The sequence below is a fragment of the Nucisporomicrobium flavum genome, assembly GCF_016464385.1.
In the GTDB taxonomy this organism is placed as follows: domain Bacteria; phylum Actinomycetota; class Actinomycetes; order Mycobacteriales; family Micromonosporaceae; genus Actinoplanes; species Actinoplanes flavus_A.
Map to the genome: position 1 here is coordinate 129,147 of NZ_JADMLH010000017.1, position 55,910 is coordinate 185,056.

The 55,910-nt window shown below is 72.4% G+C and carries 55 protein-coding genes and 1 pseudogene (2 of these 56 cut by a window edge); 19 read left to right on the top strand and 37 right to left on the bottom strand.

Translation table 11 applies throughout. The features are described 5' to 3' along the window. The 5 genes in view from IT780_RS31930 to IT780_RS31950 are tightly spaced (at most 44 nt apart) and all read right to left on the bottom strand, a layout consistent with a single transcriptional unit that may run on beyond the window. Window positions 1-1,104 carry the 5' portion of a glycoside hydrolase family 13 protein gene (locus tag IT780_RS31930; protein ID WP_199515545.1) on the bottom strand. It extends 489 nt beyond the left edge of the window, so 1,104 of the gene's 1,593 nt are visible here — the first part of the coding sequence; its start codon is at window positions 1,102-1,104; the stop codon falls past the left edge of the window. A 12-nt stretch (window positions 1,105-1,116) separates the two neighbouring features. Next, window positions 1,117-2,289, bottom strand: a complete 1,173-nt coding sequence (locus IT780_RS31935) for an ABC transporter ATP-binding protein (protein ID WP_199515546.1) — start codon at window positions 2,287-2,289, stop codon at window positions 1,117-1,119. Between the two features lie 10 nt (window positions 2,290-2,299). Then, window positions 2,300-3,103, bottom strand: coding sequence for a carbohydrate ABC transporter permease (locus tag IT780_RS31940; protein ID WP_199515607.1), 804 nt, complete (start codon window positions 3,101-3,103; stop codon window positions 2,300-2,302). 32 nt (window positions 3,104-3,135) lie between these two features. Continuing rightward, the gene (locus IT780_RS31945) at window positions 3,136-4,047 is read right to left on the bottom strand and encodes a carbohydrate ABC transporter permease (protein ID WP_233413862.1); all 912 of its coding nucleotides are present in this window, start codon (window positions 4,045-4,047) and stop codon (window positions 3,136-3,138) included. Window positions 4,048-4,091: 44 nt separating this feature from the next. Continuing rightward, window positions 4,092-5,369, bottom strand: coding sequence for an ABC transporter substrate-binding protein (locus IT780_RS31950; RefSeq protein WP_199515548.1), 1,278 nt, complete (start codon window positions 5,367-5,369; stop codon window positions 4,092-4,094). Window positions 5,370-5,724: 355 nt separating this feature from the next. Between IT780_RS31950 and IT780_RS31955 the strand changes: the two genes are divergently transcribed. From IT780_RS31955 to IT780_RS31965, 3 genes are all read left to right on the top strand, one after another. Then, window positions 5,725-6,051, top strand: coding sequence for a CU044_2847 family protein (locus IT780_RS31955; protein WP_199515549.1), 327 nt, complete (start codon window positions 5,725-5,727; stop codon window positions 6,049-6,051). Beyond that, window positions 6,048-7,403 (top strand): S1 family peptidase, encoded by a 1,356-nt coding sequence (locus IT780_RS31960; protein ID WP_372443845.1) that lies wholly within the window; start codon window positions 6,048-6,050, stop codon window positions 7,401-7,403. Before IT780_RS31955 ends, IT780_RS31960 begins: the two co-directional genes overlap by 4 nt. Before the next feature lie 79 nt (window positions 7,404-7,482). After that, window positions 7,483-8,427: a DUF4034 domain-containing protein gene (locus IT780_RS31965; protein WP_199515551.1), complete on the top strand. Its 945-nt coding sequence runs from the start codon at window positions 7,483-7,485 to the stop codon at window positions 8,425-8,427. Here the strand turns inward: IT780_RS31965 and IT780_RS31970 are convergent. From IT780_RS31970 to IT780_RS31990, 5 genes are all read right to left on the bottom strand, one after another. Further along, window positions 8,424-8,807, bottom strand: a complete 384-nt coding sequence (locus IT780_RS31970) for a TIGR03668 family PPOX class F420-dependent oxidoreductase (protein WP_307831492.1) — start codon at window positions 8,805-8,807, stop codon at window positions 8,424-8,426. The genes IT780_RS31965 and IT780_RS31970 overlap by 4 nt on opposite strands. Continuing rightward, window positions 8,804-9,634, bottom strand: coding sequence for an LLM class F420-dependent oxidoreductase (locus tag IT780_RS31975; RefSeq protein ID WP_199515553.1), 831 nt, complete (start codon window positions 9,632-9,634; stop codon window positions 8,804-8,806). The genes IT780_RS31970 and IT780_RS31975 overlap by 4 nt, the downstream gene beginning before the upstream one ends. A 10-nt stretch (window positions 9,635-9,644) precedes the next feature. Then, window positions 9,645-12,251, bottom strand: coding sequence for an MGH1-like glycoside hydrolase domain-containing protein (locus tag IT780_RS31980; RefSeq protein ID WP_199515608.1), 2,607 nt, complete (start codon window positions 12,249-12,251; stop codon window positions 9,645-9,647). Window positions 12,252-12,291: 40 nt separating this feature from the next. Next, the gene (locus IT780_RS31985; RefSeq protein WP_199515554.1) at window positions 12,292-13,113 is read right to left on the bottom strand and encodes a metal-dependent hydrolase; all 822 of its coding nucleotides are present in this window, start codon (window positions 13,111-13,113) and stop codon (window positions 12,292-12,294) included. A gap of 92 nt (window positions 13,114-13,205) precedes the next feature. Beyond that, window positions 13,206-13,670: a DUF1707 SHOCT-like domain-containing protein gene (locus IT780_RS31990; protein WP_199515555.1), complete on the bottom strand. Its 465-nt coding sequence runs from the start codon at window positions 13,668-13,670 to the stop codon at window positions 13,206-13,208. A 369-nt stretch (window positions 13,671-14,039) separates the two neighbouring features. On the opposite strand from IT780_RS31990, the gene IT780_RS31995 reads away from it, so the two are divergent. Beyond that, window positions 14,040-15,173: a sensor histidine kinase gene (locus tag IT780_RS31995; RefSeq protein ID WP_307831493.1), complete on the top strand. Its 1,134-nt coding sequence runs from the start codon at window positions 14,040-14,042 to the stop codon at window positions 15,171-15,173. Next, the gene (locus tag IT780_RS32000; RefSeq protein WP_199515557.1) at window positions 15,170-15,853 is read left to right on the top strand and encodes a response regulator; all 684 of its coding nucleotides are present in this window, start codon (window positions 15,170-15,172) and stop codon (window positions 15,851-15,853) included. The genes IT780_RS31995 and IT780_RS32000 overlap by 4 nt, the downstream gene beginning before the upstream one ends. A gap of 6 nt (window positions 15,854-15,859) precedes the next feature. Here IT780_RS32000 and IT780_RS32005 read toward each other — a convergent pair whose 3' ends face one another. The 8 genes from IT780_RS32005 to murD form a co-directional block, all read right to left on the bottom strand. Then, entirely contained in the window at window positions 15,860-16,402 is a 543-nt protein-coding gene (locus tag IT780_RS32005; RefSeq protein ID WP_199515558.1) for an NUDIX hydrolase, read from the bottom strand. 123 nt (window positions 16,403-16,525) lie between these two features. Beyond that, the gene (locus IT780_RS32010) at window positions 16,526-18,325 is read right to left on the bottom strand and encodes a bifunctional 3'-5' exonuclease/DNA polymerase (RefSeq protein ID WP_372443849.1); all 1,800 of its coding nucleotides are present in this window, start codon (window positions 18,323-18,325) and stop codon (window positions 16,526-16,528) included. Between the two features lie 55 nt (window positions 18,326-18,380). Then, window positions 18,381-19,082 (bottom strand): nucleotidyltransferase family protein, encoded by a 702-nt coding sequence (locus tag IT780_RS32015; protein WP_199515559.1) that lies wholly within the window; start codon window positions 19,080-19,082, stop codon window positions 18,381-18,383. An 81-nt stretch (window positions 19,083-19,163) separates the two neighbouring features. Continuing rightward, window positions 19,164-20,096: a carbohydrate ABC transporter permease gene (locus tag IT780_RS32020; protein ID WP_199515560.1), complete on the bottom strand. Its 933-nt coding sequence runs from the start codon at window positions 20,094-20,096 to the stop codon at window positions 19,164-19,166. A 19-nt stretch (window positions 20,097-20,115) separates the two neighbouring features. Further along, window positions 20,116-21,027, bottom strand: a complete 912-nt coding sequence (locus IT780_RS32025) for a carbohydrate ABC transporter permease (RefSeq protein WP_199515561.1) — start codon at window positions 21,025-21,027, stop codon at window positions 20,116-20,118. Window positions 21,028-21,079: 52 nt separating this feature from the next. After that, complete coding sequence (ngcE, locus tag IT780_RS32030) at window positions 21,080-22,513, bottom strand: N-acetylglucosamine/diacetylchitobiose ABC transporter substrate-binding protein (protein WP_199515562.1); 1,434 nt, start codon at window positions 22,511-22,513, stop codon at window positions 21,080-21,082. A gap of 100 nt (window positions 22,514-22,613) precedes the next feature. Continuing rightward, the gene (locus IT780_RS32035; RefSeq protein WP_199515563.1) at window positions 22,614-23,579 is read right to left on the bottom strand and encodes a MurR/RpiR family transcriptional regulator; all 966 of its coding nucleotides are present in this window, start codon (window positions 23,577-23,579) and stop codon (window positions 22,614-22,616) included. 350 nt (window positions 23,580-23,929) lie between these two features. Continuing rightward, window positions 23,930-25,282, bottom strand: coding sequence for a UDP-N-acetylmuramoyl-L-alanine--D-glutamate ligase (gene murD / locus IT780_RS32040; RefSeq protein ID WP_199515564.1), 1,353 nt, complete (start codon window positions 25,280-25,282; stop codon window positions 23,930-23,932). A gap of 64 nt (window positions 25,283-25,346) precedes the next feature. On the opposite strand from murD, the gene IT780_RS32045 reads away from it, so the two are divergent. After that, complete coding sequence (locus IT780_RS32045; RefSeq protein ID WP_504739629.1) at window positions 25,347-26,666, top strand: MurL-like N-terminal domain-containing; 1,320 nt, start codon at window positions 25,347-25,349, stop codon at window positions 26,664-26,666. Here the strand turns inward: IT780_RS32045 and IT780_RS32050 are convergent, their stop codons facing one another. Further along, the gene (locus tag IT780_RS32050) at window positions 26,667-28,736 is read right to left on the bottom strand and encodes a flavohemoprotein (protein WP_307831496.1); all 2,070 of its coding nucleotides are present in this window, start codon (window positions 28,734-28,736) and stop codon (window positions 26,667-26,669) included. Window positions 28,737-28,805: 69 nt separating this feature from the next. After that, window positions 28,806-29,924, bottom strand: a complete 1,119-nt coding sequence (locus IT780_RS32055) for a MalY/PatB family protein (RefSeq protein ID WP_199515565.1) — start codon at window positions 29,922-29,924, stop codon at window positions 28,806-28,808. Between the two features lie 105 nt (window positions 29,925-30,029). Here IT780_RS32055 and IT780_RS32060 point away from each other — a divergent pair, with 105 nt between their 5' ends. Then, window positions 30,030-30,620 (top strand): dihydrofolate reductase family protein, encoded by a 591-nt coding sequence (locus IT780_RS32060; protein ID WP_199515566.1) that lies wholly within the window; start codon window positions 30,030-30,032, stop codon window positions 30,618-30,620. A 1-nt stretch (window position 30,621) separates the two neighbouring features. Then, a complete protein-coding gene (locus tag IT780_RS32065) occupies window positions 30,622-31,428 on the top strand; it encodes a TrmH family RNA methyltransferase (RefSeq protein ID WP_199515567.1) in 807 nt (268 codons plus the stop codon). A 26-nt stretch (window positions 31,429-31,454) separates the two neighbouring features. Here IT780_RS32065 and IT780_RS32070 read toward each other — a convergent pair whose 3' ends face one another. From IT780_RS32070 to IT780_RS32080, 3 genes are all read right to left on the bottom strand, one after another. Continuing rightward, a complete protein-coding gene (locus IT780_RS32070; protein WP_199515568.1) occupies window positions 31,455-32,123 on the bottom strand; it encodes a hypothetical protein in 669 nt (222 codons plus the stop codon). 306 nt (window positions 32,124-32,429) lie between these two features. After that, window positions 32,430-33,548: an SPFH domain-containing protein gene (locus tag IT780_RS32075; protein WP_199515569.1), complete on the bottom strand. Its 1,119-nt coding sequence runs from the start codon at window positions 33,546-33,548 to the stop codon at window positions 32,430-32,432. 10 nt (window positions 33,549-33,558) lie between these two features. Then, the gene (locus IT780_RS32080) at window positions 33,559-34,008 is read right to left on the bottom strand and encodes an NfeD family protein (RefSeq protein ID WP_199515570.1); all 450 of its coding nucleotides are present in this window, start codon (window positions 34,006-34,008) and stop codon (window positions 33,559-33,561) included. A gap of 117 nt (window positions 34,009-34,125) precedes the next feature. Between IT780_RS32080 and IT780_RS32085 the strand changes: the two genes are divergently transcribed. Then, complete coding sequence (locus tag IT780_RS32085; protein WP_199515571.1) at window positions 34,126-35,439, top strand: serine hydrolase domain-containing protein; 1,314 nt, start codon at window positions 34,126-34,128, stop codon at window positions 35,437-35,439. Here the strand turns inward: IT780_RS32085 and IT780_RS32090 are convergent. Then, entirely contained in the window at window positions 35,436-36,239 is an 804-nt protein-coding gene (locus IT780_RS32090) for a DUF3097 domain-containing protein (RefSeq protein ID WP_199515572.1), read from the bottom strand. The two genes, IT780_RS32085 and IT780_RS32090, sit on opposite strands and share 4 nt — an antisense overlap. Before the next feature lie 89 nt (window positions 36,240-36,328). Here IT780_RS32090 and IT780_RS32095 point away from each other — a divergent pair, with 89 nt between their 5' ends. Both IT780_RS32095 and IT780_RS32100 read left to right on the top strand, forming a co-directional pair. Then, on the top strand, window positions 36,329-37,111 hold the full coding sequence (locus IT780_RS32095; RefSeq protein ID WP_199515573.1) for an Rv1486c family protein: 783 nt from the start codon (window positions 36,329-36,331) through the stop codon (window positions 37,109-37,111). After that, on the top strand, window positions 37,104-37,607 hold the full coding sequence (locus tag IT780_RS32100; protein ID WP_199515574.1) for an NUDIX domain-containing protein: 504 nt from the start codon (window positions 37,104-37,106) through the stop codon (window positions 37,605-37,607). The genes IT780_RS32095 and IT780_RS32100 overlap by 8 nt, the downstream gene beginning before the upstream one ends. 8 nt (window positions 37,608-37,615) lie before the next feature. On the opposite strand, the gene IT780_RS32105 is transcribed toward IT780_RS32100, so the two are convergent. The 3 genes from IT780_RS32105 to IT780_RS32115 all read right to left on the bottom strand — a co-directional run bounded on the left by IT780_RS32105 (window position 37,616) and on the right by IT780_RS32115 (window position 40,091). Then, window positions 37,616-38,803: a methyl-accepting chemotaxis protein gene (locus IT780_RS32105; RefSeq protein ID WP_199515575.1), complete on the bottom strand. Its 1,188-nt coding sequence runs from the start codon at window positions 38,801-38,803 to the stop codon at window positions 37,616-37,618. 44 nt (window positions 38,804-38,847) lie between these two features. After that, complete coding sequence (locus tag IT780_RS32110) at window positions 38,848-39,243, bottom strand: MarR family winged helix-turn-helix transcriptional regulator (protein ID WP_307831498.1); 396 nt, start codon at window positions 39,241-39,243, stop codon at window positions 38,848-38,850. Window positions 39,244-39,350: 107 nt separating this feature from the next. Further along, on the bottom strand, window positions 39,351-40,091 hold the full coding sequence (locus IT780_RS32115) for an alpha/beta fold hydrolase (RefSeq protein ID WP_199515577.1): 741 nt from the start codon (window positions 40,089-40,091) through the stop codon (window positions 39,351-39,353). Between the two features lie 28 nt (window positions 40,092-40,119). Between IT780_RS32115 and IT780_RS32120 the strand changes: the two genes are divergently transcribed. Next, entirely contained in the window at window positions 40,120-41,262 is a 1,143-nt protein-coding gene (locus tag IT780_RS32120) for a serine hydrolase domain-containing protein (RefSeq protein ID WP_199515578.1), read from the top strand. Here the strand turns inward: IT780_RS32120 and IT780_RS32125 are convergent. The 4 genes and pseudogenes from IT780_RS32125 to IT780_RS32140 form a co-directional block, all read right to left on the bottom strand. Continuing rightward, window positions 41,259-41,696: an SRPBCC family protein gene (locus tag IT780_RS32125; RefSeq protein WP_199515579.1), complete on the bottom strand. Its 438-nt coding sequence runs from the start codon at window positions 41,694-41,696 to the stop codon at window positions 41,259-41,261. The two genes, IT780_RS32120 and IT780_RS32125, sit on opposite strands and share 4 nt — an antisense overlap. Window positions 41,697-41,721: 25 nt before the next feature. Further along, window positions 41,722-42,698: pseudogene (locus tag IT780_RS32130) on the bottom strand (methyl-accepting chemotaxis protein); the annotation flags it as partial. A gap of 480 nt (window positions 42,699-43,178) precedes the next feature. Then, entirely contained in the window at window positions 43,179-43,892 is a 714-nt protein-coding gene (locus IT780_RS32135) for an anti-sigma factor (RefSeq protein WP_199515580.1), read from the bottom strand. Further along, window positions 43,846-44,424, bottom strand: a complete 579-nt coding sequence (locus IT780_RS32140) for an RNA polymerase sigma factor (RefSeq protein ID WP_199515581.1) — start codon at window positions 44,422-44,424, stop codon at window positions 43,846-43,848. Before IT780_RS32140 ends, IT780_RS32135 begins: the two co-directional genes overlap by 47 nt. A 161-nt stretch (window positions 44,425-44,585) precedes the next feature. On the opposite strand from IT780_RS32140, the gene IT780_RS32145 reads away from it, so the two are divergent. From IT780_RS32145 to IT780_RS32160, 4 genes are read left to right on the top strand one after another with little or no spacing between them, the layout of a single operon-like run. Beyond that, entirely contained in the window at window positions 44,586-45,425 is an 840-nt protein-coding gene (locus IT780_RS32145) for a DUF4397 domain-containing protein (protein WP_199515582.1), read from the top strand. Further along, complete coding sequence (locus tag IT780_RS32150) at window positions 45,422-46,069, top strand: class F sortase (RefSeq protein ID WP_199515583.1); 648 nt, start codon at window positions 45,422-45,424, stop codon at window positions 46,067-46,069. The genes IT780_RS32145 and IT780_RS32150 overlap by 4 nt, the downstream gene beginning before the upstream one ends. Before the next feature lie 2 nt (window positions 46,070-46,071). Beyond that, the gene (locus IT780_RS32155; RefSeq protein WP_307831500.1) at window positions 46,072-46,509 is read left to right on the top strand and encodes an STAS domain-containing protein; all 438 of its coding nucleotides are present in this window, start codon (window positions 46,072-46,074) and stop codon (window positions 46,507-46,509) included. Next, on the top strand, window positions 46,502-46,912 hold the full coding sequence (locus IT780_RS32160; RefSeq protein ID WP_199515584.1) for an ATP-binding protein: 411 nt from the start codon (window positions 46,502-46,504) through the stop codon (window positions 46,910-46,912). Before IT780_RS32155 ends, IT780_RS32160 begins: the two co-directional genes overlap by 8 nt. Window position 46,913: 1 nt before the next feature. Here IT780_RS32160 and IT780_RS32165 read toward each other — a convergent pair whose 3' ends face one another. Both IT780_RS32165 and IT780_RS32170 read right to left on the bottom strand, forming a co-directional pair. Beyond that, complete coding sequence (locus IT780_RS32165) at window positions 46,914-48,428, bottom strand: PP2C family protein-serine/threonine phosphatase (protein ID WP_199515585.1); 1,515 nt, start codon at window positions 48,426-48,428, stop codon at window positions 46,914-46,916. A 45-nt stretch (window positions 48,429-48,473) separates the two neighbouring features. Next, the gene (locus tag IT780_RS32170; protein ID WP_199515586.1) at window positions 48,474-49,091 is read right to left on the bottom strand and encodes a pyridoxamine 5'-phosphate oxidase family protein; all 618 of its coding nucleotides are present in this window, start codon (window positions 49,089-49,091) and stop codon (window positions 48,474-48,476) included. Window positions 49,092-49,276: 185 nt separating this feature from the next. On the opposite strand from IT780_RS32170, the gene IT780_RS32175 reads away from it, so the two are divergent. Beyond that, entirely contained in the window at window positions 49,277-50,296 is a 1,020-nt protein-coding gene (locus IT780_RS32175; protein ID WP_233413833.1) for a pectinesterase family protein, read from the top strand. On the opposite strand, the gene IT780_RS32180 is transcribed toward IT780_RS32175, so the two are convergent. Together IT780_RS32180 and IT780_RS32185 are read right to left on the bottom strand one after the other, a co-directional pair. Continuing rightward, window positions 50,280-51,059 carry an HAD-IIA family hydrolase gene (locus IT780_RS32180; protein ID WP_199515587.1) on the bottom strand — a complete coding sequence of 260 codons (780 nt, stop codon included), beginning with the start codon at window positions 51,057-51,059 and terminating at the stop codon, window positions 50,280-50,282. The two genes, IT780_RS32175 and IT780_RS32180, sit on opposite strands and share 17 nt — an antisense overlap. Continuing rightward, window positions 51,056-52,084, bottom strand: a complete 1,029-nt coding sequence (locus IT780_RS32185) for a ferrochelatase (protein WP_199515588.1) — start codon at window positions 52,082-52,084, stop codon at window positions 51,056-51,058. Before IT780_RS32185 ends, IT780_RS32180 begins: the two co-directional genes overlap by 4 nt. A gap of 182 nt (window positions 52,085-52,266) precedes the next feature. Between IT780_RS32185 and IT780_RS32190 the strand changes: the two genes are divergently transcribed. Next, window positions 52,267-53,289, top strand: coding sequence for a metallophosphoesterase (locus tag IT780_RS32190; RefSeq protein ID WP_199515589.1), 1,023 nt, complete (start codon window positions 52,267-52,269; stop codon window positions 53,287-53,289). Here the strand turns inward: IT780_RS32190 and fabI are convergent. After that, complete coding sequence (fabI, locus tag IT780_RS32195) at window positions 53,286-54,053, bottom strand: enoyl-ACP reductase FabI (protein ID WP_199515590.1); 768 nt, start codon at window positions 54,051-54,053, stop codon at window positions 53,286-53,288. The two genes, IT780_RS32190 and fabI, sit on opposite strands and share 4 nt — an antisense overlap. 23 nt (window positions 54,054-54,076) lie before the next feature. Then, window positions 54,077-54,781, bottom strand: a complete 705-nt coding sequence (fabG, locus tag IT780_RS32200) for a 3-oxoacyl-ACP reductase FabG (protein ID WP_199515591.1) — start codon at window positions 54,779-54,781, stop codon at window positions 54,077-54,079. Between the two features lie 182 nt (window positions 54,782-54,963). On the opposite strand from fabG, the gene IT780_RS32205 reads away from it, so the two are divergent. After that, a protein-coding gene (locus tag IT780_RS32205; protein WP_199515592.1) for a sensor histidine kinase crosses the window boundary here: on the top strand, window positions 54,964-55,910 show its 5' portion. Its footprint extends 256 nt past the window's final position; only the first 947 of its 1,203 coding nucleotides appear in the window; it begins with the start codon at window positions 54,964-54,966; its stop codon lies beyond the right edge, outside the window.

Here is a 55,910-nt window from a genome sequence, read left to right on the forward strand (position 1 = left end):
CTCCCCCTGGTACACGTAGGCGCCGCCGGGCAGGGCGAGCATGAGCAGCGCCGCGGCCCGGGCCCGCCGGAGGCCGGTCGCGCCGCCGCCGTACCGGGTGACGTGCCGGGTGACGTCGTGGTTCGACAGCACCCAGGTCGCCGGGGCGCCCACCCGGGCCAGCTCGGTCATGCTCTCGTCGACGGCCGCCCGCAGCGCGCCGGCGTCCCAGGGTGCCATGAGGAAGGTGAAGTTGAACGCGGTGTGCAGCTCGTCGGGGCGCAGGTAACGGGCGAGCCGCGCCGGGTCCGCCACCCAGACCTCGCCGACGAACGTCCGGTCCCCCGGGTACGCGTCGCTGATCCGCCGCCAGCCACGGTAGACGTCGTGCACCTCGTCGAGGTCCCAGTGCGGGTGCCCCTCGACGGCCTGGCCACCGGTGGCGTGCCCGGCGCCGAGGTCCGGCATCTCCGGGTCCTTGGCCAGGCCGTGGGCGACGTCGATGCGGAACCCGTCGACCCCCCGGTCCAGCCAGAACCGCAGGATGTCGTGGAACTCGGCCCGTACCTCGTCGTTGGTCCAGTCCAGGTCGGGCTGCTCCAGGGCGAACAGGTGCAGGTACCACTGCCCGGGCCGGCCGTCGGGCTCGGCGACCCGGGTCCACGCCCGCCCGCCGAAGTTGCTCATCCAGTTGTTGGGCGGCACCGAGCCGTCCGGGCCGCCGCCGTCGCGGAACAGGTACCGGGCGCGCTCGCGGCTGCCGGGCGGCGCGGCGAGCGCGGCCCGGAACCATGGGTGCTGGTCGGAGGTGTGGTTGGGCACCAGGTCGACGATGATCCGCAGGCCGTGCGCGTGGGCGTCGCGGATCAGCGCGTCGGCGTCGGCGAGGGTGCCGAAGCGGGGGTCGACGTCCCGGTAGTCCGAGACGTCGTACCCCGCGTCGGCCTGCGGCGACGGGTAGAACGGGTTCAGCCACAGCGCGTCCACGCCCAGGTCCCGCAGGTACTGCAGGCGGGACCGGACGCCCGGCAGGTCACCGATCCCGTCGCCGTCGGAGTCCGCGAAGCTGCGCACGTACACCTGGTAGATCACCGCGTGACGCCACCAGGGTCCGTCCGGGCTCATGGGGTCCTCCGGTCAGTCGGTGGTGAGGAGGTTCTTGCCGGTCGACGGGTCGAACAGCTGCATCTTCGCCGTGTCGTACCAGAGCCGCGCCGTCGTGCCGCGCCGGACGTCGGACGCGGCGTCCAGCCGGGCGGTGATCGAGGTGCCGCCGCCGTGCAGGTCGTTGCCGGTGTCCTTGGCCAGGTCGTCGAGGTCGGCCGAGCGGGCCTCCTCGCCCTTGACCGTGAAGTACGCGTACACGTCGGAGCCCATGGCCTCGACGATGTCGATCGGCGCGTCGAAGGTCGCGCCCGGCTTGTCGCCGATCATGACGGCGTCCTCGAAGTGCTCCGGGCGGATGCCGACGATGACGTCGCGGTCCGCGGACGTCCGCTCCAGCGCCTGCCGCGCCCGGGCGGGAAGCTCCGCCTCGCCGAGGGCGGTCATCACCGTGCCGCCGCCCCGCAGCTGCCCGGGCAGGAAGTTCATCGAGGGGCTGCCGATGAAGCCGGCCACGAACAGGTTCGCCGGCCGGGCGTACAGGTGGGCCGGGCTGCCGACCTGCTGCACCACGCCGGCCCGCATGACCACGACCCGGTCGCCGAGCGTCATCGCCTCGGTCTGGTCGTGCGTCACGTAGAGCGTGGTGGTGCCCAGCGTCTTCTGGATGCGCGCGATCTGCGTACGCATCTGGACCCGCAGCTTGGCGTCGAGGTTGGACAGCGGCTCGTCCATCAGGAACGCCTTGGGCGAGCGGACGATGGCGCGGCCCATGGCGACCCGCTGGCGCTGGCCGCCGGACAGGTTCGACGGCTTGCGGTCCAGGTGCTGCGTCAGCTCCAGCATCTCGGCGGCGTCGTCCACCTTCCGCCGGATCTCCGCCTTGTCCATCCCGGCCAGGCGCAGCGGGAAGCCCATGTTCTCCCGGACGGTCATGTGCGGGTAGAGCGCGTAGGACTGGAACACCATGGCGATGTCGCGGTCCTTGGGCGCCTTGTCGTTCACCACCTGCCCGTCGATGAGCAGCTTGCCCGCGGTGATGTCCTCCAGGCCGGCCACCATGTTGAGGGTGGTCGACTTCCCGCAGCCGGACGGGCCGACCAGGATGATGAACTCGCCGTCGGCGATCTCGAGGTTGAAGTCGTCCACGGCCAGCGCCCCGTCGGGGTACCGCTTGACGACATGGTCCAGAACGATCTCGGCCACTTTCCGCTCCTCAGCCTTTTACCGCGCCCGAGGTCAGCCCGGCGACGATCCGCCGCTGGAAGACCAGCACGAACAGAACGATGGGAATGGTGATGACCACGGCGGCGGCCGCGATCGGTCCGGTCGGTTTCTCGAAGGTGGTGGCGCCGGTGAAGTAGCTCATCGCCGCCGGCACCGTCCGCGCCTGCGACGTCGAGGTCAGCGACAGCGCGAACAGGAAGTCGTTCCAGCACGCGATGAAGACCAGGATCGCCGTGGTGAACACGCCCGGCATCGCCAGCGGCGTGATCACCTGCCGGAAGGCCTGGTACGGCGTCGCGCCGTCCATCTTCGCGGCCTTCTCCAGGTCCCAGGGGATCTCCCGGAAGAACGCCGAGAGCGTGTAGATCGCCAGCGGCAGCGCGAACGTGATGTACGGGATGATCAGGCCCGGCCACGTGTCGAACAGCCCCAGCGCCGTCTCGATCTTGAACAGCGGGGTGACCAGCGCGATCTGCGGGAACATCGAGACCAGCAGCGCCATGGCGACGATCGCCTTTTTGCCCGGGAACTGCAGCCGGGCGATCGCGTACGCGGCCATCGTGCCGAGCACGATGGCCACCAGGGTGGCGATCACGCAGATGCCGATCGAGTTGATCAGCGCGCGGACGAAGTCCTCGTTCTTGAAGATCGACAGGTAGTTGTCGTCGGTGGGCGAGGTCGGGAAGTACTTGCCGTCGTTGAGCGTCTGGTCGTCCTTGAGCGACAGCGACACCAGCCAGAACACCGGGATGAACGCGTACAGCAGGACGATCGTGTTGATGCCCCACCACATCAGCTTGCGGTTCGTCGTCACGGGTTGCACGGCTACCGCCTCCCTCCGGCGTCGGAACCCGGCGCGGCCGCGCCGAAGAGCTTGATGAACAGGAACGCGATGATGCCGGTGGTGATGAAGATCAGCACCGACATGGCCGAGCCGATGCCGAGGTTCAGGCCGCGGATGAGGTTGCTGTAAGTCACCATCGACACCGAGCTGGTCTCGTTGGCGCCGCTGGTCAGGATGAAGATGTTGTCGAACACCCGGAACGCGTCGAGCGTGCGGAACAGCAGCGCCACCAGGATGGCCGGCTTGATCAGCGGTACGGTCACCAGCCAGAACCGTTTCCACGCCGAGGCGCCGTCCATCGAGGCCGCCTTGAGCAGGTCCTCGGGCACCAGGGCGAGCCCGGCCATGAGCAGCAGCGCCATGAACGGGACGGTCTTCCAGACCTCGGCCAGGATGATGATCATGATGGACGAGCCGAACTTGGTGAGCGGCGCCGAACCGCTCGGTGCCAGCCAGCCCAGGTCCTCGGTCCAGGCGAAACGCCAGGAGAACGCGGCGACCACGGTCACGATCGCGTACGGGATCAGCGCCGAGGTGCGGACCAGCCCGCGGCCGACCAGCGTGCGGTGCATGACGATGGCCAGCACCATGCCCAGCACCAGCTCGAGGGCCGCGCTGATCACGGTGATGAGCGCTGTCACGCCGAACGCCGTCCACCAGATCGGGCTGGACAGCACGGTGACGTAGTTGTCGAACCAGATGAACTTGTTCTCGCCGGGCCGGCGCAGGTCCGCCCGGTTGAGCGACAGCCACATCGCGTACAGCACCGGGTATGCGGTGACGGCGAGCATCAGAACCACGGCCGGCGCCACCAGCATCAGGCCGAGCTTGCGTTCGGCGCGCTTGGCCTCGGTGAAGCGCTGACGGGCGATCTGGGTGGTCTCGTCCTCCATGGATTCGGCGGCGGCTTCCGCGGCCGCCGACGTCGGCGTAGCGGTCATGGGAGGATCCCCTTGCCTTCGATCGCGGCCTGGATCGCGTCGCGAAGCTCATCCGCGGACTTCTGCGGGTTGATCTCCCCGGGCGGTGACAGCGTGGTGGAGACGATCGTGGAGATGTTCTGGTAGACCGGCGACACCGGGCGCGGCACGGCGTTCTTCAGCTCGGCGAGCATGACGTCCTTCATCGGGTACGCCTTGGTGAACTCGGGAGTGTCGAAGACCGTGGCCAGGGCCGGCACGTCACCGCCGTCGAGCGCGGCGCTCAGCGCGTTCTTCTCGTTGCGCATGCACATCCCCGCCTCGAAGGCCTCGTCCGGATGCTTGCTGTACTTGCTGATCGCGTAGTTCATCCCGCCGAGCGTCACCCGCGGCGGCCCGCCGTCGATCGACGGGTACGGCGCGAAGCCGAGGTCGCCGACGAGGTCCGGGTTGGCCTCGCGCATGGCGCTGAGCACGTACGGCCAGTTGAGCGCGAACGCCGACCGGCCGGCCTGCAGGTCCGCGAAGACCTCCGGCTCCTGGGCGTTGGACAGCGACGAGCTGGTCACGCCCGAGGTGGCGAGCTTGCGCATCATGGTCAGCGCCTGGACGGTCTTGTCGTCGATCGTGGGAGCCGTGCTGTCCTCGTTGACCAGCGTGCCGCCGTACCCGGTGACCAGGTTGTTGATGTTGACCACGTAGCCCTCGTACTGGGCCGCGGTCAGGCCGATCTCGTACGGCTTGCCCTGCGACTTCAGCTGCTGGGCCATCGTGATCATCTCGTCGAACGTCTTGGGCGGCGTCGGCACCAGCGACTTGCGGTACCAGAGCAGCTGCACGTTGGTCGTTCGCGGGATGCCGTAGAGCTTGTCCTTCCAGGTGGCCGTGTCGATCGGCGGCTGCAGGGTGTCCTTGGTCGCCTGCGCCTTCTGGTCGGCGGTCAGCTCGCGGATCCAGCCCGCCTCCGCGAACTCGGCCGTCCACGTCACGTCCATGCCGAGCAGGTCCATGCCGTCGTCGTGCGCGGCGAGCCGGCGGACGAACTGGTCACGCTGGCCGTCGGCGTCGCTGGGCAGGAGATTTCCGACGATCGTGTACCGGCCGGCGGCCGCCTTGTTGCAGTCGGCGAGGATCTTGTCGAAGCCGGTGCCGCTGGCACCGCCGTACAGGTTGATCACGGTCCCCTTCGGACCGCTCGAGCAGGCCGCGAGCGAGGCCATGAGGACCGCCACACCGAAGGCGGCCGTCCAACGTGAGGGGTGTCCGCGTACCGCTGTCGGATGGTGAAGCCTCATCGAGCCCTCCGTCCGTCACACGCCGTTATGACGTAGATCACAGTGAACTCAGCCTGCCAGATTCCCGTGCGGACCGCGAGTCGTGGACCGGTCACGGATCGAAGAATCTGCAGGTACAGCTTCCGGACGCTACGACGATTCAGCGAACCGGCCGGCCCGTCCCGCGCAGCGATCCGGAGCAACAGGCCCGGCGTCGGCACAATCGGATATTGGCGATATGTAGCGATCAGTACGCGCTCCAGGTCGGTGCCCACCGCCGCCCACCCGCGGGACTTCGGCCTCTGGCTGTTGCGGAGCGCCAGTGGCCAGCATGCGAGGTGAGCCCCTGAGCCGGTCGGCTCGATGGGAGGGCGTCATGACCTACCTGGTGGAATTCCCCCTGGCCGACGGCGGTGAGCCGATCGTCGTCGAGATGGACGACGACCAGCTGAGCGGTTTCGCCCCGGCGGCGGTGAACGCCGGCGAAGTGGCGGCGACGGCGACCGAATCCTTCGAGAGCGCCGTGGAGCGGTTGCTGCCGCCGATGCGGGCCATCGGGGAGCGCCTGAAGGAGCTGGCACCCGACGAACTGACCGTGACACTCGGCGTCAAGCTCACGGCCGAGGCCGGCGTGATCGTCGCCAGGACCGCGGGCGAGGCCAATTTCACGGTGACGATGAAGTGGATCGGTGGTGCGACATGACCGAGTGGATTCCGGCGGTGGCACGGCTGCGGAACCAGCTGTCGGCCGTGGGAGGTGGCGCGCTGATCCCCGGAGGGAAAGTGCTGACCTGCGCGCACGTCGTCAACGCGGCGGTGGGGCGGAAGCGCGATGCCCCGGAATGGCCGTCCGGATCATTGTCGGTGGACTTTCCCTTGCAGGGTGTGAACGACGTCGCGGCGAAGGTGATCGCCTGGTCGCCGTTGACTGCCCTGGGCCACGGCGACATAGCACTCCTCGAACTCGCCGACGACCGCGTGACGGAACTCGAGCCGCTGATGCTCGCCGAAAGGGTGGTGACCGCTGACGAGGAGCTGGCGACGTTCGGATTTCCGCGGAATTGCGCGGACGGGGTCCATAAACGGCACCTGGCGCACGCGGGAACGCTGGTCGGCGGATGGGGGCAACTCGTCGACCGCGCCCAGAACGAGCACAAGTTGCAGCCGGGATTCAGCGGGTGCCCGGTCCTCGACGCCGCCGGCTACGTGATCGGCGTCTTCACCCAGGCCGAACTGGCGCCGGACGTCAACGTCGGCGCCTACATCCCCACGGCGCGGGCCGTGGCGGCGGTGCAGGCCGGCGCCGGCATCGCCCTGCCGTCGCTGGTCCCCGGCCCGATCGACGATCCCGGCAAGGAGATCGCGCTCGACACGGAGTACTACGTCGCGAAACTGGGCAGCTGGCCGGCCGGGGCCGTCGATGGCGCGGACGTGGTCCCGGCGCTGCGGACCATTCTGCAGAAGGTGGAGACCAGCCCCGGTTACCGTCAGCGCAATGTCCCCGTGTGGGCGACGCTGTACCGGATGATCGGCGGCGCCTACCTGCTGCACTCGAAGCTCGACATGGGTGAGAAGGTGCGGGCGGCCCTTCCGTACCTGAGGCAGAGCCATGCCCTGTGGCCCGAGCAGGCGGCCTTGGCGCAGAACATAAGCCGGTTGGAGTCGATGCTCCGCGACTCGAGCGGAGACGTCCGCGAGTTCCTCACGACCGTGCTCCAGATCCTTCGCGGGCCGGGCGACCCGGACATCCCGTCGCTGGTGGGACGCATGGCGGAGCCATTGACCGGCCCGCAGATGCAGGCGCAGTCGTGGTTGCTGCATCAGGCCACCCCGAATCCCATCTGGAACTTCCTGCAGGCCGTCCAGGTGATGCTGAAGAAGGAGAGGAACATCGATGCGGAGATCGACGTCGGCAGCGAACTTCTGGCCGACGGCGACGTCGACGTACGGGTGACGATCGGCCCCAACGTCTTCCTGTGGAAGGTCGATCCCGGCCGGAAGACGTTCGAGGCCGGGAACGACCTCACGGCGGGGTTCATGCGACTGATCACCTGATCGCCCTCCGGCCCGGTCCGCCCCCACGGGGAGGCATCGCTCCCCTAAGATCGGCGCCCGGCAGCGAAGGGAGATCCACATGTGGCCGTTCAAGCGCCGGGAGAAGCCGGCCGGTCTCGTCGTCGACCCCACCGGCGGTGACCCGCGGGCCCGGGCACTGCTCGACGCGCTGACCGCCCGCGACTGGCGTACGGCCCGCGACGTGCTCGCCGGGGCGACCGAGCCGGACACCCGCGCGTACCTGATGGAGGTCGCCTGGAAGGTCGACGGCGTGCAGGAGTGGATCGGCGAGTGGATCGACGCCGAGCCGCAGTCGACGCTGCCGCTGCTGGTCCGCGGCTGCCACGCGGTCGGCTGGGCGTGGGAGGCGCGCGGCGCCGCGCAGGCGCAGTACACCAGCGAGGAGCAGTTCCGCCGGTTCCACAACCGGCTCCGGATGGCCGAGAACGCGCTGGACGAGGTCATCGCCCGGGACCCCGAGGACGTGACCGCCCGCACCTGGCTGGTCACCTCCGCCCGCGGCCGCCAGCTCGACGCGGACGAGGCGCAGGCACGCTTCGACGAGGTCGTGAAGCGCCACCCGCACCACGTCGTCGCCCACGAGCAGCGGCTGCAGTACCTGTGCGCCAAATGGTTCGGCAGCGACGCGGAGATGTTCGCCTTCGCGCGTGAGGCCACGGCCGCGGCGCCGGACGGCAGCCTCCTGCCGGAGCTGCTGGTCATCGCCCACATCGAGAAGTGGCTCTCGCTGTCCCGCGGCGAGGACGACGAGTACATCACCGCGGAGCCGGTCCGCGCCGACATGCTCGCGGCGGCGGAGAAGTCGGTGTTCCACCCGGCCTTCACACCGGCGTACGGCTGGATCCCCCGCGCGAACGTCTTCGCGATGGGCCTGCACCTGGCCGGCGAGAAGGCCGCGGCGGCCCGGGTCTTCGACCTGCTCGGCGACCGGGTCGGCGGCTGGATCTGGAACTACCTCGGCGACCCCGCGACGGCGTACGAGTCGGCACGGGCCTCCCTCTAGGAGCCGGACCAGGCGGTCCAGCGTCGCACGGCGATGCGCAGGAACGGGCCGGGCGGCGGCGCGTCCCGATACTGGGGGTATTTGGCGAGCAGCGCGGGCTCGGCCTCCTCGCTCACCGTCGCGACGCCGTCGGCGCGGACCCACCACAGCGTGGCCCAGTCCTCGTCGTAGTGGTCGGCGAGCACGCTCACGCGCGGCTCGTGGGCGATGTTGACCAGCCGTTGCAGCGCGCGGTGCCGCTTCGGCTTCGCGTCGACCGCCGTGTGCACGACATCGCCCACGAGCGCGAAGACGATCGGTACGAGATGCGGGGCGCCGCCCGGGGTGACCGTGGCGAGCCGGGCCACCCGGGCGGCGGCGAACCGCTGCGCCGGCGTCACCGGCCGGTCAGGTCCGCGATCGCCCGCTCCCACTTCTCCCGCGCCGGCTCCACCACGCTCCACGGCCCCGACGGCAGCCAGCACGACGCCCGGTGCACGCCGGCGTTCTCCAGCTGCTCCAACGCCTTCGGGTCCGGCGGGACGCTGAGAACCTGCACCTGCAGCGGCCGGTCGGCGCGCGCCCGCAGCTCGTCGATGCGGCCGAACAGGTTCTCGTCGTGCCACTGCGGGAACCAGCCGTCACCCCACGCCAGCACCCGATCCAGCACGGTCGGCCCGCCGCCGCCGACCAGCACGGGCGGCCATGGTTTCTGCGCCGGCTTCGGCCAGGACCAGATGCGGTCGAAACTGACGAACGGACCGGCGTACGAGGCCTCGTCCTGGGTCCAGATCGCCTGCATGGCGCGTACCCGGTCACCCAGCAACGCCATCCGGGTGCGCGGATCGGTGCCGTGGTTGGCCATCTCCTCGCGGTTCCACCCGGCGCCCACCCCGAACTCCAGCCGCCCGCCGGACAGATGGTCGACGGACGCGACCTCCTTCGCGGTGACGATCGGATCCCGCTCGACGACCAGGCACACCCCGGCACCCACCCGCAGCCGGGTCGTCGCCTCCGCCGCCGCGGTCAGCGAGACGAACAGGTCGTACGTGTGCCAGTACTTCCGGGGAAGCTGCGCCCCGCCACCCCACGGCGACTCCCGGCTCGCGGGGATATGGGTGTGCTCGGCGAAGAACAACGCATCCTGCCCCCGCTCCTCGACCCGCCGCGCGACCTCCCCGGGCCGTACGCCGTCATGGGTGGGGAAATATCCGACTCCGAACTCCATGCCCGCGAGTCTATGGGCGGTGCAGGTCGAGGATCAGGTCGACGACCAGGGCGGTCCAGCCGGTCTGGTGCCAGGCGCCCAGGCCCGCGCCGTTGTCGCCGTGGAAGTACTCGGGGAAGGAGATCAGGTTCTTCCAGTCCGGGTGGGTCTGGAAGAGCTCGCAGGCGCCGTAGATGGGGCGGCGACCGTCGGCGTCCGGGACGAAGAGGGCGACCAGGCGGCGGGAGAGGTCGTCGGCGACCTTGCTGAGCGGCATCTTGGTCTGCGCGCCCGTCGGGTATTCGACCAGGAGGTCGTCGCCGAAGAAGGCGGCGAACTCGCGGAGCGCCTCGATGAGCAGGTAGTTGACCGGCATCCAGACCGGGCCGCGCCAGTTGGAGTTGCCGCCGAACAGGCCGCTGGTGCTCTCCGCCGGCTCGTAACCGACCGTGAAGTCGGAGCCGCCCAGCGACACCGTGAACGGCTTCTCCAGGTGCGCGCGGGACAGGGTGCGCAGGCCGTACGGGGACAGGAACTCCTCCGGGTCCAGCATCCGGGCGAGGATGCGCAGCAGCTGGTCCTGGCCCACCATGGACAGCAGGCGCTGCTGGCCGCCGACCCGGGACAGCCGGCGGGCGCTGATGACGTCGGCGTAATCCGGCTGGTTGGCGAGCAGCCAGCGCAGCCGGGCGCCCAGCTCCGGCAGCCGGTTGAGGGTCGCCGCGGTGAGCCGGGTGGTCGCCGCGAGCGGGAGCAGGCCGACGATCGAGCGGGCCTTGAGCGGCATCCGGTGGCCGTCGGGCAGGCGCAGCACGTCGTAGAAGAAGCAGTCCTCGTCGTCCCAGAGCCCCTGCCGGTACGCCGCCTGCGCGATGTACGCGAAGTGCTCGAAGAACTTGGTAGCCATGTCCTCGTACGCGCGGTCGTGCAGGGCGAGGCGGATCGACATGTCGAGCAGGTTGAGGGCGTACATGGCCATCCAGCCGGTGCCGTCGGACTGCTCGAGCACGCCGGCGACGGGCAGCGCCGCGGAGCGGTCGAACGGGCCGACGTTGTCCAGGCCCAGGAAGCCGCCCTCGAACACGTTGTTGCCGCCCACGTCCTTGCGGTTGACCCACCAGGTGAAGTTGAGCAGCAGCTTGTGCATGACGCGGGCGAGGAAGTCGTGGTCACGGCCGCCGTCGATCTCGAAGACCCGCAGCGCCGCCCACGCGTGCACCGGCGGGTTCACGTCGCCGAACGCCCACTCGTACGCGGGGATCTGGCCGTTGGGGTGCATGTACCACTCGCGCAGCAACAGCAGCAGCTGGGCCTTCGCGAAGCCCGGGTCGACGCGCGCGATGGTGACGACGTGGAACGCCAGGTCCCAGGCTGCGTACCAGGGGTACTCCCAGGGGTCGGGCATGGAGATGACGTCGAAGCTGTTCATGTGCCACCAGGCGTTGTTACGCCCGTAGCGCCGGCCCGGCGGCGGTGGCGCCGACCCTGGGTCGCCGTGCAGCCACTGCTTCACGTCGAAGTGGTAGAACTGCTTGCCCCACATCAGCCCGGCGATGCCCTGCCGGGCGACGGCCGCCTCCTCGGGTGAGGCCGACGCGGGGATCAGCTCGGCGAAGTACTCGTCGGCCTCGGCCCGGCGGGCGGCGACGACGGTGTCGAAGCCCTCGCCGAGGTCCGGCTCCACCGGCACGTCGCTCTCGGTGAGGCGCAGCCGGATCTGCCGGGTCTCCCCCGGTGCCAGCGTGAGCCGGTGGTGCAGGGCGCCCTTGGTGCCGACGCCGGCCGGGTTGACGGTGGGTGCCCCGCCGACGACGAAGTCGTTGATGCCGTCCTTGGGGAACATGCTGGTGCCGGGCAGCCCCCAGAGCCGCTGGGAGTTCGTCTCGTTGTCGCACATCAGCGCCGGGGCGTCACTGTCGGCCACCAGCGTCAGGTGGCCGAGGCTGCGATGCTCACCGGCGATGCGGCCGGGCGTACCCGTCAAGCGCGGGACCGACCGGTTCGGCAGGCCCCACGACCAGGTGTTGCGGAACCACAGCGTGGGCAGCACGTGCAGGGTGGCCTCGTCGGGGCCGCGGTTGGAGACCGTGACGACGATGCACAGGTCGCGCGGGCCGGCCTTGGCGTAGTCGACGGTCACCGCCCAGAACCGGTCGTCGTCGAAGACGCCGGTGTCGACGAGCTCGTACTCCGGCTCGTCGCGGGAGCGCCGGCCGTTGACCGCGACCAGCTCGTCGTACGGGAAGGCGGCCTGCGGGTAGTGGTAGCGCCAGCTCATCCACGAGTGGGTGGGTGTCGAGTCCTGGTACCACCAGTACTCCTTGACGTCCTCGCCGTGGTTTCCGCCGTCGCCGCCGAGCCCGAACATCCGCTCCTTGAGGATCGGATCCTTGCCGTTCCACAGGGCCAGGGCGAAGCAGAACGTCTGCCGGTCGTCGCAGACGCCGGCCATCCCGTCGTCGTTCCACCGGTACGCCCGCGAGCGCGCGTGATCGTGCGGGAAGTAGTCCCAGGCGGTGCCGTGCTCGCTGTAGTCCTCGCGGACGGTGCCCCAGGCGCGCTCGGCGACGTACGGGCCCCAGGCGCGCCACGGCCGCTCCCCGGAGTCCGCCTGCGCCAGGCGCTCGCGCTCCGCCATGCCGCCGTCGCTCACCCCCACACCCGCACCCTAGCCGATCTCAGCCTCCGGCCCATTTCTCCAGGTCCAGGTCGCGCAGCGCGCTCGGCGCGAACATGCCGAGCACCGCCAGCACGGCCACCACCGTGAAGATCGACCGGAGCACCATCGTCTCGCCCCGGCCGCCGACCTTGACCGCCATGCCGTTCGGCACGCCCACCATGCGCCACATGCGCCGGCCCATCGGGATCGGCCAGAGGATCGGTACGCCGTTCTTGGTGATCATGTCGCCGAAGAGGTGCACCACGCAGCCCACACCGACCGCGAAGCCCAGCATCGGGTAGCCGCGGTCGCCGGGCAGGTTGGCGCCCGTGAACCAGGCGATCACGGCGGCCGCGCCGGTGACGATCAGCCAGCCGGCGCGCTCGGCCCACGAGTCGAACAGCCCGCGCAGCGCCAGGCCGGCCATGAAGAAGACGATCGCGACGACCGCCCATTTCCCGTACGCGGCACACAGCGTCGTCGTGCCCCAGCCGACGCCGCCCGCGAACGGCAGCGTGTGGGTGAGCGTCCGGTGCCCGTTGGTACGCCGGGGGTCGCGGCTCAGCTTCGTCGCGGTGTAGACGCCCAGCGAGATCTTCTCGACCACCTCGGCGATGAACAGCGAGAACACCCCGAACGTCCGGGCGACCGTGGCGCCGCCCTGGTTGCGGGTGACCTTGCCGGACAGGTCGAGGTCGGGCAGCAGGGCACCGCCCGCGCACACCGTGGCGCCGACGGCCACGGCCAGGGGGCTCTGGGCGTACCCCGCGAAGTGGTCCAGGGCCCAGCTGCCGGCCAGCCATACCGACGCGCCCGACAGCGCGTGCGACGGACCCATCATGATCTTTGCCCACCCCTCCCCGTAGGCCGACACTGTCGCATCGGGGAGGGGGCCGGGCAACGACCGCCACGTCTACTGTGGAGTGGCCAAGATCACCGATAGCCGGGGCCGTTCCAGGGCGCGACGCGGTGCCGGTGGTAGTACTCGTGCCGGAGGTCGCCGTACCGGGCGTGCCGGATCAGGCCGATGACCAGGAACGCGAGCGGGATCGCCGGCCAGAAGAACGGCGCACCGGACAGCGCCCAGAGGCCGGTCAGCAGCAGCGCCACGGCGACGACGAACCCGGCGTGGCGGCGTACGCCCCGGCGTGTCGCGGCCTGCGCCTGCGGCGTGCGGGCCAGCGCGGCCCGGCCCCCGTCGGGCAGGTCGGCGGTCAGCGGGTGGAGCTCGTCGCGGAACTTCGCCGCGTACACCTGGCCCAGCCGCTCCTCGCCCTCCTCCAGGGTGAGCCGGCCCTCGGCCATCGCGGCCCGCAGGACCTCGGCGACCTGCTCCCGCTCCGAGTCGGAGGTCCGGAGCCGGGCGGACCCGGACCGGATGGCGTCGTTCGGATACATGATGACCTCCCGTTGTGGTCCCTCCAGCGTCGCCGGTCCGGCGCCCGGAGCACGTCGGCCCGGCGGAGCATTCGGTACGCGGCGAGCGGAGCACCCGGCCGCCGCGGCGTACGCCCTGCGGAGTACACGCCGGACCGCACCTGCGCCCCCGGGCGCAGGCAGGACCGCCCCGCGCGTGGATGCCCGGCCGGTCCCGGGTGCCGTAGCGTCGACCGCGTGCACAACCAGCGCCGCTCGCCGCCGTGGAGTGGCAGTTCATCGCGTGACCTGCCGCCCTGGCGACCTCCCCGGTCCGCCCGGCACGGCAGCGGGCCCGGGGCAGTTGTCGGTGCCGCGTGCTTTCACGTCTTCGGGAACTGGTCGGAGGCCGTGGCGCACCCCCAGCCCACCGCGGCCCTCGCCGGCGCGCTGCTGCTCATCGGCCCGCTCGCGCTGGCCTGGCGCAGGCGGGCGCCGCTCGTGGTGCTGGCCGTCACGGCCGCGGCGAGCGTCGCGTACGCAGCGTTGTCGGAGCCCTCGTGGACGTACGCCGTCGCGCCGATCATCGCGCTGTTCACGGCCGTCAAGACGGGCCGGGCACGCCCCGCGCTGGCCGTCACCGCCGCCGCGTACGCCGCGTACCTGGCCGTGACCGTCGTCTTCGCGGGGCCGCTCGGCGTGGCCGCGGACGCCCGGCCCGGCCCCCGCGAGGCCGTGCTCGCCGCGATCATCCTCGCCGTGACCATGTTCCTCGGCGGGGCCGGCCGGGCCCGGGGCGAGTACCTGGCCGAGATGACGAAGGCGAACGCGGAACGGGCCCGCGCCCGCGAGGAACAGGAACGCCGGCAGGCGGCCGACGAACGCCTGCGGATCGCCCGCGAGCTGCACGACGTCCTCGGCCACCACCTGTCGCTGATCAACGTGCAGGCCGGCGTCGGCCTGCACCTCATGGACAGCCGCCCGGAACAGGCCCGCGAGGCGCTCACCGCGATCAAAACGGCGTCCGCCGAGGCGCTGCGCGAGGTACGGTCCGTCCTCGCCGCGCTGCGCCCCGAGGAGGAGGCCGCGCCCCGCCAGCCCGCCCTGGGCCTGGACCGGCTCGCCGACCTCACCGCGGACGCCGGCCTGCCGGTCACCACGGCGACGTCCGGGCAGCAGCGGCCCCTGCCGGCGGAGGTCGACCGCGCCGCGTACCGCATCGTGCAGGAAGCCCTCACCAACGTCCGCCGCCACGCCGCGGCCAAGTCCGCCCACGTCGCGATCGAGTACGCCCCCACCGAGCTGCGGGTGACGATCCGCAATGACGGCCCGCCGGTCTCCCCGGCTTCCCCCGCCTCACCCGACGCCGCCGCCGGCCCGGGCGGGGCGGCGCCGTCCGACGGGTCGGGCATCGCGGGGATGCGGGCCCGCGCCGAGACCCTGGGCGGCACACTCACCGCCGGCCCGCTGGCCGAGGGCGGGTACCTCGTCTGCGCCGTGCTGCCCACCATTCCCGCCGCCGCGCCCGCCGGAGGAACCACATGATCACGGTCCTGCTCGCCGACGACCAGGCGCTGGTCCGCGCCGGCTTCCGCGCGCTCATCGACGCCGAACCGGACCTCGAGGTGGTCGCCGAGGCCGCCGACGGCCTCGCCGCGGTGCAGCTCACCCGGCAGACCCGGCCCGACGTGGTGCTCATGGACATCCGCATGCCCGGCGTCGACGGCCTCGAGGCCACCCGCCGGATAGCGGCGGACCCGGACCTCACGGCCACCCGGGTGGTCATCCTCACCACCTTCGAACTCGACGAGTACGTCTTCGAGGCGCTCCGCACCGGCGCGTCGGGCTTCCTCGTCAAGGACACCGAACCGGTCGACCTCCTCCGCGGCGTCCGCGCGGTGGCAGCCGGCGACGCCCTGCTGTCACCCAGCGTCACCCGCCGGGTGATCGGCGAGTTCGCCACCCCGGGCGGCCGCGGCCGTCCCACCCGCCCGCCGGAGGACGCGGGACGCCTCCAGCAGCTCACCGACCGCGAACGCGAGGTGATGGTGCTGGTCGGCGAGGGCCTCTCCAACGACGAGATCGCGGCCCGCCTGGTGATCAGCCCGGCGACGGCGAAGACCCACGTCAGCCGGACGATGGTCAAGCTGGGCGTCCGGGACCGGGCGCAGCTGGTGGTGCTCGCCTACGAGGCCGGCCTGATCCGGCCCGGCTGGCTGGCCTGACCGGCCTCATCCGGGTTGTCGGTCCTGATCGTTCCCGGCGCCGAGCTTCCCGGGCTGGGCCGGGCCGCCGTCGATGCTCTCGCCCGGCTGGGCGAACCACGCCGGGGCGTCCTCCAGCGCCGTCCGGATCCGCTGGTGGGCGAACGGCGTCAGCTCCGGCAGCGAATCCAGCGCGAACCAGCCCACCGCGATCGACTCCGCGTCGTTCACCCGGGCCTCGCCGCCCACCGCCCGGCAGCGGAACCACGAGTTGACCATGTGGCAGTGGTCGCCGTTCGGGTACGTGACCTCGTGCAGGGCCACCCCGGCCAGGCGCTCCACCTTGACGTGGACGCCGGTCTCCTCCAGCACCTCCCGGACCACCGCGTCGGCGGGCTGCTCCCCCGGATCCATCATCCCGGCGATCAGCGCCCAGCGGTGGTTGTCGCTGCGCTGCCCGAGCAGCACCTCCCCCCGGTCGTTGACCACCACGGCGCTGACGGTCGGGAACATGAGCAGGTCGTGGCCGACGTGGGCACGCAGGCGCTTCACATAGTCGGATGCAGGCACGCATCGACCCTACGGTCACCCGGCCAGCCCGCAGCGCCCGCCGGGCCCAGCCGGCAGCTCCGGGGGCGGGCGGTCCGGATCCACGCCGCGTCCGCCGGCGGCTTCGGGGCGGGCGGTCCGGATTCATGCCGCGTCCGCGTAGCACTCGACCACCGACACGTCGAGGGGGAACCGCACCTCCGTACCTCCGAACAGGAGCTCGCCCGCCCGGGCCGCGCTGTCCCGTACGGCCTCGACGACGCGGTCCGTCTCTTCGGCCGGGCAGTGCACCCCCACCTCGTCGTGCACGAACAGGACGATCTCGGCTCGCATACCGGTCAGGGCCGTCCGCAACGTGGCCAGGAGGACGAGGGCCCATTCGGCCGCCGTGGCCTGGATGACGAAGTTGCGGGTGAACCGGCCGCGGGCCCGGCCCTGGGCGCCGCCCTGGGGGGCTTCGGCGGACCCGGCTTCCTCGGGTGGGTCGAGACCCGCGTCGCGCCAGGCGGTGGAGGCGGGCGGGCAGGTGCGGCCCAGCCAGGAGCGCACGAGACCGCCGGCTTCGCCCGTGCGGGCGGCGGCCTCGACGTACTCGAAGGCGGTCGGGTAGCTCTGGCGCAGCACCGCCAGTGCGGGGATGGCCGCGCCGCCGGTCTGGCCGTACATGGCGCCGAGGAGGGCCACCTTGGCGCGGGGGCGGTCGCCGCCGAACGCGTCCGCGGCGAGGGCGGCGTACAGGTCGTCGGCCTCCCCCGCGGCGGCGAGGCGGGAGTCGCCGGAGACCGCGGCGAGGACGCGGGGCTCGAGCTGGCCGGCGTCGGCGACGACGAAGCGCCAGCCGGGGTCGGCCACCACGGCCCGGCGGACCACCTTGGGCACCTGCAGCGCGCCGCCGCCGCGGGTGGCCCAGCGGCCCGAGACCACGCCGCCCGGCACGTACTCCGGGCGGAACCGACCGCCGCTGACCCAGGCGTCGAGCCAGGTCCAGCCGTGCGCCACCCAGATGCGGTAGAGCTCCTTGTATTCCAGGAGCGGCTTGACCGCCGGGTGCTCCACGCGCTTCAGCACCCAGGCGCGGGTGTTGGGCACGTCGATGCCCGCCCTGGCGAACGCGCGCAGCACCTCGGCGGGCGAATCCGGGTGCAGCCCGTGCATGCCGAAGGCGGCGTTGACCTCGGCGGTCAGCTCGGCGAGCCGGCGCGGCGGCCCGACCGGCTGCGGCGCGCCGAGCAGGCCGCGCAGCACCTCGTCGTGCACGTCGGCGCGCCAGGGCAGGCCGGTGTGCCCCATCTCGGCGCCGATGAGCGCGCCCGCGTTCTCGGCGGCCACGAGGAGGGCGAAGCGGCCCGGATGGGCGGTCGCCCCGACCCGGCGGTGCTGGTCGGCATAGACCCGGACGAGCGCGTCGAGAACAACGAGCCCCGGGACAGCGGACCCGGCGGACGCGCCGGACCCGACAGAAGCCGCGGAGGCAGCGGCCGAGGAGGCAGCAGACCCGGCGGACGCGCCGGATCCGGCAAAAGCCGCGGAGGCAGCGGGCGCGGAGGTAGCGGAAGCGGCCACCGCCAGCACGGCGGCATGCGCGCCGCCCGGGCCGCCGCCGGTGTCGAAGAGTGCCGCCTGCACCAGCCCGGGTGGCTCGGGCACCCGCGGCGGCGGATCGGGCGGCACCGCGACCCCGGTCAGCCGGGCGAACGCCGCGGCCAGCGACCGGGGCTCGCCCCAGCGGCCGGCGTGGCCGAGCAGCAGCGCCTCGGTCAGCTCGATGTCGTGGCAGCGGCCGACGCGCACGCCGGCGCGCAGCAGCGCCGGGTATGTCTCCGTGGTCGACGCCCAGAGCCAGCGGGGGTGGTCGGCGGCTTCGCGCTCGGCGATCGCCGCGGGCAGGTCGGTGACGCGGAGCGGCTCGGACGCGGGCGTGCCGTCGGGGCGCAGGGTCCGCAGCCATCCGGGACCCCGCCCGCCCTCGTCGTCGAACACCACCGCCACCAGCACGGACTCATTCTGGAACAGGGGTACGACAATCCGCGCCGGACAGGCCGTCGATCAGCTCGGCACGCCGCGTCAGGTTCCGGCGTACGGTGACCGCCCGCTGCAGGTCGAGCGGCGGCACCCGGATCTCCCAGCCCCGCCAGCGCACGGTCTCGAGCCGGGCGGCAGCGGCCGGGCCGAAGTCGGTGGGTTCGGGGTCGTCCGCGACCGCTCCGACGCCGCCCACCCATTCCACCCGGGCGCCGAGCACCGCCCGGCCGAACGATTCGCAGAACCAGTCGACGGCGGCGACCGGCTCCACCAGCCCGTCGAGGAGCAGGTCGCCGACGCGGGTGGCGTCCGCGCCGGAGACCACGAGGTCGAGGTCGCCGGGGGTGAGGGGCGCGCCGCGGACGGCGAGGGCGGCGCTGCCGGTCAGCCACCAGTCGGCCCGGGCGTCGCCGAGGCGCCGGCAGACGGTGGTGAGCGCGTCCTCCCACGGCACGGGGTCCAGGCCCGCGGCCTGTCGCAGCCACGGCTCGATCAGGCGCTGGAAGTTGTGCCAGGCCCGGTCCAGGTGCGGGGCGTCGCGCGGGAAGCTGCGCGCCCAGTGGCCGCCGGATGCGGTGAAGGCGGACTTGCGGACCGCGGGGATCAGCTCGTCGCCCACGTCCAGGAGGCGGAACTCGGTGCGGTCCGGGAGGTCGTGGCGTTCCGCTCGCAGCGTCATGGCCGCCATGCGACCACACGGGTCCGACAAGAACGGGCGGCGCCGCTCCCCGAGGAACGGCGCCGCCCGATCGAGCTGTGGTTACTTGGTCGCGCCCGCGGTCAGGCCGGACTGGATCTGCCGCTGGAAGAACGCGTACACCAGGATCATCGGCAGGATCGAGAGGGTGAGCGCCGCGAAGAGCGCGGCCCAGTTGGCCTGGTAGCCCGCCGAGACGCTGATGTTCGCGATGCCCTGGGTGAGGACCCATTTCTGGTCCGCGCCCTGGCCCTGCATGATCGCGACCGGCAGCAGGTACTGGTTCCACTGGCCGACCACGTTGAAGATCGTGATGCTGACCAGGCCGGACTTCGCCATCGGCAGCATGACCTGGAAGAACAGCCGGGTGTGCGAGGCGCCGTCGACGATCGCCGCCTCCGCGACCTGTTCCGGCAGCGTCTTGAAGAACGCCGTCATGAAGAACACGGTGAACGGCAGCGAGTAGGCGATGTAGACCAGGATCAGGCCGGTGTACGTGTTCAGCAGGTTGAGGTTCTGCAGGATCAGGAACAGCGGCACGATGGCCATGAAGACCGGGAACGCCAGCCCCGACACGAACAGGTAGTAGATGAAGCGGTTGCCGATGAACTTGTAGCGGGCCAGCACGTACGCGGCCATCGAGCCGAACACCATGGTGCCGGTGGTGCTCAGGGCGACCACGAAGACGCTGTTGAAGAAGTACCGGCCGATGTGGGCCTCGGTCCACGCCGTCTTGTACGTCTCGAACGACAGCTTGCTCGGCAGGCTGAACGGCGCGTGCGTGAAGATCTCGGTGTTGCTCTTGAACGACGCGAGGACCACCCAGATCAGCGGGGCGATCACGAGGATGCCCCACACGGCCAGCGCGACGTGGGCGAAGCCGCTGAAGAGCTTGATCTCGCGCTTGCTGCCGGACGCGGTGGCGGCGTGCCGGCGGCCGGGGTACGGCACGGTGCCGGGCGGCGGTGCGGAAACGTCGGTTCGCAGGTTGGTCATCTCAGGCTCCCGGTGCGGCTCAGAGCTCGACGGATTCGCGCCGGGTGACCCGCAGGGTCAGCGCCGCGAACGTGATGGTGAGGAAGAACAGCACGACACCCATCGCCGAGGCGTAGCCGAACTGTGCGTAGTCCTGCATGTTGCGGAAGATTTCGAGGCCCAGGACGGTGGTCGCACCGTCCGGACCGCCCCGGTCCACGCTCATGACGTTGACGAGGGCGAAGGCGTCGAACGCGGCGATGCCGAGGTAGACCCACGCGACCTGCAGCGTGTTCCACAGCAGCGGCAGCGTCACCTTGAAGAACAGCGTGCCGCGGGTGGCGCCGTCCAGCGCCGCGGCCTCGTAGATCTCGGTCGGGATGGAGCCCATGCCGGCCGAGAACAGCACCACGTAGAAGCCGACCGCCTGCCAGACGAGCACGGCGAGGATCGACCAGAGCGCCAGGTTCTTGTCGGCGAGGAACAGCACCGGTCCCGAGCCGAACTGGTTCAGGATGCCGTTGATCAGGCCGCTCTCGTCGGGCGAGTACACCCGGGCGAAGATGACGGCCACCAGGGCGAGCGCGAGCAGCTGGGGGAAGAAGAACACCACGCGGTAGAACTTCGACCCCCAGACGCCACGCGTACGCCCGCCCTTCGACCCGCCGCCCACGTTGAGCAGGAACGAGAAGAAGAGCGCCAGGACGATGGTGAACAGGGGCAGGAAGACGAGCAGCAGCGCGTGGTGCCGGATCGCCTTCCAGAACGTGTCGTCCTGGAACAGCTTCGTGAAATTGTCGAAGCCGATGTAGTTCACGTCCGGCGAGAAGCCCCGCCAGTTGGTGAACGACAGTTGGAACGCCTGAAGATACGCCGCGACCACGAACGTGCCGTAGATGGCCACCGGCACGATCAGGAAGCCGATGATGAACGGGTACCTGCCGTGCTTCATGGTTCTCGTGCTCCGTTCGTGGTCGCGGATCAGGTCGTCGTCGAGGGGGAGATCAGCGCTTGAACTTCTCGATGGAGGAGTCCTTCTTGACCGCGTCCGCGGCCTTCTGCATCCGCGTGCAGAACTTGTCGGCGGAGCCGCCCTGGTACATCAGCTCGTTGGTCGCCGCGCGCAGCTCGTCGTCCAGCTTCTTGTACCACGTGTCGAAGCGGAAGCTGAAGGTGTCGGCACCGGCGGCGCCGAGGGCCTTGTTGCCGGAGGTCAGACCGGGGCTGATCTCCATGCCGTCGGTGGCGCCGGCCACGACCGTGAGGGTCTTGGTCAGCTGGGTGAAGCCCACAGCGCCGGCCTTGGAGAGCATGTGGCGCAGGAACTCCATGCCGCCGCGCGGGTTCTTGCCCTTGGCGGCGACGAAGTACTGCTCGCCGGCCGCGGCGTAGAGCGCGGTGACGGGCAGCTTGTCGGCGGTGGTGACGCTCGGGAGCGGCATCAGCTGGTAGTCGAAGCCGTCCGGGGTGTCCTTGGCCTGCTCGTTCTCCAGCCAGGAGCCGGAGGGGTAGAGGCCCACCTTGTACTGGTTCTGCTTGAGCTGGACCTCGGTGTGCTTCTGGCCGAGGAACGCCTTGTCCGAGTACTTCGCACCGATTTCGGCCCACGCGGCCGCGGCCTGCTTGACGGCGTCGTTGGTCCAGGCGCCGTCCTCGAGGTTGTCGATGTTCTTGAGGATGTCGGCGCCACCGATCTTCGCGGCGCTGGTCAGGATCACCGTGTACTGGTAGTACGGCGCGTTGGCACCGGCGTACCCGTAGGGGGTGATGCCCTTGGCCTTCATGGCGTCGAGCAGCTTGGTGAAGTCCGCCCAGGTCGCCGGCACGGTCCAGCCGTTGTCCTTGAACAGCTTGCCGGAGTACCAGAGGCCGAAGACCGTGAACGCGTAGTTGAGCACGTACGGCTTGTCGTTGAACGTGCCCTGCTCGACGGTGCCCGGGATCAGGGTGTCCTTGACCGTCTTGCCGGCGATGTCGACCGACGGGGCGGCGTACAGGTCGGTCAGGTCCTGGACCTGGCCGGCCTGGACGAGGGCGCCCTGGTCCATCAGCTTCGAGCCGGAGTTGTTGATCATGTCCGGCGGGTTGCCCGCGGTGAACCGCGGCTGCACGACGGTCGAGATCTCCTCGGTCTGGTTGAACGTGACCTTGGAGTTCGGGAAGAGCTTGTTGTACGACGGGATGTCGACGTCCGTGGCGTACTTGGTGCCGAGACCACCGTTGAAGATCACGATCTCCAGCGGCGCGTCCTCCTTGATGCCCAGCGGGTTCGTCGCCGAGACGGTGCCGGCCGGCTTGTCGGCCTTGTCGTCGTCACTGTCGCCGCCACCGACGCACGCGCTCAGCATGCCGACGGCGGGGGTGGCCAGCAGGCCCACGGCGGCCACGCGGCGCAGCAGCGTCCGGCGGTCGACCTCGGGCTTGAAGATCTCGGACATTCGCTTTCTCCTCAGATGTTGATGCGGTGCCGGGTCGGCCGGCGACGGCGCGTGCCGCCGGACCGGATGAGAAAAGGACGGTTCATAGGGACGTTCGTCTTCAAGGTGCGGAACCCCCGTCCTTGACGGCTTTGTGGCCGTGGACGGCTTGCGCGGTGCGCTGGAAGGCCGCGTGCGAACGTTCGTGGGTCCGCTGGGCGACGGCGACGTAGAGCAGGTCCAGCACGACCAGTTGGGGGTGCCGCGCGGAGAGCGCGTCGGGCCGGAAGGTGGTGGCCTGCGTGGCGGTGAGCAGGACGATGTCGGCCAGTTCGGCGAGGGGCGAGGCCGGGAAACTGGTCAGGGCGATCGTGGTCGCGCCTCGGCTGCTGGCTTCGGCGAGCAGCTCGATGGTCTCGCCGGTCTCGCCGCTGTGCGAGATGCCCAGCGCGACGTCCCCGGCCCGGGACAGGGCGGCGCTGGCGAGGCCGTTGTGCACGTCGGTCCAGGCCCAGGCGGCGACGCCGATGCGGTGCAGGCTGAACTGCATCTCCTCGCCGACCAGCGCGCTGCCGCTGGCGCCGAAGATGTTGACTCGCTGGGCGCCGGCGATGGCGACGGCGGCCCGTTCCACCTCGGCGAGGTCGAGCAGCGCGGCGGTGTCGTGCATCGCGCGGGTATCGGCGGCCATTATCTGGGCGAGCACCCGGTCCAGCGGGTCGCCGGGCTGGATCTCGCGGCCGATGTCGACGGTCCACCCCGCGGAGCGGGCCAGGCCGCTCTCCGCGGCGATGCCGAGCCGCAGGTCCGCGTACCCGTCGAAGCCGAGGGCCCGGCAGAAGCGGGTGACCGTGGCGGGCGAGGTGCCGCTGCGCTCGGCCAGCTCGACGATCGTCGCGCGGGACGCGGCGGCGGGGTTGGTGAGGACCTGCTCGGCGACGCGCTGCAGGGCGCCGGTGAACTCCGGCAGCAGCGTGCGGACCCGGACGAGGACCCCGTCGTTGTTCGACAGGGCGGGCGCCTGGTCGCGCACCAGCGAGTCGACGACCGCTGTCATCGCGGCGCCGTCCGCATCCGGCTCGACCATGGGCCGTCCCCTCAGGTAGGAGTGTTAACTGTCGCGGTAAAAGTTCTTACTGCGGGCCCCTTTCTGTCAAGACTGTGGGCGAAGTTTTCAAACCGTTACCAAGAGCAGCCGCCCCACAGCGGGCGAACGACGGTCGGTTGACGTATGTCGATCCCTATATGACGCATACGGCGTGACCGCCATCACATGGTGCGGTCTGTGCCGTTTTGCTCATCGGCCGTTCGGCCCATGGCGACTCCCCCGGCCGCATGCTGCGGCCGACCGGAGGACGATTCGACCCCCCAATGTGAAACGCCCTCGCGATGACGAGGGCGTTTCGGGGGCGTGGCAAAAATTCTGCCCAGAACCGGTTAAGCGCTGTCGCGGACCGCCTGGGCGAAGACCTCGGAGCGGTGCTCGAAGTTGCGGAACCGGCCGTAGCTGGGCGCCGCCGGGGACAGCAGCACCACACCGCCGGACGGGGTCAGCTTGCGGGCCAGGCGTACGGCGGCGGGCAGGTCCTCGGCCGGCTCGGTCCGCACCCCGGGCAGCCCGGCCAGCTCCTCGAGGATCCGCGGGCCGCTGTCGGGCAGGCCGATGATCGTGAGCTCGCGGCCCCGCAGGTGCTCACGCAGGGGCGCGTAGTCCAGCCCCCGGTCGGTGCCGCCGACGAGGACGGTCAGCGGACGGCCCTCGTACGCGTCGATCGCGTGCATGGCCGAATACGGACTCGTGGAGAGCGTGTCGTCGACGAAGGTCAGCCCGGACGGATCCTCGATCTCGGCCAGCCGGTGCGGCAGCCCCTCGAACGACGCGACCGCCACGCGCAGCTCCTCGACGCTGCCCAGCACGTCCACGCCGATCCCGTCGAGCACGGCCAGGGCCACGCACAGGTTCCGGCCGTTGTGCTTGCCGCGCAGCTTGAGGGTGTCGCGGTGGAACAGCGGTTCGTCGCTGCAGTAGACGAGCTCGTCGTCGTCGATGCGGAACCGCGAGTCGCCGGCGCCGGCCGGGATCGCCGGGAAACCGTTGAGGTCGCGCGCCGCGATGGTCTCACGGACGAGCCGCTCGTCGGCGCCGTTGACCACGATCAGTTCCGGCCCGTGGGCGAGCAGGTTCAGCTTGTCCCGGTAGTACTCGCGCTCACCGCCGTGCGCGTCCAGATGCTCGGGGAACAGCGAGGTCACCACCGCCACCCGCGGCGAGTCGGTCAGGTCGCTGCACTGGTAGCTCGACAGCTCGAGCACGTACTGCTCGGCGGGCGGCAGGTCGAGCAGCGGCACGCCGATGTTGCCGCCGAAGACGTTCGGCCGGCCCACCGCGGCCAGCAGGTGGCTGATCAGCGCCGACGTGGTGCTCTTGCCCTTGCTGCCGGTGACGCCGACGGTCTTCCGGGCGTTGTCGGCCATCCACAGCGCGCTGCCGCCGGTGATCGTCACCCCGCGGCCCCGCAGGTCGGCCATCCACCGGTGGGTCTGCGGCACGCCCGGCGAGCGCACCACGACGTCGGCCGCGGCGAGCGTGGGGAACGCGTGCTCTCCCCCGGCCAGCGGCGCCAGCGCGGCCAGCTCGCCCTCCCACGGCACGGACAGGAAGTTCGCGCTGTCGTCCACCGCCATCAGGCGCGCGGGCCCATGCGCGGCAATCGCGGTCACGGCGGCCCGGCCCTCACGGCCGGTACCCCAGACGGCTACGGAACGTCCGCGCAGGTCTGCCAGGCGCACAGCGAAACTCCCTTTGTCGAGTCGCACTAGTATTGCCCGTCGGTCCGATGACAGGAGTTCGCGGGTGCAGTTCGACGTCATGCGCTTCCCCTCGTACGCATACGACCCCGAGACCGGGGTCGCGACGTTCGACTACGTGCTCGACGGCCCCGCGCCCGAGTCGTTCACCGAGACCATCACGTTCCCGGTGCCCGAGGGCCGGCGCGAGGTGCCGCAGAGCTTCCACCGCGTGCTGGAGCTGCTGCACGTCGTCGCCGGCGTGAGCTACTACAAGGTCGGCGCGCCCGAGCGCATCGAGGCGCCCACTGCCGTGCCGGTCGAGGCGGCGGCCCTGTTCACCGCCGTCTACAGCAAGGGCCTCGGCGAATACGCGTACGTGAACCAGCTGCCGTACGTGCTCGACATGACCGTCGAGGTGCCCGGGACGTCGCCGGCGGCCGGCCCGGTCGACAACTCCGAGGGCCGGCCGCTGTCCGCGGTGGGCGGGGGCAAGGACTCCATCGTCACGCTGGAGATCCTGCGCGCCGCCGGCCTGGACCCGGTGCCGTTCTCGGTCAACCCCAACCCGGTGATCGTGGCCGTCAACGCGGCCTCCGGCCTGCCCGCCCTCGCCGCGCGCCGCAAGCTCGACCCGCGGCTGTTCGAGCTCAACAAGGCCGGCGCCCGCAACGGCCACATCCCGGTGACGGCGATCAACTCACTGATCGCGATCGCCACCGCCACGCTGCACGGCCTCGGCCCGGTGGTCATGTCCAACGAGCGCTCCGCCTCCGACCCCAACCTGGTCTGGAACGGTCACGAGATCAACCACCAGTGGTCCAAGGGCGTCGAGGCCGAGGGGCTGCTGCGCGCCGCCGTCACCGCGCACGCCGGACTGACGGAGCCGTACTTCTCGCTGCTGCGCTCGCTGTCGGAGCTGCACATCGCCCAGCTGTTCGCCCGGTTCACCGCGTACGACGATGTGGTGACCAGCTGCAACAAGGCGTTCAAGCTGCACGACCCGACGGCCCGCTGGTGCGGCGACTGCCCCAAGTGCCGTTTCGTCGCGCTGGCCATGGCGCCGTCGATGCCGCGCGACCGGCTCACCCACATCTTCGGGCGCGACCTGTTCGCCGACCCCGCCCAGGTCCCGGGCTACCTCGAGCTGCTCGGCATCGACGCGCACAAGCCGTTCGAATGCGTCGGCGAGGTCGAGGAGTCGCTGGTGGCGCTCACCATGCTCGGCGACGACCCACAGTGGCGCGACGCCCCGGTCGTGGCGGCGCTGCGCGCGGCGGTGCCCCCGGCGGCGTGGGCGGAGGCGTCGCGTGAGGCGGTGCTCACCCCGGGCGGGCCGACGTTCGTGCCTCCGGCGTACGCGAAGGCCCTCGCCCAGGTCCTGTGATCACTCCGGCCGGTCGTGGTGTATCCGATCCGGATCCACCCCGAGCTGCAGCAACGCGGCGCTGGTCGCGGCCAGCATGAGGGGCGGCCCGGCCAGGTAGACCTCGTGCCCGGACCACTCGCCGTACGCCGCCACCGCATCGGTGACCAGGCCTGACGCGTACGGTCCCGCCGGGCCCTCGGAGATCACCGGCACCACCGTGGCCCGGCGCGCCGCGGCGGCGATCGCCGTGATCTCGTCGATGTCGTACAGCTCGGCGAGCGTGCGCGCGCCCCAGAACAGCACCACCGCGCGCGGGTCCCCGGTGGCGGCCAGCTCGGTGAGCAGCGCCTTCAGCGGCGCCACCCCGGTGTCCCCCGCGATCATCAGCAGGTCCCGGCTGGAGGCGGGCAGCACCATCTCACCCTCGGCCCGCGAGATGCGCACCTTGTCGCCGACGGCCGTACGGTGCACCAGCGTGCCACTCACCCCGGTCAGCGTCTTCGCGCGCACGTGCAGCTCGATGACGTTGTCGCGGCGCGGCGCCCCGGCCAGCGAATAGGGCCGCCACACGCCGGGCAGCTCGGGCACCTCGATGCGGGCGTACTGCCCCGGCACGTACGGCATCGGCAGGTACGGCCGCAGCCGGATCACCGCCAGGTCCTCGCGACGCAGCTCGTGCGCCACGACCACGGCCGTCCAGATCACCGGGTGGTACTCCGCCGCGGTCATGCCGTGCGCGATCCACTCGTACGCGTGCTGCCACGTCGACCGCCACGCCTGGTCGAAGTCCTGCCGCCACCCGTTCGCGGCCATGCCGGCGCGCATCGCCTCGGCCAGCGCTGCCCCGGCGAGCTGCAACTGCTGCGGGGCGACGCCGCACTCGGCCAGCGCGGCGCCCAGCCGGCCGAACCCGGCGACCACCGCGGGCGGCTGATCGATCGTGTGCGCCAGCCAGGTCAGCCCCTCGGCGAGCTGCTCGATCTGGGCTGCGGGCCCGCCCGGGAGCCGGGCGAACAGGTCCGGCTGCGCCTGCATCAGCGCGGACCGCAGCCGGGCCGCCACCTCCTGCGGACCACCGGCCAGCGACAGGCTGCCGGTGATTAGGCGCCGCACCTCGACCAGCGCGGCATCGTCGGCCGGATCCATCCCGTCGACCGGCGGCGCGGGACGTCCCGGCACGGGCGGGCGGACCGGGCCGGGACCGGGGAGTGGTGCGATCGGGTCGCCGGGCCAGGGCGGCCCCACCAGGCGCGGCCCGCCGGTCCCGGGGATGCCGCCGACCGGCTGGGTCGAGGCCGAGGGCAGGGCGGCGGGCCAGGGGCCGGGCCCGGGCGGATACGGGATGGCCGAGCGCCTTTCCGGTACGGCGGGAAGCCCGGCGCCCGATGCCGGCGGCGTGCCGGGGCCGGTCGCGGGCAGATTCGTCCCAGGCTGGTTCGTCCCAGGCTGGTTGGTGCCGGGCTGGTTGGTGCCAGGCTGCGCAGGCGGCGTCGGCGGCACGGGTACGGCCGGGGCCGGCGGGAACGTGCCCGGCAGGGGGAGGCCGGCGCCCGGGCGGGGCGTCGGACGGCCGGGCACGATCGGATCGTCCGGCAGCGGATCGGGTACGCCCACGGCCGGCTCCCCCGGGCGTGCGGGCAGCGCGGGCAGCGCGGGCAGCGCGGGCAGCGCGGGGCCGTCGATGATCGGCTCGCTGAGGCTCGGCGGCGGGCCGGACGGGCCGGACGGGCCGGACGGGCCGGTGACGGTCGCCGGTGGGGTCGCCGGTGGGGTGGCGGGCGGGATGGCGGGCCGCGAACCGCCCGGCACCGCGCCCAGGCTTGCCCGCAGGTCGCCGGGCTCGGTCCCGTCCTGCTCCTCGGTCGCGGCCGCCTCGAGCTCCGGGCGCGCCGCACCGGGCCAGTGCGGGTGCACGATCAGCTCGGGGTGGATCGGCTCGGAACCGGCCGGGAGTTCGGCGCCCTGGCCGGTCAGCGCCGCCTCGACGTCCGCGGCACCGGCGGCGGCCGCATCCGGGGCGGCCAGGCGCAGGCGCATCGCCCGCAACAGCGCCAGCATGTGCGGGTCCGACCCGGAACCGGCTGACACCTGCACACCCCCGGAGCGCGAGAACGACGAACAGTACAACCGTACTGCCGTGCGGGCGGGACCGCCGACCTACCCGGCCGCGCGGGCCATCCGGGCCGTGGCCTCGTCCAGGATCTCCGGTGACGTGCCGAAGTTCAGCCGGACATGGCCCGCGCCGGCCGCGCCGAAGCGCAGCCCCGCCTCCAGCGCGACCCGGCCCCGCTCGAGAAACCGGGAGGCGGGCTGCTCGCTCTCCTCCCGGGCGCGGCAGTTCAGCCACGCCAGGAAGGTGGCCTCCGGCGGCTGCCACCGGACCCAGGGCAGACGGGTACGCAGCAGCTCGCCCAGTTGTGCGCGGCGCTCGGCGAGGAAGACGAGCAGTTCGTCCAGCCACTCGTCGCCGTCGGTGAACGCGGCGACCGTCGCGAGCACGCCGAGGTGTCCCGTACGCCAGCGCACGTCCGGCGGGAACGACGAGGCCAGCGGACGGGTCCCGTCGACGACCGCCGCGCACTTGAGCCCGGCCAGGTTGAACGCCTTGCTCGCCGACACCAGGCTGACGCCGACCCCGGCCGCCCCGGGCAGGCTCAGGAACGGCGTGAACGTGGCCCCCGGCAGGACCAGCGGCGCATGGATCTCGTCGCTCACCACCGTCACGCCGTACCGGGAAGCCAGCGTGACCAGCGCGCTCAGCTCTTCCCGGGAATGCACCCTTCCGACCGGATTGTGCGGATTGCACAGCAGGTAGACCGCCGGGTGGGCGGCGAAGGCCGCCTCCAGGGCGGCGAGGTCGAGCCGCAGGTCCGGGGTGAGCGGCACCTCGCGCAGCTGCGCCCCCGCCTCGGGGGCCCAATGGAAGAACGGCGGGTACACCGGCGGACTGATCACCACGGCGTCACCCGGACGGGTCAGCACCCGCAGCAGCTCCACCGCGCCGACGCCCACGTCGGTGACCGCGGTGACCCGCGCCGGGTCGATCTCCCAGCCCCACCGCCGGGCCGCGAAGCCCGCAACGGCCCGGCCGAGATCGGGTACGGGCGCGGAATAGCCGGTGTCCGAGGCGTCGACGGCGGCGTGCAGCACCTCGGCGACCACCGGCGCGAGCGGCACGTCCATCTCCGCCACGAACAGCGGGAGCACGTCGTCCGGATGGGTACGCCACTTCGCGCTGCGGCGGGCCCGGAGGGTCTCGAGCGGATCGACCTTCATCGTCCCATCCTCACCCGCGGGGGCCGTACCGGCACGTCGCGACCCGGTCCGCGGGGATGTCGTACCCGGGTGGCATGCTCGGCTTGCTCGCAGAAGGGGGATCCCATGACCAAGGTGGTCGCCGACATCTCGGTGTCGCTCGACGGGTTCGTGACCGGCCCGGGTGCCGGACCGGAGCAGGGCCTGGGCCACGGCGGCGAGGCGCTGCACACCTGGGCGCTCGCGGGCGACGCCGTGGACCGTGAGGTGCTCACCTCCGCGACCGACGCGACCGGCGTCGTCGTCATGGGGCGGCGGCTGTTCGACGTCGTCGACGGCCCGGACGGCTGGAGCGACGAGATGGCATACGGCGCCGACCTGGCCGCCGTCCCGCCCGTGCTGGTGGTGACGCGCACGCCGCCGGCTCGGATGCGGCTGGCCGCCGACCGGTTCACCTTCGTCGTCGACGGCATCCGCAGCGCCGTCGCGAAGGCCCGGGCCATGGCCGAGGACCGCGACGTCGTCATCATGGGCGGCGGCGAGACCGTGCGCGGCGCCATCGACGCCGGCGTTGTCGACGAGCTGCGGCTGCACCTCGCGCCGGTCCTGCTCGGCTCGGGCACGCCGCTGTTCTCCGGCGCGGTCCCCCGCCCGCTGCGGCAGATCCACGTCCAGGCGTCCGGCCACGCCACCCACCTGACCTACCGGGTGGACTGAGGTGCCCGAGGTCCACCTGATCACCGACCCGCAGGACGAGCGGCTCGGCGACTACCGCGCCCTCACCGACCTCGAGCTGCGGACGAAGTGGGAGCCGCCCAACGGCCTGTTCATCGCCGAGGGCGAGCTGGTCCTGCGCCGCGCCCGGCGTGCCGGCTACCGCCCGCGGTCATACCTGATCGACGCCAAGCGCGTCGACCAGCTGAGCGACGTGGAGGACGCCCCGGTCTACGCGGCGTCGCCGGCCGTGCTCGAGCAGGCCACCGGCTTCCACGTGCACCGCGGGGTGCTGGCGTCGTTCCACCGGCTCCCGCTGCTCGACGCGGGCGAGGTGCTGGCCACCGCCCGCCGCATCGCGATCCTCGAGGACGTCAACAACCACACCAACATCGGCGCGGTGTTCCGCGGCGCGGCGGCCCTCGGCATCGACGCCGTCCTGCTCTCACCGACCTGCGCCGACCCGCTCTACCGCCGCAGCGTACGGGTGAGCATGGGCGAGGTGTTCGCGATCCCGTACGCCCGCCTCGACCCGTGGCCGGACGCGCTCGGCAAGGTGCGGGAGGCGGGCTTCACGGTGCTGGCGCTGACGCCGGCGGACCACGCGCTCCCCCTGCAGCGCCTCGACGCGTCCCAGCGCGCCCGCCCGGCGTTGCTGCTCGGCGCGGAAGGCCCGGGCCTGTCCCAACACGCCCTGAAGGCCAGCGACATCCCGGTACGCCTCCCGATGCGCCGCGGCGTCGACTCGCTGAACGTGGCGGCCGCGGCGGCGGTCGCCTTCTGGGAACTGAGCCGCGACGACGACCTGTGACAGCGGTGACTGTCCGGGCAGGACGGTCAGGTGGGCGGGATCAGGCGGGAGCCGGTCCATGCCAGGCCCATACCCGCGGCGAGCAGCAGCAGCGCGCCCACCGTCGGCAGCGGCCGGACCGCGTACGAGCCCGCGCCGATCGACACCGCCGCGAGGATGAGCAGCACCCCGTCGGCCGGGTTGACCAGCTTGGACCGCAGCACCGCCCAGCCCAGCAGCAGCCACCCGGCCCCCATGACCGCCGCGGCGGCCATCGACGCCGTGCGCAGCTGCCCGGCCGCGACGCCCATGGGCTCGACGCCCGTAGCGGTCGGGAGCGCGGTCAGGGGCAGCCACAGCGCCGCCCCGGCCAGGCCGACGAGCAGGCCCGCCACCGCCGTCCGGCGCGTACGCGACCCCGCCAGCAGCCCGGCCAGCGCGACCATCGCCACCGTGCACAGCCAGCCGGCGGCGACCTCGACGACGAGCGGGCCGGGCGGGGTGGCGATGCCCAGAGTGGACCAGCCGTAGAGGGCCGCGCCGGCGGGCAGGGCCCAGAGGGCGTTGCGGGCGTACCGGCGTACCGACCAGATCCAGACCGCCTCGCGGACCGGCAGCAGGTGGTCGTCGGCGGCCGACGGGCGGGCGCCGCCGACCCAGGCCGGCGCGACACGCAGCGGCCGGCCGCTCGCAGTCTGGTGCTGACTGATGCTCATGGCTCCGCCTTGACTGGGCTCAGGCTTGAGCGGCCGGGGGCACCGTTCGGAATCTGCGTCCACCATGACAAAACCCCGCGCATCGGCGCGGGGTTTTCCGATATTCGCTACGATCCCGCACCCGGGCGGGTGGCGACCCGCCCGGCAGCGGACCGGGCAATCGGCCGGCGGAAGCCGCCGGCCGGCCGCCACGTCGAACAAGGAACACCGGCCGGCCGGAAAGCGAGGAGCCGCCCACCGGCCGGGTCGGGAGCGAGCAACAAAGCGCGGGCGCGGGCCCGGAAAGCAGCCCGCGCCGGATCCGGATCAGGCGCGCTCGGGCTCGCCGGCCCCGTTGTAGTCAGCCGACCCCAGCGCCGCGGACGGCGGCACCGGTTCGGGGGCCGGGAGGCTCTTGGTGCTGCTGCCGTCTCCCGAGACCTGGGCCTCGGCCGCCCGGACCTGCTCGCCGACCGCCTGCGCCTCGTCGGCCGCCGCCTGCGCAGCGGCCGCGGCCTCGCGTTCCACCGCGCCGGAGTCGACCGCTTCCGACGGCTTGTCGCCGACCATGTTGGCGAGGCCGCCGAGGGCGCCGCCCAGTCCTTCCAGGGCCTTGTTCAGCTCGGCCGGGACGATCCACACCTTGTTGGCCGAGCCGTTGGCGATCTGCGGCAGGGCCTGGAGGTACTGGTACGCGAGGACCTTCTGCGACGGGTTCGCCGTGTGGATCGCGTCGAAGACCGTACGGATGGCCTTGGCCTGGCCTTCGGCCTGCAGGATGCGGGCCTGGCGGTCACCGTCGGCGCGCAGGACCTGGGACTGCTTCTCGCCCTCCGCGGTGAGGATGGCGGCCTGCTTGTGGCCCTCGGCGTTGAGGATCGTCGCGCGGCGTTCGCGTTCCGCGCGCATCTGCTTCTCCATGGAGTCGCGGATGCTGGGCGGCGGCTCGATCGCCTTGATCTCCACGCGGGTGACCTTGATGCCCCAGCGGCCGGTGGTCTCGTCGAGGACGCTGGAGAGGTGCCGGTTGATCTCCTCGCGGCTGGTCAGGGCGCGTTCCAGGTCGAGCGAGCCGATGACGTTGCGCAGGGTGGTGACGGTGAGCTGCTCGATGGCCTGCAGGAAGTTCGAGATCTCGTACGTCGCCCGGACCGGGTCGACGACCTTGAAGTAGAGCACCGTGTCGATGCTGACGACGAGGTTGTCGGAGGTGATGACCGGCTGCGGCGGGAAGCTGACGACCTGCTCGCGCATGTCGACCTTGGTACGCACCGCGTCGACGAACGGCACCAGCAGGTTGAGGCCGGGCGACAGGGTGCGCTTGTACTTGCCGAGCCGTTCGACCACGTCCATGCGCTGCTGGGGAACAATCCGGACGGACCGGACGAGGGTGATCACCGCGAACAGGGCGATCACGAAGATGAGTACACCGATCACGACTTCCATGGGTGCCTCTCTAAAGGTTGGGCATGTCGTCGCGCCACACGATGGCGGTGGCGCCCTTGACCTTGATCACCCGGACACGTTCGCCGGGCAGGTATTTCTCGTCCGCGTCGAACGACCGCGCGGTCCACAGCTCGCCGTCGATCTTCACCATGCCGCGGTCGGCGCCGACCTCCTCGAGGACGGTCGCCTGGGAGCCCTCGATCGCCTCGATGCCGAACGGCGTCTCGCCGGACTCGAGGGCGGACTGCTGGTGCCGCATGATGATGGGGCGGATCGCACCGACGGAGAGACCCGACACGATGGCGAAGACGATGACCTGGACGAGGAGGTTCGCCCCGAGCGCCGCGGCGCCGGCGGCCGCGAGGGCGCCGGCGGCGAAGAAGATGACGAGGAAGGTCGCGGCGAAGGCCTCGCCGATCGCGAGGGCGATGGCGAGGACTACCCAGAGGACTGCTTCCACACCACGATCGTGACACGTCCGTGCACGGGCAGCGACATCGCGTTGCATCCATTTGCGGCGTAGCCCAGATCCGCCTCGCGCAGTTGTACCCATAACCGCCAACCAGGAAGGCTCACCGTGTCCCTGCTGCCGGAAACCGGCCGACGCGTCACCGGCATCGTCGCCCGCGCCCAGGCCGCCGGCCGTGCCCCCTCGCTGGCGCTCGCGGTGGTCCGCGACCGTGCGCTCCTGCACTTCACCGGGGCCGGCGAGACCCCGCCGCCGGACCCGAAGACGCAGTACCGGCTCGGGTCGATCACGAAGACGCTGACCGCGACGATGGTCATGCAGCTGCGCGACGAGGGCTTCTTCGCCCTGGACGACCTGCTCTACCGGCACCTGCCGGGCACCCCGGTCGGGGGCATCACGCTGCGGCAGCTGCTGGGCCACGTCTCCGGTCTGCAGCGGGAGCCCGCCGGGCCGTGGTGGGAGCGGCGGGCCGGCGGCGACGTGGACCAGCTGCTGGCGGAGCTCGAGTTCGACAAGATCGCCCTGCCGCCGTTCCGGACGTACCACTACTCCAACCTGGCGTACGGGCTGCTCGGGGCGGTGCTGCACCGGGTCACCGGCGAGTCCTGGGCCGACCTGGTCACCAAGCGCGTGCTCGACCCGCTGGGCATGAAGCGCACGACGTACCACCCGGTCGAGCCGTACGCCCGCGGCTACGTCGTGCACTCGCTGGACGGCAGCCTGCACGAGGAGCCGCGGGCGGACTCGGGCGCGATGGCCCCGGCCGGGCAGCTGTGGTCCACGGTCACCGACATGGCGAAGTGGGCGTCGTTCCTCGCCGATCCGGCCCCCGCGGTGCTGGCCCGGGCCACGGTCGACGAGATGTGCACGCCCGTCGTCATGCAGGACGAGGCCTGGACCGCCGGGCACGGTCTCGGCCCGGAGCTCAACCGGGTCGGCGAACGGGTGTACGTGGGCCACGGCGGTTCGATGCCCGGGTACGTGTCCCAGCTGCTGGTGCACCGCCCGTCGCGCGTCGGGGTGGTCGCCTTCGCCAACTCGTACGGCCTGCGCGGCACCAGCATCCGCGCGGTGGCGCTGGAGGTCCTGACGGCGGTGCTGGACGCCGAGCCGGCGCCGCCGCAGCCGTGGAAGCCGATGCCGGCGCCGGAGGGCGAGGCGGCCGAGCTGTGCGGGCGCTGGTGGTGGATGGGCGGCGAGTACGAGGTCGCCGCCGATGGAGAGGAGCTGACGATGGCGCCGGCCGGGTACGCGCCGCGGCCGCCTTGGCGGTTCGTCCGGGAGGCGCCGGACCGCTGGCGTGGCACCACCGGCTCGAACACGGGCGAGGTCCTCGAGGTCCTGCGCGGCCCGGACGGCGCGGTCGAGAAGCTGGACATCGCGACGTTCGTGTTCAGCCGCGACCCCCGGCACCTGGCTTAAGAAGGTTCCGTGACGAAGTCGATCAACCGTTCCATGGCGTTGATCAGGGGCGTCTCGACGTCCTTGTAGCTGTTCACGCTGCCCAGGATCCGCCGCCACATGTCGGCCGGCTCGGCCACGCCCACCGCCCGGCAGACGCCCTCCTTCCACGGCCGGCCCGGCGGTACGACCGGCCACTGCCGCAGCCCGACCCGCTCCGGCTTGACCGCCTGCCACACGTCGACGTACGGATGCCCGGTGACCAGCACGTTCGGGTCCTTGACCGCGGCGACGATGCGGCTCTCCTTCGAGCCCGGCACGAGGTGGTCGACCAGCACGCCGACCCGGCGCTCGCGGGCCGGGCGGAAGTCGCGGACCGCGCCGGCGAGGTCGTCGATGCCGTCCAGCGGCTCCACGACCACGCCCTCGATGCGCAGGTCGTCGCCCCAGATGCGCTCGATGAGGGCGGCGTCGTGGATGCCCTCGACCCAGATGCGGGAGGCCTTGGCGACCTGGGCGCGTACGCCCGCGACCGCCACCGAGCCGGAGGCCGTCGTCCGCCGCTGGGGTGCCACGGGCGCCGCGGCCGCCCTGCGCAGCGTCACGACCTGCCCCTCGAGCAGGAACGCGGCGGGGTCGAGCGGGAAGTTGCGGCGCTTGCCGTGCCGGTCCTCCAGCACCACCGCGCCGTACTCGAATCCGACGACGGCGCCGCAGAAGCCGGAGCCGGCGTCCTCCACCACCATGCCCGGCTCCACGTCCACCTCGGGCACGGCCTTGCGCCGGCGCCAGTTGCCCGCGAGCACATCCTCCCCATACATGAGGCGCACGGTAACTCGTCCGGCCGGACACGCCGGTGCGACGCTCCGGCGCAAGACAACGTCGGCGCGGGCCACGTACCCTTGCTCGCATGTCCCCCGCAGCAGATGCGGCGACCCTGACGGCGCGCCGGTCCACCCGGCTCGTCGCCTGGGTACGCGCCTGGCGCGCCGGCCTCGTCCCGTTCGACGAGCTGGCCGACGAGATCGCCGGCGACGAGGAGCACCTCGTCGCCGATGCCCCCGGCACCTGGACCGACGTGCCACTGGGGCAGGCGCTGCCCGCGTTCGCCAAGCTGCATCCGGACGAGATCCGGCTGGTCCTGCCCGCACCCGGCGACCCGCGCGGCCTGCCCGCCAAGAGCGAGCTGACCGGGCCCGCCATGCTCGCCGGCGAGGCTGTGACGACGCCCGCGTTCGGCGTGGTGCCGGAGGTGCGCCGGCACACCTCGGGCTCCGGCGTGGAGTTCGAGACGGTGCTGTGGCGCTTCTTCCCGGTGACCGACTACCGGCCGGTCTTCCAGATGGGCTCGGCGGAGGCCGAGGCGGAGCTGACCCGCGCGCTGGCCGAGGCCACCACGCAGCTGACCCGGCTCGACGTCGCCCAGTGGCGCCCGGAGCTGGCGGGCGCGCTGCAGGCGCTGCGCCGCCCGGAGAGCACGGCGACGCTGCCGCCCGGCTTCGACCCGCGGTCGCGCCGGCTGTTCGCGCGCGCCAGCATCCTCGATCAGGTTCTCGCGCTCGCCGAGCACAACGCCCCCGGCGGCGCCATCAACGGCTACGAGGCCCAGCAGCGCGACGCGGCCCTGCGGCCCCTGACGACGGCGTGCCGCCAGGCTCTGGTCGCGGCGTGCAACTCCCCGCTGCATGCCTGACCGGTACGCGCACTGCACGTTCTGCGGGGCGCGCTTCACACCGGGCCGGCCGTGGCCGCGCCGCTGCGCCGCGTGCGGCGAGACCAGCTACGTCAATCCGGCGCCCGTCGCGGTCGCGGTCCAGCCGGTCGGCGGCGGCCTGCTGGTGATCCGCCGCGGCATCCCGCCCGCCGCCGAGCGGCTCGCCCTGCCGGGCGGCTTCATCGATGTCGGCGAGACCTGGCAGCAGGCCGCGGCGCGGGAGCTGCGCGAGGAGACCGGCCTGGTGGCCGACCCCGACGGCGTACGCCTCTACGACACGATCAGCGCCCCGGACGGCACGCTGCTGGTGTTCGGCCTGTTCCCGTCGCTCGCCACGGAGGCGGAGCTGCCGGAGCCCGCGCCGAACGACGAGACGCTCGGCCGGCAGGTGCTGCACCGGCCCGAGCCGCTCGGCTTCGACCTGCACACCCGCGTGGCGAACAGGTGGTTCGCGCAGGTCGCCGCCGGTATGTGAGGCGGCGGTCAGCTGCGGAAGACCGCCGCGAGGTCGTGCAGGCGGGTGGCCGTGCCGGTCAGGTCGCCGACCGCCCGGTGCGTTTCCTCGGCGGCGCCGCGCACCTCCTGGGCCGCCGTGCTCACCGCCACGATCGCCTGGCTGATCTGCTCGGCGCCGCTGCTGACCGTGCCCGCGCCCTCGACCATCGTGCCGGTCGTGGCGGTCTGCTCCTCCACGGCCGCGGCGATGGTCAGCTGGTGCTCGGCGATCGCGCCGATGACGGCCGAGAAGCCGTCGACGGCCTGGACGGCCTCGCCGGTGTCGTGCTGGATGCCCTCGATGCGGCGGGCGATCTCCTCGGTCGCCTGCGCGGTTGCCTGCGCCAGCTCCTTCACCTCACCGGCCACGATGGCGAAGCCCCGGCCCGCCTCGCCGGCCCGCGCCGCCTCGATGGTGGCGTTGAGGGCGAGCAGGTTGGTCTGCGCGGCGATCGCGTTGATCGTCCGCAGCACGTCGTTGATCTCCTGGCTCGAGTCGCGCAGCCGGGTCACGTTGCCGGTGGCGACGCTCACGCCGGCCACCGCCTCGTCGGTCATCCGCGAGACGTCCGAGGTGTTCGTGCTGATCTCCTCGATGGCGGCGCGCATCTGGTGGGTGCCGTCCGCGATCGCGCCGACCTCGTCGCTCGTACGCCGCGCCGACCGCGCCACGGTCTCCAGCTCCCCCGCGGTGGCGTCGGCGGCCCGGGCCATCGTGCTGCTGGCGCGCTGCAGCGTACCCGCGGATCCGTTGACCTCCTCGACCGCGCGCCGGATGCCGGCGACCGTGTCCTGGAAGCGGTCCATCATCGTGTTGTACGCCTCGGCCATCTGCCCCAGCTCGTCCTTGCCCACGACCGGCATCCGCCCGCCGAGGTCGCCGGCGGCGGCCGACTGGATCACCGTGGCGTCGGCGCGCAGCAGGCGCACGATGCTCGACCAGACCGACACCTGCATGAGCAGACCGATCGGGGCGAGCACCACGGGCAGCCACAGCCCGAGCGTGGCGAGCAGCTCGAGGTCGGACCGGGCCGACGAGCCGGCCGGCAGCGCGCCGGCGGCCGAGCCGGCCGCCCGATGGGCGAACAGGCCCAGTCCGATCAGCCCGCCGACGGTGCTGAGCAGGGCGATGGAGGTGCGCAGCTTGGTCGGCAGCCGGTCGAGGAGAGAGAACATGCCCGGCTCATCGGCCACGGCACGGCCGAGTTGAGGCGACCGGGTCAGCAGCGGACCGCGAGCCGGGCCGCGACGAGCGTCTCGAGCAGGTCGCCGAGCTGATCCAGCCGCTCCTGGCTGAGCGGCGCGAAGGTCTCGGCGAACACCCGGTCGGCGCGGCCCTGCCCTTCCTCTCGCAGCCGCTCGCCCAGCTCGGTGAGCCGGTGCCGCACCACCCGGCCGGGGCCGGGCAGGCGCTGCAGCAGGCCGCGGTCGACCATGCGGGCCGCGAGCGAGCCGAAGGACTGGTCGGTCTGGAACGTCAGCTGGGCCAGCTCGTGCAGCGACGCCTCGGGGTGCCGGGCGAGGTGCCGCAGCGTGTCCCACTGCACGAGCGAGATCCCCAGGTCGGCCAGGGACGCGCTGAGCGCCCGGTGGTGTGCGTGCTGAAGGCGCTTCACCAGCAGCGCTACCTCTGGCGCCGTACGACCCATGTTCGCGATCCCGTCCCAGCCTCGAAGGGTTGCCGAGCGGACAGGGTCGCCAGAAACGGGCGCCGCAAACGCGATCAGAGGAATTCGTCGAGCAGACTCGCGAGCCGGACGGGTGTCTCGTACATCGCGTAGTGCCCGGCCTCGGCCAGAATCTCCAGGCGAGCATTCGGGTACGCGGTGAGCCAGGTGGCCCGCATCGTCGCGGCACCCAGCGCGGGATCGTGCTCGCCGACGATCGCCAGGGCCGGCACCGGGTTACCGGCGACCCGGTCCGCGAAGTCCGTCCGCGCCCACGCCGGCAGGTACGCCCCGAACGCCTCGACGGTGGAGGACGCGAGGCTCTCGTCGACCATCGTGTCCAGCCAGTGCGAGGACAGCCGGTTGCCGGTGGTCAGGTCGATGATCGCCTTGCGGCTCGCCCGGTCGTTCGCCGCCGAGTCGAACAGCCCCCAGCCCTGCTCGTCGAAGGGCACGCCGCCGGCCGGCACCGGGCTGATGCCGACCAGGTGGGTCACCCGGTCCGGGGCGTCGGCCAGCACGTGCTGCGCGGCGCTGCCACCCATGGAGTGCCCGACGACCGCGAACCTGTCCCAGCCGAGGTCGTCGGCGACCGCCAGCGCGTCCCGGCTGATCTCGGCGATGCTGTGCTCGCCGGCCACGTCGCGCCGCTCGCCGTAGCCGCGGTAGTCGGGGAACGCCCAGGTGAACCGGTCCGGGTCGATCAGCTGCGGCAGGAAACCCCAGCCGCGGGACGAGCCGAACCAGCCGTGCAACGCCAGAACGTGTACGGGTCCACTGCCCACAGTCAGCACCATGCCCGCATTATTCTGGCAGTCTGGTCCGATGCACAGTCGCATGGAGACGGTGAGCCGGGCGCTTCAGCCGTACGTGGACAATGGCGACCTGGCCGGCGCCGTCGCTCTGACCGCGCACGGCGACGGGGTGGACGTGGTGTGCTGCGGCGTCCGGGACGTCGCGACCGGCGCGCCGATGACCCGGGACACCATCTTCCGGCTCGCCTCGCTCACCAAGCCGCTCGCCGCCGCCGTCGCGCTGACCCTGGTCGAGGACGGCACGTTGCGCCTCGACGAGCCGGTGGACCGCTGGCTGCCGGAGCTCGCCGGGCGGCCGGTGCTGCGGACGCTCGCCTCACCACTCGACGACGTGGTACCGCAGGCCCGCCCGATCACCGTGCGGGACGTGCTGGCGTACACCCACGGGTACGGGGTCGTGATGGCGCCGCCGGGGACGTACCCGGTCCAGGCCCGCATCGAGGAGCTGCGCCTCGGGCCCGGCCCCGACCCGGAGCCGTTCTCCCTGGACGAGTGGATGACGCGGCTGGGCAGGCTGCCGATGCTGCACCAGCCGGGCGAGGGCTGGACGTACCACGGCGGCGGGGACGTCCTGGCGGCGCTGCTGGTCCGCGCCTCCGGCCGGGACCTGGAGACGCTGATGCGGGAGCGCCTGTTCGCTCCGCTGGGCATGCGCGACACGACGTTCGGCGTCACGGATCCGGGGCGGCTCGCGCAGACGTACCGGCCGGGGCCGGCGGGGCTCGAGGTCCGCGACGAGCCGCCGGGACGCTGGTCGCCGCCGCTGCGGGTGTCCGGGGCCACCGGGCTCACGTCGACCGTCGACGACCTGCTCGCCTTCGGCCGCATGCTGCTGGCCGGCGGCGGCGACGTGCTCTCCCGCGCCTCGGTCGAGCTGATGACCGGCGACCGCCTGACGGACGCCGAGAAGGCCGGCGCGCTGTGGCTGCCGGGCTTCGGGAAGGCGTACAGCTGGGGCTTCGGCGGCTCGGTCATCACCGCTGCGGACCCCGACGGCCCGGTGGTGGGCAGTTACGGCTGGACCGGCGGGCTGGGCACGGCCGCGTACACCGACCTGCGCGGCGGACGGGTCAACGTGCTGCTGACCCAGCGGGAGATGACCAGCCCGGTCCCGGACGCCTACGCCACGGCCTTCTGGCGGGCGGTGGCTTAGCGAGCGGCTTCGCGTACGCCCCGCAGCAGCCGCGCCACGAAGAACCGATGCGCACCCGAGCCGATGACCAGCGCCCGGTACGCGAACCCGTGCACCCCCGGGAATTCCGCGTACGTCCGCGCGCTCAGCCGGGTCCCGCCGTCCTCCTCGCTCAGCGCCAGCACGAGCTCGTAACGGGAGAAGGCGTGGCGGCCGGCGAGCCGCAGGAGCCGTCCGGGCACGGCCTCGGTGACCTCGAATCCCGGCAGCGTGGACCCTTCGGCGAGCGGCCCGCCGGAGAAGCCCCGCGGCCGGGCGCCGATGAGCCGGGCGTACGTCTCCGCGTCCGCGAACCGGGGAACCCGCGCGCAGAGCAGCTCCCACGCGACCGGCGCGGGGGCCGGCACGGTCGTGTGCTGCTCGTCCACGAACGGCAGTCCGGTCTCCGCGTCCATGCACCCTCCCGGACGCAGGATACGGTCAGTACCGGAAGGCGGACACCAGCCGGGTCAGGTCCGCGGACATCCGGGTGAGCTCGGTGGTGGCCTGCTGCGACTGGGCGACGCCCTCGCTGGTCAGCCGCGCTGCCTCCGCCACGCCGGTGATGTTCTGGGCGATCTCCCCGGTGCCCGTCGCGGCCTCCGAGACGCTGCGGTTCATCTCCGAGGTCGTGGCCGTCTGCTCCTCCACCGCCGAGGCGATCGTGGTCTGGTAGTCGCTGATCCGGCCGATCACCCGGCTGATCTCCTCGATCGCCGTGACCGCGCCGGTCGTGTCGGTCTGGATCGCCTCGACGAACCGGGAGATGTCCTCGGTGGCCCGGGCGGTCTCCTGCGCCAGGTCCTTGACCTCGCTCGCGACGACCGCGAAGCCCTTGCCCGCCTCGCCGGCGCGGGCCGCCTCGATGGTGGCTTGAGGGCCAGCAGGTTCGTCTGCTCGGCGATGGCGGTGATGACCTTGATGACGTTGCCGATCTCGGCGGAGGACTCGCCGAGCTTGCCCATCGTCCCCGACGTGGCGGACGCGAGGCCGACCGCCTCGCCGGCCACCTGGGCCGCCTCGGTGGCGTTCTGGGAGATCTCCCGGATGGAGGCGCCCATCTCCTCGCTGCCCGCCGACACGGTGTCCACGCTGCGGGAGATCTCCTCCGCGGCGGCGGACACGGCCTGCGCCTGCGCGGAGGTCTGCTGCGCCGACGCGGCGATCTGCCCGGAGACGGCCGACATCTGCTCGGCCGCGCCGGCCGGCGACGAGGCGGACCCGTCGATGGTCGACACGGTCTCCCGCAGGCGGACCATCGCCTCGTCCAGCGACCGGGCCATCTGACCGGGCTCGTCGCGGGAGGTCAGCCCGGCCGTACGGGTGAGGTCGCCGGCGGCCAGCGCGGCGCACACCCGCCGCACCCGGTCGAGGCTGCGCACGATGCCCCGGGCGACGAACCAGCCGAGCAGCAGCGCCGCCGACAGGCCCGCGATGAGCAGCACCAGCGAGATGAGCCGGCTGTCCCGGTAGTCGCGGTGCGCCGCCTCCGCCTCACCGGCGGCGTCGTGGTCCTCCTCGACGTCCAGGGTCCGCAGGTGCTCGGCCGGGGCGCTGCCGCGGTACGCGACGAACGCGTCCTCGACCGCCTTCAGGTCCCGGCCGAACTGCTCCTCGTACTTCGCCATGGTGGCCACGTCCCGTGAGATGGCGTGGTTGCCCAGGGTCAGGCGGGCCTGCAGCATCGCCGCCTTGATGTCGCCGACGGCCAGCGCGACCAGGGCGGCCACCGCCACCGCGGTGAGGACCTTGGCGCTCACGCCCAGGTCACGGACCGTACGACGGCCCATCGCGCAGCCTCCAGAACGCACTCGCCGACCGGTCGCGGAGAGTCACCGCACCAAGGGTGACCTTAGAATCCGCGGACCGGCCTGGAGGGCGGGACCGGCGAGAAAGGCTCAGTACGTCAGCGTCCCCCTGAGCAGGCTCTTGCCGGAGTGCGCGGCGTCGCCGTCGTGCGCCTCGTCGGAGACGTCGACGAGGCGGTACCGGTTGAGGTCGGTGCCGGGCGGCACGGGCAGCACAGCCTCCGGGCGGGCCGGCAGGTTGCCCAGCGACAACATCTTCGTCGTGTCGTCCGGGTCGATCAGCCACACCTCGTGGAAGCCCGTGGTCAGCGGCAGGTTCTGCACGTCGACCACGACCTCGTCGTCCGCGAGCACCCGCACGTCGCCCCGCGCGTCCGGCGGGGCGCTGGGCAGCGGCGCCAGCGTCGCCCGCGCCGTGACGTCCGCGGCGGGCGGCTGGTCCGGCCCGCGCATCACCACGGCGGTGCCGGCTATGCCGAGCACCGCGGCCGCCGCGGCGGCCAGCACCGGGGCGAGCCAGCGGCGGCGGTCACCGGCCGGAGTGCGGCGCAGGCGGCGACGGGCCGGGGCGGCGGGCGCGGTGGCCCGGGCGACCTCGGCCTGGATCCCGGCCCAGACGCTCTCCGGCGGTGGCGGCAACTCGCGCATGTCGGCGGACTCGGCTCCCAGCTCGGCGACGTGTTCCAGGGTCCGCAGCTCCTCCCGGCAGGTGGCGCAGCCGGCCAGGTGGGCCGACTCGTGGTCGTCGGCGACCTCCTCAGCGAGCGAGAGAAGGACCAGCCGATCGGGGTCCAGATGCTGCACCGTCCACCTCCCAACGTCGACGCAGGTTCGCCATCCCCCGGCGAATGTGACTCTTCACGGTGCCCAGCGGCAAACCCGTCACCGCGGCGATCTGCGGATGCGTGAGGTCGTCGAAGAACGCCAGCTCCAGCGTGCGGCGCTGCTCGCTGGGGAGCCGGTTCAGCTCGTCGGCGATGACGAGCCGGTCGACCACGCGCTCCGGGCTGTCGGCCGCGGTGGTGGGCACCGGCTGCGACCGTACGGTGTCGGTGATCCGCTCGTCGCGCGCCGCGGACCGCAGGCGGTCGACGGCCTTGCGCCGCGCGATGCCGAGCAGCCAGCCCAGCAGCGAGCCGCGCTCGGGGTCGAACGTCTCCCGCCCCATCCAGGCCGCCACGAACGTGGCCTGGGTGACGTCCTCGGCGTCGGCGCGGTTCCCCAGCAACCGGACGCCCAGCACGAGCACCGCCGACCCGTGCCGCTCGTACGCCGTGCGTAAGGCCTTCTCGTCGCCGTCGCGAAACCGCTCGGCGAGCTCCTCCCCCGGACCCATCAACCCCCCTTCCCACAGCCGTTCACCGAAGGGATACGCCCGACGCGACGCGTTCAGATGCACCGGATCGACTTTCTTTTTCCTGCATCCATCCGCGCCGGCGGCGCCGAAACCCCCGGTGATCCAACCGAGAGCACCACCTCGACACCGGAGGAAGTCCCATGCGCATTCTGCACCCCCGCCGCGCGGCAGCGGCCGGCGTCGCCGCCCTCGTGGCGTTCGGCGGCCTCAGCGCGGTCACGACCGGCCCCGCGCTGGCCGCCTCGTCGCAGGTCTCCGTCGTGCACGGCATCCCCGGGCAGCCGGTGGACGTGTACGTCAACGGCAAGAAGACCGTGCCCGGCTTCGAGCCCGGCAAGGTCGCCGGCCCGCTGACGCTGGAGGAGGGGGCGTACGACATCGCCCTCACCAAGCCCGGCGAGGACCTCGGCAAGGCGCTGCTGAAGGTGGACGACGCCGAGGTGCCGGGCGGCGCGAACATCAGCCTGGTGGCGCACCTGAGCGCCGACGGGAAGCCGACGCTGACCCCGTTCGTCAACGACACCGGCAAGCTGGCCGCGGGCCAGGCGCGCCTGGTCGTCCGGCACACCGCCGCGGCGCCCGCGGTCGACGTGCGGGCCGGCGGCGAGCCGGTGTTCCGCGACCTGACCAACCCGAAGGAGGCCAAGGCGGACCTGCCCGCCGGTGACGTCTCCGCCGACGTGGTGCTCGCCGGGACGGACGACGTCGTCCTCGGCCCCACCGACCTGAGCCTGGGCGAGGGCACGGCCACCATCGTGTACGCGGTCGGCTCCGCCGAGGACAAGACGCTGGACGTGGTGGCGCAGACGCTCACCGGCCTGCACTCGGCGCCCGGTGGCGTGCCGAGCGGCAGCGGCGGGCTGGCCGACCGCGGGCTCAGCACGCCCTGGTACGCCGCCGGCGCGGTGGGGATCCTGCTGCTCCTGGCCGGTGCGCTGCGGCTGCGTCCGGTCCGCCGTACGGTCCCGGCACGCCGGTGAGGGCCCGTCCGGGAGGGGCCGCGCTGCTCGTGGCCGCCGGTGTGACGCTGCTGGCCGCCTTCGGTGTGGTCGCGTGCCGCTCCCGGACGGCCCCGGACGTCGGCGCCGCCACCGTCACCGCGCTCGCGAGCACCCCGGCGGCCGTGGCTGCGTCCGTACCCGTGTCGGACGGCCGGCCGCCCCGGAGCGCCGGCGCCGGCTCTCCGGTCCGGTTGCGCATTCCCGCGTTGCGGCTCGACGCGCCCGTCGCGGCCGTGGGTATCGATCAGGCGACCGGCGAGGTGGCTGTGCCGTCCGACGTCGCCCGGGTGGGCTGGTACCGGTTCGGGCCGGGCCTGTCCGCGACGGCCGGGTCGATCGTCCTCGCCGGCCACGTCGACAGCGCCGAGCAGGGCCGGGGCGCGTTCTTCCGGCTCGGGTCGCTGACGCGCGGCGACCGGGTGACGCTGACCGGCCCGGACGGCACGGGCAGGGACTTCGAGGTCGTCGCCCGGGAGCGGTACGCCAAGACGGCCATTCCCCTGCAGCGGTACTTCGCCCGCGACGGCGCGCCCCGGCTGACGCTGATCACCTGCGGCGGGGCGTTCGACCAGGAGACCCGGCACTACCGCGACAACGTGGTGGTGACCGCCGTACCCCGGTGACCGTGACCACCCACTCGTCGCGTCTCGATGGCATGATGTTCTCCGACCCTCCCCGGACCGAGGCGAAGAGGTACCCCACCGCGATGGCGCACTTCCAGGCGAGGACGACGGCCGGCCCCGGCCGCGTGGTCGTGACCCTGACGGGCGAGTGCGACCTGGAGGGGCGCGACGAGCTGACCGCCATGCTGCTGACCGCGGTGGACAGCGCACCGGTCGTGGTGGTCGACCTGGCCGGCGTGACGTTCATCGACTCCAGTGGCATCCACGGCCTGGTGACGGCGCACCGCGCCGCCCAGGACGCGGGCCGGCGGCTGCACGTGACGAACGCCGGGGGCACGGTCGCCACCGTCCTGGAGATCACCGGGGTGGCGGGACTGCTCGGTCACCCGTCCGCGGTGGTGCCCGGAACCGCCGCCGGGGAGGACACCGCCCATGCCTGATCTCGTCCCCAGCCCTCCGGCGTCCGCGGTCACCGGTCCCGACGCGATGGCGTACGACCACCCCGCCGATCTGCGCGTCGTCCGGGTCTTCGTCGGCGACCGGGCCGCGGCCCTCGGCCTGCCGGAGATGCGGGCCGAGCTGCTCGTCCTCGCCGTCAGCGAGCTCGCCACCAACACGTTGCAGCACACCGACGGCGGCGGCCGGGTGCGCGTCTGGGCGCAGGACGGCTACGTGGTCTGCGACGTGGTGGACCGCGGCCCGGCGCACGGCTTCGGGCGGCAGATGCCGGCCGCCGACGCGCTGCGCGGCCGGGGCTTGGCCATCGTCGAGCGGGTCTGCGACGCCGTGGAGGCCATCCCGGTGCCGGACGGCACGCTCGTGCGCATCCGCCTGCGCCTCTGACCTAGGGCAGCACCCGCACGGCGAGCAGGCACGTGTCGTCGTCGGGGTTGGCCGTCTGCAGCAGCCCGCGCAGCGTCGGCAATACCTTGTCGCCGTCCTCGGCCGCGGCCACCGACAGCTTCTCCTTCACCCGTTGCAGCAGCTCGCCGGTGCCCTCGTGCCGCCGTTCGACAAGGCCGTCGGTGTAGAGCAGCACCACGTCGCCGGATTCCAGGGCCGCTGTCACCACCGGGTACGCGGCACCGCCGTCCGCGCCCAGGAGCAGCCCCGGCGGCTGGGGCAGTTCGGCGCTGGCGCCCGTACGGCACAGCAGCGGCGGCAGGTGTCCCGCCCGCGCCCAGGTCAGCTCCCGGCGCCGCGGGTCGTACCGGCCGATCATCGCCGTCCCGGTGAGGCGCAGCTGCAGGCTGAGCCGGTTCAGGTGCCCCAGCAGCACCCCGGGGTCGCGGATGCCGATGGACAGCCACGCCACCAGCGCGAACCGCAGGTGGGCCATCCCGCTCGCCGCCTGCAGCCCGTGCCCGGCGACATCGCCGATGGCCAGCAGCACGTCCCCGCCGGGCAGCGTCTCCGCGTGGTACCAGTCGCCGCCGACGCGGACCGCGCTCTCGGCGGGCAGGTAGCCGACCATCGCCTCCAGGCCGGCCAGCCCGATCGGGTCCCGCGGCACCGGCTGGATCATGGTCTGCAGCTGCGCGGCCAGCCGGTGCTCGGCCAGCGCGGTCATCTCGCGGCTGCGCAGCCGGTCGCCGAGCTGCTGCAGCGCCGTCCGCGAGCTCTCCCGCGCCGTCACGTCCTGCACGACCGCGTAGATCTTCACCGGGGTGCCGCCGGCGTCGCGGGCGATGTCGGACAGGATCCGCAGGTGCTTGACCGCCGCGCCGAACCGGAACCGGACGGTCACGTCGGACCGGCCGCCGCTGTCCAGGGTCTGCCACGCGGTCTCGGCGATCCCCCGGTCCTCGGGCAGCATCGCGGCGCCCTGCTCGGCGCGGGGCAGCGGGCCGAGCTCCGGGTCGCGGTCGAAGATCCGGTACATGCCCGGCGACCAGTCGCTGCGCCCGGAGACGAGGTCGTACTCCGCCCAGCCGAGGCTGCCGAGCAGCTCGGTGTTCGCCAGCCGGCGCTCGTTCTCGTCCGAGCGCTGCCACCACGCGAGCAGCCCGCCCAGCACCGGGTGCACGGTGACGGCGAAGCGCGAGTGCGCCACGACGCCGGCGTCCTTCTGGTCGTACTCGAAGTCCTCGAGCCGGCCCGGTGCGCCCTCGGCGAGCACCTGCTCGTAGAGGGCCCACAGCGGACCGCCGACCATGCTGGGGTAGAGCTCGCTGAGCCGCGACCCGACCCGCCGGACGCCGCGCCCGTGGATGTCCGGCACCTGGTCGCTGGTGGCACCGACCGTCCAGTCCACGACGGACCCGTCCTCGGCCCTGACCGGGATCAGCCAGGTACACCCGGCGGGGATCGCGGCGAGGATCTGCTGCACCAGCGCCGCGACCGGCTCGTCCTCAGCCATACCCGGCACTCTAACGGTCAAGAACGGACACGAGCGCCGTCGCCGCTATGCCACCACGGACGGGGACTCCCCCGCGTGGGCGGGGGCCGGCGGCAACGGCAGGGGCAGGCCGGGCAGCCCGTCCAGGCTCGTGGCGACATGGTCCTTCTTCGCGAAGTACGCGCTCAGCGACTCGTCGTCCTCGCGGCCGAAGCGCCGCCCGTGCAGCTCGCGGTCGCCCTCGTACGCCATCAGCGGCACGGCGTACCCGCAGGAGTCGCGGATCAGCCCGGCGTGCACGACGACGATCGCGCGCAGCCCGTGGTCGCGGCTGTCGATGTGCGGGAAGTGCGCGATCAGCTCCGTCCAGCGGGGGTCGTCGCGGAGCACCACCTCGCCCCGGCCGTGCACCCGGACGATGTTCGGCGGCCCCTGGAAGGCGCACCACATCAGCGTGATGCGGCCGTTCTCCCGCAGGTGGGCGATGGTCTCCGCGCCGCTGCCGGCGAAGTCGAGGTAGGCGACCGTCCGCTCGTCGAGCACGGCCCACGACCCGGTCAGGCCCTTCGGCGACAGGTTCACCGTGCCGTCGCCGCTCAGCGGCGCGGTGGCGGTGAAGAACATGGGCTGGCCCTCGATGAAGTCGCGCAGCCGTCCCGAGATCGACTCGTGTGTTTTCCCCATGCCGGAATTCTCTCAGGCCGGCCGCGCCGTCCCACATTCTGGAACGCAGGCGGCGACCGCACTCGCAGGTTGTTTGCCGCGGTCACCGGACCCGCCGAGGTGGGCGCCCGTTTTTGTTGCAGCAAACCGCCGGCGCCCGCGCACCTCATTGACCTGTGTCAATAGATGGATTTAGCGTCCGCCGCATGAACAGGCGAAGCTTGCTCGCCCTGGCGGTCGCCGGCATGACAGGACCGGCCGCCGCCCACCCCCGGCGCCGGGTGCGGCTCGTCGTCGCCGCGGACGGCACCGGGGACCACACAGAAGTGCAGGCCGCCGTGGACGCCGTACCGGCCGGCGGGCTCGTCGACATCCGGCCCGGCACGTACCGCGGGCAGGTCGTCGTCCCGGCCGACAAGCCGGACCTGCTGTTCCGCGGGCTCGGCGCCTCCCCTGCGGACGTGGTGATCGTCGACGACCGCGCCAACGGCACCCCGCGGCCGGGCGGCGGCACCTGGGGCACCTCCGGCAGCGCGTCCGTGACCGTCGACGGGCCGGGGTTCCAGGCCCGCAACCTGACCTTCGCCAACGACTTCGACGAGGCCGCGCACCCGGAGATCACCGGGCGGCAGGCGGTTGCCGTGCTGACCCGCGCCGACCGGGTGGCGTTCGAGGCCGTCCGGTTCCTCGGCAACCAGGACACCCTCTACCTGAACAGCCCGGCGGCGGACGTGCACGCACGGGTCTCCCTGCGCGGCTGCCACGTCGAGGGTGACGTGGACTTCATCTTCGGGCGGGCCACCGCCGTCCTCGAGCGGTGCCGGATCCACTCGCTCAGCCGCGGATCGACCACGAACAACGGGTACGTGACCGCGCCCAGCACCGACCTCGGGAACCCGTACGGCTTCCTCTTCGCCGCGTGCGCCTTCACCTCCGACGCGCCCCCGGCCAGCGTGTTCCTGGGCCGGCCGTGGCATCCCAGCCAGGACCCGGACGCCGTCGGCCAGTGCGTCGTACGGAACTCGCTGCTCGGCGCGCACATCGGCCCGGCGCCGTGGAGCGACTTCGGCACCTGGCCGTGGCGGGACGCCCGCTTCGCCGAATACCGCAACGCCGGCCCGGGAGCCACGGTGACTCCGGACCGGCCCCAACTGACCCCCGAGGAGGCGGCAGCCCTGACGCCGGCCGCGTACCTCGCCGGGTGGTCGCCTAGATCTCGTCGATGAGGTCGGCCACGCTGTCCACGACCCGCGACGGCCGGTACGGGTAGCGCTCGCTCTCCGCCCGCGTGCTGATGCCGGTCAGCACGAGGATCGTCTCCAGCCCCGCCTCCAGGCCGCACAGCACGTCGGTGTCCATCCGGTCGCCGATCATCGCGGTGCTCTCGCTGTGCCCGCCGATGACGTTGAGCGCCGAGCGCATCATCATCGGGTTCGGCTTGCCCACGAAGTACGGCTCCACGCCGGTGGCCTTGGAGATCATCGCCGCCACCGAGCCGGCCGCGGGCAGCGCGCCCTCGTTGGACGGGCCGGTCGCGTCCGGGTTGGTGCAGATGAACCGGGCGCCGTCGTTGATCAGGCGGACCGCCTTGGTGATCGCCTCGAAGCTGTACGTGCGGGTCTCGCCCAGCACCACGTAGTCGGGCGCGTACTCGGTGAGGATGTAGCCGGCCGCGTGCATCGCCGTGGTCAGGCCCGCCTCACCGATCACGTACGCCGTGCCGCCGGGCCGCTGGTCGGCCAGGAACTGCGCGGTGGCCAGCGCGGCCGTCCAGATCGACTGCTCGGGCACGTCGAAGCCCATCCGCGCGAGCCGGGCCTGCAGGTCCCGCGGGGTGTAGATGGAGTTGTTGGTCAGAATGAGGAAGGGCTTGCCCGAGGACTTCATCTTGTTGACGAACTCGGGCGCCCCGGGGACCGGCTCGCCCTCGTGGACGAGCACGCCGTCCATGTCGGTGAGCCAGCTCTCGATCGGCTTGCGCTCGGTCATGGGGTTCCTCGTCTCTGTGGTGCAGGGCAGCAGTCGGCCGGGCAGACGTCCCAGACCGGGAGCGTACCGAGCCGCTCGCGCTCCTCCCCGCCGGTCCGCTCCTGCACCAGCTCGCGGATCATCGTGACGAACCGCGGGTCGGTGCCGGGCGTGGCCGCGCGGGCGTAGCCCAGCTCCAGCCGGCCCGCGGTGTCGCGGGCCTCATTGTCCAGGTCCCAGATGACCTCGAGGTGATCGGAGACGAAACCGATCGGGCTGACCACCACGTCGGTCACCCCCTTCTCGGCGAGCGCCTCGAGGTGATCGTTGATGTCCGGCTCGAGCCACGGCACCTGCGGCGGGCCGGAGCGGCTCTGCCACACCAGGTCCCAGGGCAGCTCGGGCGCGGCGGCGGCGTGCACCAGGCCCGCCGTCTCCTGCAGCTGCGCCTCGTAGCGGCCGCCGGTCGGCCCGGCCGTGGCGGCCATGGAGTTCGGGATGGAGTGCGCGGTGAAGACCAGCCGGGTGGTCGCGCGCCGGGCCGGGTCCAGCTTCCCCAGAGCATCGCGTACGGCGTCAGCGTGCGGCTGGACGAACCCGGGGTGATCGTGGAACTGCCGCAGCTTCGTGATCGCCGGCGCGCCCGGGCCCACCTTGGCGCGGGCCTGGGCGATGTCCTCCCAGTACTGCTTGCAGGAGGAGTAGCCGCCGTACGCGCTGGTCGCGAACCCGAGCGCGGACGTGATGCCGTCGTCGCGCATCTGCGCCACGGTGTCGGCCAGCATCGGCTTCCAGTTCCGGTTGCCCCAGTACGCCGGCAGCGCCACCCCGTTCGCGGCGAAGTCGGCCTGCACCGCGGCGAGCAGGTCCCGGCACTGCTGGTTGATCGGCGACACCCCGCCGAAGTGGTAGTAGTGCTCGGCCACCTCGGCGAGCCGCTCCTCCGGGATACCGCGCCCGCGCGTCACGTTGCGCAGGAACGGCATCACGTCGTCGGGATGCTCGGGGCCACCGAAGGACAGCAGGAGAAAAGCGTCGTACGCCACGCGGACCATCCTCCTCTGCCCGCCGCACCAGCGACGACCCGCCCTCCGCGGACGCGTTCTCAGCCACAATCCGCATCCGGCGACGGCTCCGGGAACGAAGAGGGGCCCACCCGGCCCTGGACCGGGCCGCCCGGCCGCGCCTATGAGTGGAGGAACGAGAAGCGTCGATGACAGGAGGGGTCATGACGTGGCGTGACCGATGGCGGCGCACCCTGCCGCTCGCAGCGTCCCTGCTCGTCGCCACCGGACTGGCCGCACCGGCCGCGGCCGGGCCGCCGGGCGGTCACACGTTCCGGCTGGTGGTCATCCCGGACACCCAGATCGCGACGCAGAACAAGCCGGAGCTCTTCTCCGCTCAGACCGAATGGATCGCCCAGCAGGACGCGACCGGCCGCATCCCGTTCGTCATCCACCTCGGCGACCTGGTCGAGTGGCCGTCGCGCGTGTCGGACTGGGAGCGGGCCGTGAGCGCGATGCACCGGCTCGACGGCGTGGTGCCGTACGCCACGGCGGTCGGCAACCACGACCTCGACGCGTGGGCGTGCACGCCGGAGGCGACCTGCGACCCGTGGGCCGGGATCGCCACCGACCGCAGCACCACGATGTTCAACGCGTACTTCCCCTGGTCGGCGGCCCGGCAGAAGCCGACGTTCCGGGGCAGCTACCCGTGGCGGCAGATGGACAACAGCTTCTACGCCTTCCGGGCCGGCGGCGTGCGCTGGCTGGTGGTGACGCTCAAGTTCGACCCCACGGCCGACGAGCTCACCTGGGCCGGCCGGGTGATCGCCAACCACCCCGGCCGCCAGGTCATCCTGGTCACCCACGAATTCCAGCGCGGGACGGCGCGCACGCCGGTCGGTGACCGGATCTGGGAGAACCTCGGGCGGCTGCACCCGAACATCCAGTTCATCCTGTCCGGCCACTACACCCGGGTCGGCAACCGGACCGACCCGGGCGACGCGGGCAACCTCGTGTACCAGATCCAGGCCGATTACCAGACGTACAGCATCCCGAAGGTCAACAACAACAGCTACCTGCGGTTGATGGACTTCGACACCGCCGCCGGAACGGTGGCCGTCTCGACGTTCTCGCCGTACTGCGCGACCACCGGCGAGTGCCCGGCCGAGCTGACCGACGCGGGCAACCGCTTCACCCTGACCGACGTGCGGTTCCCGACCAGGACGGGAGGGCAGGACACGCCCTAAGCGCCGAGTGCGTGGTAGCCGCCGTCGACGTGGACGATCTCGCCGGTCGTGGCCGGGAACCAGTCGGAGAGCAGCGCGCACACCGCGCGGGCCGCGGGCTCCTGGTCGGTGAGGTTCCAGCCCAGCGGCGCGCGCTGTGCCCACGCCTCCTCGAACTGTTCGAAGCCCGGGATCGACTTGGCCGCCATCGTGCGCAGCGGGCCGGCCGAGACGAGGTTGCTGCGGATGCCCTGCTTGCCGAGGTGCAGCGCGAGGTAGCGGGACGCCGACTCGAGCCCGGCCTTCGCCACGCCCATCCAGTCGTAGACCGGCCACGCCTTGGTGGCGTCGAACGTGAGGCCGATGATGCTGCCGCCCGGGCCCATCAGCGGCAGGCAGGCGGTCGCGAGGGCCTTGTACGAGTACGTGGAGACCTGCAGCGCCTTGGCCACGTCGTCCCAGCCGGCGTTGAGGAACTCGCCGCCGAGCACGCTCTGCGGGCCGAACGCGATGGAGTGGACCACGCCGTCGATGCCGTCGACGTGCTCGCGGACCTTGCCGGCGAGGGCGTCCAGGTGCTCGGGGTCGGTGACGTCCAGCTCGATCACCGGGGCGGGCTCCGGCAGCCGCTTGGCGATCCGCTCGACCAGCGACAGCCGCCCGAAGCCGGTCAGCACGACCGTCGCGCCGTTCTCCTGCGCCAGCTTCGCCACCGAGAACGCGATCGACGCGTCGGTGATGATGCCGGTGATGAGCAGCCGCTTACCGGCCAGCAGTCCAGACACGCTCTCTCCTGTGAGTTGGTGGGTCAGTGACCCATGCCGAGGCCGCCGTCGACCGGGATGACCGCGCCGGAGATGTACGCCGCCCCGTCGCCGGCGAGGAAGGTGACCGCCTGCGCCACCTCGCCGGGGGCCGCGAGCCGCCCGGCCGGGATCGCCTTGAGGATCTCCTCCTTGCGGGCGCCGGGCAGCACGTCGGTCATCTCCGTGTCGATGAAGCCGGGTGCGACCACGTTCGCCGTGATGTTACGGCCGCCGAGCTCACGGGTGATCGACCGGGCCATGCCGACCAGGCCGGCCTTGCTGGCCGCGTAGTTCACCTGGCCGGGGCCGCCGTAGAGGCCGATCACCGACGAGATGAAGACGATCCGGCCCCACCGGGCCCGCAGCATCTTGGCGCTCGCGCGCTTGGCGCAGCGGAACGCGCCGGTCAGGTTGGTGTCGAGGACGCGGACGAACTGTTCCTCGGACATCCGCAGCAGCAACGTGTCGTCGGTGATGCCGGCGTTGGCGACGAGCACCTCGACCGGGCCGAGTTCCTTCTCCACGGTGGTGAACGCCTCATCGACGGCCGCGCCGTCGGTGATGTCGCACTGCACGCCGAACAGCCCGTCGGGGGCGCCGCTGCCGCGGTGGGTCACGGCCACCCGATCACCCTGCGCGGCGAACGCCTGGGCGATGGCCAGGCCGATACCGCGGTTTCCTCCGGTCACCAAGACGGTGCGGGCCAACGCGTTGCTCCTTCGATAGCTTGCAGGCCCGCGGTGAATGCGGACCGCTCGCAGACTAGGCGTTACCTGCGGGTAGGCGGAACCCGGCCCCGCGGCGGCGCGCGGCGTCGTACCCGGGTAGGGGGTACGGATGGCTCCGCGGGGGCACGACCTCCCGGCGGCCGGGCCGTAGCCTGCCTGACATGGAGATCCTCGGTCCACTGCGCCGGCTGGTCGCCGGCCCGGATCCCCGCCCGCCGTCCCCGCCGCCGCGCCGGCGCTGGTTCCGGGTGTACGGCGTGCCGCTCGGCCTGCTGGCGCTCCTGGGGCTCGGCCTCACGGACGCCCAGTACTGGCTGGGGCCCCGGCACCTGCCCGAGCCGGTCGCCGTGGCGATGGAGGTCCTGATCCTGGTGCCGGTGCTGCTCACCGTCGCGGGCCGGCCGCTGACGGCGTGGCGGGTGGCGTACCCGATGCTCTTCGTCGGTGCGATCGGCGGCCTCCAGCCGTTCCCCTGGAGCCCGGGACAGATAGCCGCGTTCCTGCTCGTGTTCGCGGGGGTGGCGTTCCGCGCCGGGTCGGGCGTCAACGCCTGGGCGACCGCGCTGACCGTCGTCCCGGCCTTCGTGTTCATGGGCGGGGACAACGCGTGGGGCACCATCTTCCTGCTGGTGGCGATCGCGCTCGCCGGCGACCTCGTCTCCCGCCGGCGACGGGCCCGGGAGGAGCTCGCCGAGCTCACGGCAGTGGAACAGGCCCGGCGCGCGGTGCTCGAGGAGCGGACCCGGATCGCCCGGGAGATGCACGACGTGGTGGCCCACCACATGTCGATGATCGCCGTCCAGGCGGAGACGGCGCCGTACCGGGTGACCGGCCTGCCGGAGCCGGCGGAGGCCGAGTTCGCGTCGATCGCCACGGCCGCGCGGTCGGCGCTGACCGACATGCGACGGCTCCTCGGGGTGCTGCGCGCCGACACGGACGAGGCCCCGCTGACGCCACAGCCCGGGCTGGCCGATGTGGCGGCGCTGGTGGAGAAGGCGGCGCGGGCGGGGCTGGAGGTGACGCTCGCCGGGGAGGTGCCGCCCGGGCTGCCGGAGGCGACGGGGCTGGCCGCGTACCGGATCGTGCAGGAGGCCCTGGCCAACGCGGC

Excerpts from the sequence above, each read along its gene's own strand:
- IT780_RS31955 (WP_199515549.1), top strand. The coding sequence starts at position 5,725 with ATGACCTACCTGGTGGAATTCCCCCTGGCCGACGGCGGTGAGCCGATC.
- IT780_RS32100 (WP_199515574.1), top strand. The coding sequence starts at position 37,104 with ATGCCTGACCGGTACGCGCACTGCACGTTCTGCGGGGCGCGCTTCACA.
- IT780_RS32105 (WP_199515575.1), bottom strand. The coding sequence starts at position 38,803 with ATGTTCTCTCTCCTCGACCGGCTGCCGACCAAGCTGCGCACCTCCATC.
- IT780_RS32145 (WP_199515582.1), top strand. The coding sequence starts at position 44,586 with ATGCGCATTCTGCACCCCCGCCGCGCGGCAGCGGCCGGCGTCGCCGCC.
- IT780_RS32160 (WP_199515584.1), top strand. The coding sequence starts at position 46,502 with ATGCCTGATCTCGTCCCCAGCCCTCCGGCGTCCGCGGTCACCGGTCCC.
- IT780_RS31960 (WP_372443845.1), top strand. The coding sequence starts at position 6,048 with ATGACCGAGTGGATTCCGGCGGTGGCACGGCTGCGGAACCAGCTGTCG.
- IT780_RS32000 (WP_199515557.1), top strand. The coding sequence starts at position 15,170 with ATGATCACGGTCCTGCTCGCCGACGACCAGGCGCTGGTCCGCGCCGGC.
- IT780_RS32055 (WP_199515565.1), bottom strand. The coding sequence starts at position 29,924 with ATGAAGGTCGATCCGCTCGAGACCCTCCGGGCCCGCCGCAGCGCGAAG.
- IT780_RS32175 (WP_233413833.1), top strand. The coding sequence starts at position 49,277 with ATGAACAGGCGAAGCTTGCTCGCCCTGGCGGTCGCCGGCATGACAGGA.
- IT780_RS31950 (WP_199515548.1), bottom strand. The coding sequence starts at position 5,369 with ATGAGGCTTCACCATCCGACAGCGGTACGCGGACACCCCTCACGTTGG.
- IT780_RS32120 (WP_199515578.1), top strand. The coding sequence starts at position 40,120 with ATGCACAGTCGCATGGAGACGGTGAGCCGGGCGCTTCAGCCGTACGTG.
- IT780_RS32115 (WP_199515577.1), bottom strand. The coding sequence starts at position 40,091 with ATGGTGCTGACTGTGGGCAGTGGACCCGTACACGTTCTGGCGTTGCAC.
- IT780_RS32170 (WP_199515586.1), bottom strand. The coding sequence starts at position 49,091 with ATGGGGAAAACACACGAGTCGATCTCGGGACGGCTGCGCGACTTCATC.
- ngcE (WP_199515562.1), bottom strand. The coding sequence starts at position 22,513 with ATGTCCGAGATCTTCAAGCCCGAGGTCGACCGCCGGACGCTGCTGCGC.
- IT780_RS31980 (WP_199515608.1), bottom strand. The coding sequence starts at position 12,251 with ATGGCGGAGCGCGAGCGCCTGGCGCAGGCGGACTCCGGGGAGCGGCCG.
- IT780_RS32075 (WP_199515569.1), bottom strand. The coding sequence starts at position 33,548 with ATGGAAGTCGTGATCGGTGTACTCATCTTCGTGATCGCCCTGTTCGCG.
- IT780_RS32025 (WP_199515561.1), bottom strand. The coding sequence starts at position 21,027 with ATGAAGCACGGCAGGTACCCGTTCATCATCGGCTTCCTGATCGTGCCG.
- IT780_RS32060 (WP_199515566.1), top strand. The coding sequence starts at position 30,030 with ATGACCAAGGTGGTCGCCGACATCTCGGTGTCGCTCGACGGGTTCGTG.
- IT780_RS31990 (WP_199515555.1), bottom strand. The coding sequence starts at position 13,670 with ATGTATCCGAACGACGCCATCCGGTCCGGGTCCGCCCGGCTCCGGACC.
- IT780_RS32140 (WP_199515581.1), bottom strand. The coding sequence starts at position 44,424 with ATGGGTCCGGGGGAGGAGCTCGCCGAGCGGTTTCGCGACGGCGACGAG.
- IT780_RS32070 (WP_199515568.1), bottom strand. The coding sequence starts at position 32,123 with ATGAGCATCAGTCAGCACCAGACTGCGAGCGGCCGGCCGCTGCGTGTC.
- IT780_RS32015 (WP_199515559.1), bottom strand. The coding sequence starts at position 19,082 with ATGACGCTGCGAGCGGAACGCCACGACCTCCCGGACCGCACCGAGTTC.
- IT780_RS31975 (WP_199515553.1), bottom strand. The coding sequence starts at position 9,634 with ATGGAGTTCGGAGTCGGATATTTCCCCACCCATGACGGCGTACGGCCC.
- IT780_RS32090 (WP_199515572.1), bottom strand. The coding sequence starts at position 36,239 with ATGTATGGGGAGGATGTGCTCGCGGGCAACTGGCGCCGGCGCAAGGCC.
- IT780_RS32125 (WP_199515579.1), bottom strand. The coding sequence starts at position 41,696 with ATGGACGCGGAGACCGGACTGCCGTTCGTGGACGAGCAGCACACGACC.
- IT780_RS32020 (WP_199515560.1), bottom strand. The coding sequence starts at position 20,096 with ATGACCAACCTGCGAACCGACGTTTCCGCACCGCCGCCCGGCACCGTG.
- IT780_RS32180 (WP_199515587.1), bottom strand. The coding sequence starts at position 51,059 with ATGACCGAGCGCAAGCCGATCGAGAGCTGGCTCACCGACATGGACGGC.
- IT780_RS31985 (WP_199515554.1), bottom strand. The coding sequence starts at position 13,113 with ATGATGGGTCCGTCGCACGCGCTGTCGGGCGCGTCGGTATGGCTGGCC.
- IT780_RS32190 (WP_199515589.1), top strand. The coding sequence starts at position 52,267 with ATGACGTGGCGTGACCGATGGCGGCGCACCCTGCCGCTCGCAGCGTCC.
- IT780_RS32165 (WP_199515585.1), bottom strand. The coding sequence starts at position 48,428 with ATGGCTGAGGACGAGCCGGTCGCGGCGCTGGTGCAGCAGATCCTCGCC.
- IT780_RS32035 (WP_199515563.1), bottom strand. The coding sequence starts at position 23,579 with ATGGTCGAGCCGGATGCGGACGGCGCCGCGATGACAGCGGTCGTCGAC.
- IT780_RS31945 (WP_233413862.1), bottom strand. The coding sequence starts at position 4,047 with ATGGAGGACGAGACCACCCAGATCGCCCGTCAGCGCTTCACCGAGGCC.
- IT780_RS31940 (WP_199515607.1), bottom strand. The coding sequence starts at position 3,103 with ATGTGGTGGGGCATCAACACGATCGTCCTGCTGTACGCGTTCATCCCG.
- IT780_RS31965 (WP_199515551.1), top strand. The coding sequence starts at position 7,483 with ATGTGGCCGTTCAAGCGCCGGGAGAAGCCGGCCGGTCTCGTCGTCGAC.
- IT780_RS32095 (WP_199515573.1), top strand. The coding sequence starts at position 36,329 with ATGTCCCCCGCAGCAGATGCGGCGACCCTGACGGCGCGCCGGTCCACC.